At 61.4% G+C, this 56043-nt stretch carries 54 protein-coding genes, 1 tRNA gene and 1 pseudogene (2 of these 56 running past the window's edge); 34 read left to right on the top strand and 22 right to left on the bottom strand.

What is annotated here, in order from left to right; all coding sequences use genetic code 11:
* Nucleotides 1–1210 carry the 5' portion of an ATP-binding cassette domain-containing protein gene (locus tag F757_RS0104050; protein WP_027210281.1) on the bottom strand. It extends 761 nt beyond the left edge of the window, so 1210 of the gene's 1971 nt are visible here — the first part of the coding sequence; its start codon is at nucleotides 1208–1210; its stop codon lies off the left edge, out of view.
* A 496-nt stretch (nucleotides 1211–1706) separates the two neighbouring features.
* Complete coding sequence (locus tag F757_RS0104040) at nucleotides 1707–2108, bottom strand: DUF4399 domain-containing protein (RefSeq protein WP_027210280.1); 402 nt, start codon at nucleotides 2106–2108, stop codon at nucleotides 1707–1709.
* Nucleotides 2109–2353: 245 nt separating this feature from the next.
* Here F757_RS0104040 and F757_RS0104035 point away from each other — a divergent pair, with 245 nt between their 5' ends.
* The 3 genes from F757_RS0104035 (at nucleotide 2354) to F757_RS0104025 (ending at nucleotide 3607) form a co-directional block, all read left to right on the top strand.
* Complete coding sequence (locus F757_RS0104035) at nucleotides 2354–2533, top strand: rubredoxin (RefSeq protein ID WP_035466178.1); 180 nt, start codon at nucleotides 2354–2356, stop codon at nucleotides 2531–2533.
* 421 nt (nucleotides 2534–2954) lie between these two features.
* Complete coding sequence (locus F757_RS0104030) at nucleotides 2955–3377, top strand: hypothetical protein (protein WP_027210278.1); 423 nt, start codon at nucleotides 2955–2957, stop codon at nucleotides 3375–3377.
* A gap of 155 nt (nucleotides 3378–3532) precedes the next feature.
* Nucleotides 3533–3607: transfer RNA gene (locus F757_RS0104025), tRNA-Arg, on the top strand.
* Between the two features lie 111 nt (nucleotides 3608–3718).
* On the opposite strand, the gene F757_RS0104020 is transcribed toward F757_RS0104025, so the two are convergent.
* The 4 genes from F757_RS0104020 to F757_RS0104005 all read right to left on the bottom strand — a co-directional run bounded on the left by F757_RS0104020 (nucleotide 3719) and on the right by F757_RS0104005 (nucleotide 6079).
* The gene (locus tag F757_RS0104020; RefSeq protein WP_027210277.1) at nucleotides 3719–4465 is read right to left on the bottom strand and encodes a YoaK family protein; all 747 of its coding nucleotides are present in this window, start codon (nucleotides 4463–4465) and stop codon (nucleotides 3719–3721) included.
* A 189-nt stretch (nucleotides 4466–4654) separates the two neighbouring features.
* A complete protein-coding gene (locus F757_RS0104015; protein ID WP_027210276.1) occupies nucleotides 4655–5359 on the bottom strand; it encodes a glutathione S-transferase C-terminal domain-containing protein in 705 nt (234 codons plus the stop codon).
* Nucleotides 5360–5510: 151 nt separating this feature from the next.
* The gene (locus tag F757_RS0104010) at nucleotides 5511–5732 is read right to left on the bottom strand and encodes a hypothetical protein (protein WP_027210275.1); all 222 of its coding nucleotides are present in this window, start codon (nucleotides 5730–5732) and stop codon (nucleotides 5511–5513) included.
* Nucleotides 5733–5887: 155 nt separating this feature from the next.
* Complete coding sequence (locus F757_RS0104005) at nucleotides 5888–6079, bottom strand: CsbD family protein (protein ID WP_013338578.1); 192 nt, start codon at nucleotides 6077–6079, stop codon at nucleotides 5888–5890.
* Nucleotides 6080–6282: 203 nt separating this feature from the next.
* Here F757_RS0104005 and F757_RS0104000 point away from each other — a divergent pair, with 203 nt between their 5' ends.
* Both F757_RS0104000 and dcm read left to right on the top strand, forming a co-directional pair.
* Nucleotides 6283–6609, top strand: coding sequence for a hypothetical protein (locus F757_RS0104000; RefSeq protein ID WP_027210274.1), 327 nt, complete (start codon nucleotides 6283–6285; stop codon nucleotides 6607–6609).
* A gap of 288 nt (nucleotides 6610–6897) precedes the next feature.
* Nucleotides 6898–8184, top strand: a complete 1287-nt coding sequence (gene dcm / locus F757_RS0103995; RefSeq protein ID WP_027210273.1) for a DNA (cytosine-5-)-methyltransferase — start codon at nucleotides 6898–6900, stop codon at nucleotides 8182–8184.
* Between the two features lie 62 nt (nucleotides 8185–8246).
* Here the strand turns inward: dcm and F757_RS0103990 are convergent, their stop codons facing one another.
* Nucleotides 8247–8942: an alpha/beta hydrolase gene (locus F757_RS0103990; RefSeq protein WP_027210272.1), complete on the bottom strand. Its 696-nt coding sequence runs from the start codon at nucleotides 8940–8942 to the stop codon at nucleotides 8247–8249.
* Between the two features lie 168 nt (nucleotides 8943–9110).
* A complete protein-coding gene (locus tag F757_RS0103985; protein ID WP_027210271.1) occupies nucleotides 9111–10016 on the bottom strand; it encodes a LysR substrate-binding domain-containing protein in 906 nt (301 codons plus the stop codon).
* A 165-nt stretch (nucleotides 10017–10181) separates the two neighbouring features.
* Between F757_RS0103985 and F757_RS0103980 the strand changes: the two genes are divergently transcribed.
* From F757_RS0103980 to F757_RS0103955, 6 genes are all read left to right on the top strand, one after another.
* Nucleotides 10182–11504, top strand: a complete 1323-nt coding sequence (locus F757_RS0103980; protein ID WP_051376658.1) for a hypothetical protein — start codon at nucleotides 10182–10184, stop codon at nucleotides 11502–11504.
* Between the two features lie 62 nt (nucleotides 11505–11566).
* Nucleotides 11567–12520 carry a glutamate/aspartate ABC transporter substrate-binding protein gene (locus tag F757_RS0103975; RefSeq protein WP_027210269.1) on the top strand — a complete coding sequence of 318 codons (954 nt, stop codon included), beginning with the start codon at nucleotides 11567–11569 and terminating at the stop codon, nucleotides 12518–12520.
* A 67-nt stretch (nucleotides 12521–12587) separates the two neighbouring features.
* Complete coding sequence (locus F757_RS0103970; RefSeq protein WP_027210268.1) at nucleotides 12588–13325, top strand: amino acid ABC transporter permease; 738 nt, start codon at nucleotides 12588–12590, stop codon at nucleotides 13323–13325.
* 5 nt (nucleotides 13326–13330) lie between these two features.
* Nucleotides 13331–14008 carry an ABC transporter permease subunit gene (locus F757_RS0103965; RefSeq protein ID WP_027210267.1) on the top strand — a complete coding sequence of 226 codons (678 nt, stop codon included), beginning with the start codon at nucleotides 13331–13333 and terminating at the stop codon, nucleotides 14006–14008.
* 40 nt (nucleotides 14009–14048) lie between these two features.
* Nucleotides 14049–14939, top strand: a complete 891-nt coding sequence (locus F757_RS0103960; protein ID WP_027210266.1) for a LysR family transcriptional regulator — start codon at nucleotides 14049–14051, stop codon at nucleotides 14937–14939.
* 208 nt (nucleotides 14940–15147) lie between these two features.
* Nucleotides 15148–16098: a LysR family transcriptional regulator gene (locus F757_RS0103955; RefSeq protein ID WP_027210265.1), complete on the top strand. Its 951-nt coding sequence runs from the start codon at nucleotides 15148–15150 to the stop codon at nucleotides 16096–16098.
* Between the two features lie 64 nt (nucleotides 16099–16162).
* Here the strand turns inward: F757_RS0103955 and F757_RS0103950 are convergent, their stop codons facing one another.
* On the bottom strand, nucleotides 16163–16774 hold the full coding sequence (locus F757_RS0103950) for a hypothetical protein (RefSeq protein WP_027210264.1): 612 nt from the start codon (nucleotides 16772–16774) through the stop codon (nucleotides 16163–16165).
* Nucleotides 16775–17195: 421 nt separating this feature from the next.
* On the opposite strand from F757_RS0103950, the gene F757_RS0103945 reads away from it, so the two are divergent.
* The 5 genes from F757_RS0103945 to F757_RS0103925 all read left to right on the top strand — a co-directional run bounded on the left by F757_RS0103945 (nucleotide 17196) and on the right by F757_RS0103925 (nucleotide 20976).
* A complete protein-coding gene (locus F757_RS0103945) occupies nucleotides 17196–17465 on the top strand; it encodes a hypothetical protein (RefSeq protein ID WP_027210263.1) in 270 nt (89 codons plus the stop codon).
* Between the two features lie 48 nt (nucleotides 17466–17513).
* The gene (locus F757_RS0103940) at nucleotides 17514–18020 is read left to right on the top strand and encodes a hypothetical protein (RefSeq protein WP_232221343.1); all 507 of its coding nucleotides are present in this window, start codon (nucleotides 17514–17516) and stop codon (nucleotides 18018–18020) included.
* Nucleotides 18021–18266: 246 nt separating this feature from the next.
* Complete coding sequence (locus F757_RS0103935; protein ID WP_027210261.1) at nucleotides 18267–18713, top strand: very short patch repair endonuclease; 447 nt, start codon at nucleotides 18267–18269, stop codon at nucleotides 18711–18713.
* Between the two features lie 158 nt (nucleotides 18714–18871).
* Nucleotides 18872–19375, top strand: a complete 504-nt coding sequence (locus F757_RS0103930; protein WP_027210260.1) for a YbhB/YbcL family Raf kinase inhibitor-like protein — start codon at nucleotides 18872–18874, stop codon at nucleotides 19373–19375.
* Nucleotides 19376–19533: 158 nt separating this feature from the next.
* Complete coding sequence (locus tag F757_RS0103925; protein WP_084530707.1) at nucleotides 19534–20976, top strand: MFS transporter; 1443 nt, start codon at nucleotides 19534–19536, stop codon at nucleotides 20974–20976.
* A gap of 199 nt (nucleotides 20977–21175) precedes the next feature.
* On the opposite strand, the gene otsA is transcribed toward F757_RS0103925, so the two are convergent.
* From otsA to F757_RS0103900, 6 genes are all read right to left on the bottom strand, one after another.
* Nucleotides 21176–22603: an alpha,alpha-trehalose-phosphate synthase (UDP-forming) gene (gene otsA, locus F757_RS0103920; protein ID WP_027210258.1), complete on the bottom strand. Its 1428-nt coding sequence runs from the start codon at nucleotides 22601–22603 to the stop codon at nucleotides 21176–21178.
* A gap of 249 nt (nucleotides 22604–22852) precedes the next feature.
* The gene (locus tag F757_RS0103915; RefSeq protein ID WP_027210257.1) at nucleotides 22853–23113 is read right to left on the bottom strand and encodes a hypothetical protein; all 261 of its coding nucleotides are present in this window, start codon (nucleotides 23111–23113) and stop codon (nucleotides 22853–22855) included.
* Nucleotides 23114–23268: 155 nt separating this feature from the next.
* On the bottom strand, nucleotides 23269–23484 hold the full coding sequence (locus tag F757_RS36445; protein WP_084530706.1) for a hypothetical protein: 216 nt from the start codon (nucleotides 23482–23484) through the stop codon (nucleotides 23269–23271).
* A 91-nt stretch (nucleotides 23485–23575) separates the two neighbouring features.
* A complete protein-coding gene (locus F757_RS0103910; protein WP_013338558.1) occupies nucleotides 23576–24976 on the bottom strand; it encodes a sigma-54-dependent transcriptional regulator in 1401 nt (466 codons plus the stop codon).
* A gap of 299 nt (nucleotides 24977–25275) precedes the next feature.
* The gene (locus F757_RS0103905; RefSeq protein WP_027210256.1) at nucleotides 25276–25542 is read right to left on the bottom strand and encodes a hypothetical protein; all 267 of its coding nucleotides are present in this window, start codon (nucleotides 25540–25542) and stop codon (nucleotides 25276–25278) included.
* A 92-nt stretch (nucleotides 25543–25634) separates the two neighbouring features.
* Nucleotides 25635–25952: a DUF883 family protein gene (locus F757_RS0103900; protein ID WP_027210255.1), complete on the bottom strand. Its 318-nt coding sequence runs from the start codon at nucleotides 25950–25952 to the stop codon at nucleotides 25635–25637.
* A gap of 311 nt (nucleotides 25953–26263) precedes the next feature.
* Here F757_RS0103900 and F757_RS0103895 point away from each other — a divergent pair, with 311 nt between their 5' ends.
* The 3 genes from F757_RS0103895 to F757_RS0103885 all read left to right on the top strand — a co-directional run bounded on the left by F757_RS0103895 (nucleotide 26264) and on the right by F757_RS0103885 (nucleotide 28705).
* A complete protein-coding gene (locus F757_RS0103895) occupies nucleotides 26264–27322 on the top strand; it encodes a sigma-54 interaction domain-containing protein (RefSeq protein WP_027210254.1) in 1059 nt (352 codons plus the stop codon).
* A 241-nt stretch (nucleotides 27323–27563) separates the two neighbouring features.
* Entirely contained in the window at nucleotides 27564–28166 is a 603-nt protein-coding gene (locus F757_RS0103890) for a hypothetical protein (RefSeq protein ID WP_027210253.1), read from the top strand.
* Complete coding sequence (locus tag F757_RS0103885) at nucleotides 28163–28705, top strand: hypothetical protein (protein ID WP_027210252.1); 543 nt, start codon at nucleotides 28163–28165, stop codon at nucleotides 28703–28705. Before F757_RS0103890 ends, F757_RS0103885 begins: the two co-directional genes overlap by 4 nt.
* A gap of 196 nt (nucleotides 28706–28901) precedes the next feature.
* Here F757_RS0103885 and F757_RS0103880 read toward each other — a convergent pair whose 3' ends face one another.
* Nucleotides 28902–30248: an ABC transporter ATP-binding protein gene (locus F757_RS0103880; RefSeq protein WP_013338552.1), complete on the bottom strand. Its 1347-nt coding sequence runs from the start codon at nucleotides 30246–30248 to the stop codon at nucleotides 28902–28904.
* A gap of 90 nt (nucleotides 30249–30338) precedes the next feature.
* Nucleotides 30339–32090 carry an ABC transporter permease gene (locus F757_RS0103875; protein ID WP_027210251.1) on the bottom strand — a complete coding sequence of 584 codons (1752 nt, stop codon included), beginning with the start codon at nucleotides 32088–32090 and terminating at the stop codon, nucleotides 30339–30341.
* 783 nt (nucleotides 32091–32873) lie between these two features.
* On the opposite strand from F757_RS0103875, the gene F757_RS0103870 reads away from it, so the two are divergent.
* Both F757_RS0103870 and F757_RS0103865 read left to right on the top strand, forming a co-directional pair.
* A complete protein-coding gene (locus F757_RS0103870; RefSeq protein WP_027210250.1) occupies nucleotides 32874–34565 on the top strand; it encodes a sensor domain-containing diguanylate cyclase in 1692 nt (563 codons plus the stop codon).
* Nucleotides 34566–34676: 111 nt separating this feature from the next.
* Nucleotides 34677–34943 (top strand): double-stranded DNA-specific endonuclease, encoded by a 267-nt coding sequence (locus F757_RS0103865; protein WP_027210249.1) that lies wholly within the window; start codon nucleotides 34677–34679, stop codon nucleotides 34941–34943.
* Nucleotides 34944–34993: 50 nt separating this feature from the next.
* Here the strand turns inward: F757_RS0103865 and F757_RS0103860 are convergent, their stop codons facing one another.
* Both F757_RS0103860 and F757_RS0103855 read right to left on the bottom strand, forming a co-directional pair.
* Entirely contained in the window at nucleotides 34994–36310 is a 1317-nt protein-coding gene (locus F757_RS0103860) for an ATP-binding protein (protein WP_027210248.1), read from the bottom strand.
* Nucleotides 36294–37019 (bottom strand): response regulator, encoded by a 726-nt coding sequence (locus F757_RS0103855; protein ID WP_013338547.1) that lies wholly within the window; start codon nucleotides 37017–37019, stop codon nucleotides 36294–36296. The genes F757_RS0103860 and F757_RS0103855 overlap by 17 nt, the downstream gene beginning before the upstream one ends.
* Before the next feature lie 218 nt (nucleotides 37020–37237).
* Between F757_RS0103855 and F757_RS0103850 the strand changes: the two genes are divergently transcribed.
* Entirely contained in the window at nucleotides 37238–37780 is a 543-nt protein-coding gene (locus F757_RS0103850) for a periplasmic heavy metal sensor (RefSeq protein WP_027210247.1), read from the top strand.
* A 270-nt stretch (nucleotides 37781–38050) separates the two neighbouring features.
* Here the strand turns inward: F757_RS0103850 and F757_RS0103845 are convergent, their stop codons facing one another.
* The gene (locus tag F757_RS0103845; protein WP_027210246.1) at nucleotides 38051–38761 is read right to left on the bottom strand and encodes a pirin family protein; all 711 of its coding nucleotides are present in this window, start codon (nucleotides 38759–38761) and stop codon (nucleotides 38051–38053) included.
* Between the two features lie 508 nt (nucleotides 38762–39269).
* On the opposite strand from F757_RS0103845, the gene F757_RS0103835 reads away from it, so the two are divergent.
* The 5 genes from F757_RS0103835 to F757_RS0103815 all read left to right on the top strand — a co-directional run bounded on the left by F757_RS0103835 (nucleotide 39270) and on the right by F757_RS0103815 (nucleotide 44312).
* On the top strand, nucleotides 39270–40046 hold the full coding sequence (locus F757_RS0103835; protein ID WP_027210244.1) for an ABC transporter substrate-binding protein: 777 nt from the start codon (nucleotides 39270–39272) through the stop codon (nucleotides 40044–40046).
* A 305-nt stretch (nucleotides 40047–40351) separates the two neighbouring features.
* The gene (locus F757_RS0103830) at nucleotides 40352–41041 is read left to right on the top strand and encodes an ABC transporter permease (RefSeq protein ID WP_027210243.1); all 690 of its coding nucleotides are present in this window, start codon (nucleotides 40352–40354) and stop codon (nucleotides 41039–41041) included.
* Nucleotides 41038–41751, top strand: coding sequence for an ABC transporter permease (locus F757_RS0103825; RefSeq protein ID WP_013338542.1), 714 nt, complete (start codon nucleotides 41038–41040; stop codon nucleotides 41749–41751). The genes F757_RS0103830 and F757_RS0103825 overlap by 4 nt, the downstream gene beginning before the upstream one ends.
* A 41-nt stretch (nucleotides 41752–41792) precedes the next feature.
* Nucleotides 41793–42572 carry an ABC transporter ATP-binding protein gene (locus F757_RS0103820; RefSeq protein WP_027210242.1) on the top strand — a complete coding sequence of 260 codons (780 nt, stop codon included), beginning with the start codon at nucleotides 41793–41795 and terminating at the stop codon, nucleotides 42570–42572.
* Between the two features lie 618 nt (nucleotides 42573–43190).
* Entirely contained in the window at nucleotides 43191–44312 is a 1122-nt protein-coding gene (locus F757_RS0103815) for a porin (protein ID WP_027210241.1), read from the top strand.
* A gap of 208 nt (nucleotides 44313–44520) precedes the next feature.
* Here F757_RS0103815 and glnK read toward each other — a convergent pair whose 3' ends face one another.
* Together glnK and F757_RS0103805 are read right to left on the bottom strand one after the other, a co-directional pair.
* Entirely contained in the window at nucleotides 44521–44859 is a 339-nt protein-coding gene (gene glnK / locus F757_RS0103810; protein ID WP_006048444.1) for a P-II family nitrogen regulator, read from the bottom strand.
* A gap of 115 nt (nucleotides 44860–44974) precedes the next feature.
* Nucleotides 44975–46738: an NAD+ synthase gene (locus F757_RS0103805; RefSeq protein WP_027210240.1), complete on the bottom strand. Its 1764-nt coding sequence runs from the start codon at nucleotides 46736–46738 to the stop codon at nucleotides 44975–44977.
* Between the two features lie 151 nt (nucleotides 46739–46889).
* Between F757_RS0103805 and F757_RS0103800 the strand changes: the two are divergent.
* From F757_RS0103800 to F757_RS35645, 7 genes and pseudogenes are all read left to right on the top strand, one after another.
* Nucleotides 46890–47156 (top strand): annotated as a pseudogene (locus F757_RS0103800) (peptidogalycan biosysnthesis protein); the annotation flags it as partial.
* 345 nt (nucleotides 47157–47501) lie between these two features.
* Nucleotides 47502–49328 (top strand): hypothetical protein, encoded by a 1827-nt coding sequence (locus tag F757_RS0103795; RefSeq protein WP_156923510.1) that lies wholly within the window; start codon nucleotides 47502–47504, stop codon nucleotides 49326–49328.
* Entirely contained in the window at nucleotides 49312–51687 is a 2376-nt protein-coding gene (locus tag F757_RS0103790; protein WP_198021339.1) for a hypothetical protein, read from the top strand. Before F757_RS0103795 ends, F757_RS0103790 begins: the two co-directional genes overlap by 17 nt.
* Nucleotides 51684–52292, top strand: coding sequence for a hypothetical protein (locus tag F757_RS0103785; RefSeq protein ID WP_027210236.1), 609 nt, complete (start codon nucleotides 51684–51686; stop codon nucleotides 52290–52292). Before F757_RS0103790 ends, F757_RS0103785 begins: the two co-directional genes overlap by 4 nt.
* Before the next feature lie 35 nt (nucleotides 52293–52327).
* The gene (locus tag F757_RS0103780; RefSeq protein WP_198021338.1) at nucleotides 52328–52696 is read left to right on the top strand and encodes a hypothetical protein; all 369 of its coding nucleotides are present in this window, start codon (nucleotides 52328–52330) and stop codon (nucleotides 52694–52696) included.
* A 200-nt stretch (nucleotides 52697–52896) separates the two neighbouring features.
* On the top strand, nucleotides 52897–54768 hold the full coding sequence (locus tag F757_RS0103775; protein ID WP_084530705.1) for a helix-hairpin-helix domain-containing protein: 1872 nt from the start codon (nucleotides 52897–52899) through the stop codon (nucleotides 54766–54768).
* Nucleotides 54765–56043, top strand: the 5' portion of a protein-coding gene (locus F757_RS35645; RefSeq protein ID WP_232221342.1) for a hypothetical protein. Its footprint extends 137 nt past the window's final position; only the first 1279 of its 1416 coding nucleotides appear in the window; its start codon is at nucleotides 54765–54767; the stop codon falls past the right edge of the window. Before F757_RS0103775 ends, F757_RS35645 begins: the two co-directional genes overlap by 4 nt.

The following is a 56043-nucleotide window of genomic DNA, read 5'->3' as shown; positions in this document are numbered from 1 at the left end:
GACTTTTTTCCAGGTCGAGCTGTGCGCGCATCTGGTCGAAATACGCGACCTGCAGATTTGTGCCGACGCGTACCGTGCCCTCGTCCGGCTTCAGTTCGCCGAGGATGATTTTCAGCAGCGTGGTCTTGCCCGCGCCGTTCGGGCCGACAAAGCCGATCTTGTCGCCGCGCATGACCGTGGCGGTGAAGCGGTCGATGACCGTACGCGAGCCGTAGCGCTTGGTCACGTCCGTCAGTTCGGCGACGATCTTGCCGGACTTCTCGCCCTGGCCTACGTCGAGCCTGACGTTGCCCTGCACGTTGCGGCGTTCGGCGCGCTGCTTGCGCATTTCAACGAGCCGCGCGATCCGGCCGACGCTGCGCGTGCGGCGCGCCTCGACGCCTTTACGAATCCACACTTCTTCCTGCGCAAGCAGCTTGTCGGCCTTCTCGTTTTCGACGCGCTCCACTTCCAGTTGCTGCGCCTTGCGCGTCTGATAAGCCGAAAAATTGCCCGGGTACGACAGTAGACGCCCGCGGTCCAGCTCAACAATGCGCGTCGCGACACGGTCGAGAAACGCGCGGTCGTGGGTGATGAAAAAGAGCGCCGCGCGTTGCGATACGAGCAGATCTTCGAGCCAGCGGATGCCGTCGAAATCCAGGTGGTTGGTCGGCTCGTCGAGCAGCAGCACGTCTGGCTGAACCACGAGAGCACGCGCGAGCGCGACGCGCTTTTGCATGCCGCCCGACAGCGAACCCACGCGCGCCTCGCCATTCAGGCCGATCTGCTGCAGCGTGGTCGCCACGCGCGTGCTCCAGTTCCAGGCATCCGCCGCATCCAGCGACGATTGCAGCGTGTTCATGCGCGCCATCAGCGCGTCGTGCTGCGCGCCTTCGGGTTCGTCCGCAAGCTGGTTGGCGACCGCGTCGTATTCGTCGAGCAGCGCGCGGGCGTGCGTGAGGCCCGCAGCGACCGCGTCGAAAACGGTGTCGTCCGGATCGAACTCCGGCTCCTGCGGCACGTACACCGTGGTCAGATTCTGCTGGCGGGTGACGAGCCCGTCGTCCGGCTTTGTCAGATCGGCGACGATTTTCAGCAGCGACGACTTGCCCGCGCCATTCCGGCCGATCAGCCCGACCCGCTCGCCCGTTTCGAGGGAGAAGTCCGCGTGATCGAGCAATGCTACGTGACCGAACGCCAGTTGGGCTCCGGTAATGGTGTAAAGCGACATGGAGAATTGGAGAAGACAGCGAGGACTTGGAACTGCCCATTGTACCGGGCGCGCGCGACGCTGCCTGTCGGCGGGAAGATATAGGATGAACTGAGCGCGTGGCGACGGCGGGCGCCGGCCTGCGTGGCGAGGAGCCGTTGCGGGCGCGGCGCGCCGGTAGATGCGCCTGCATGCCGGACATGCTGATAGGGGCTCCTACGTGTTCCTATATCCCGAGATATGCGCCAGACATGCCCAGACATGCCGCTGCTTGTGCTGCTTGTGCTGCTTGTGCTGCTTGTGCTGCTTGTGCTGCTTGTGCTGCTTGTCCTGCTTGTCCTGCTTGTGCCGCTTGTCCTGCTTGTGCCGCTTGTCCTGCTTGTGCCGCTTGTCCTGCTTGTGCCGCTTGTGCCGCTTGTGCTGCCTGCCCCGCTTGCCCGCCGCAAGCCGCGCGGCCGGGCGAACCCGCAGCGGGGCGTTGCCAGTTCACGCCCGGCCGACGGCCCCGGCGCCGCGCTTACTTCACATGCACGGCAATGGTCTTGCTGAATTCGGGACCATAGGAGCGATGCGCGCCGTCGCCGAATTGCAGCGTCAGCGTATGGTCGCCTGGCGGCAGCGTGAGGTCCGTTTCCGTCTGGCCCTTGCCGAAGTGCAGCGATTTGTCGTTGGCGGGAATCACCTCGCCCTTCGGCAACGGCTTGCCGTCCACGAGCAGATGATGATGACCCGTGCCCTCCGTCATCGTGCCGGCGGGTGCGATTTTCATGCCGTCCACGCCGAACACCACGTGGACGGGATTGCTGACGGTGGCGCCGTCCGTCGGCTGCACGAAGGACACGCCTGCCGCCTGCACTGCACCGGACGCCGCCAGCAATCCAGCCACTGCAGCGCCGGTCAACCATTTGGTTTTGAACATCGTTTTTCTCCTGGTTAAAAACACGAGCCACACAGAATACGCAATCACGCTGCGAGTCCGCAGCATACACGCAGAGTGTGACGACCCTTGGCGGCTGGTCATCCCGGCAAACCGCATCACCGATGCAACTGACAAATTCCGGTAATATTGCGGGTCGCCGCCGACGCCCAAAAAAGGGGCAGACTGCGCGGATCATTGCATTGAATAGAGAAAAGTGCGGAGAAGAGTGCGTCGTGAGTGAAGTAATGGATGTGACTGACTACAAGAGCTGGGTTTGCCTGATCTGCGGCTGGATCTACAACGAAGAGGAAGGCTTGCCCGAGGAAGGCATCCCGCCCGGCACCCGCTTTGCCGCGATTCCCGAGGACTGGCGCTGCCCGCTGTGCGACGTGGGCAAGGCCGAGTTCGCAGTAGTCGAGTTCTGAGGTTGCACGGTTGTTGATCCGCCGCCGGTCTTAATCGAGCCGGCAACGCAAAGACGCGTCCGTGGCGCAAGAACGCTTACGTGGTTCACGCGGCCCTGCAGGTCATGCCTGCGGGGCCGCTTCTGTTTTGGGACCGGGATTATCGAGGGGATGGGTTTAGCCCTCTCGCGCCTGGTTGTCGTCTATAGACGCGCCTTCCACGTTTCTGTTTGCTCTCCTTCCCGCTCGCGCGGCGCGGGTGCATACGCCGGCTGCCGCTGCGCGTGTGTGGCGCAGCCCGCAGAGATGGCCGATCGTTGGTCGTTCGGCGCACATTCGCACCCACGTCTCCTGCGTAAAACGTAGACCCATGGCGACGCATCAACGCGGATACCGGTCTGCGGCGTCTCCATAAAAAACGATAAACCAGGGGGACAACAACATGTGCACAACATGGAGACACGGCATCTGCGTTGCGCTGATGCTGGCAGCAAGCACGGCCGCACACGCCGACGTGGACTGCGGCGGCGGGCGCGGCGGATATCGCATGCAGACATCGGACGGCTGGTTTCACAGCGACAAGCTCAAGCACTTCGCGGTCTCGGCGCCGTTTGGCGCGCTCGGCGCGTACCTAGCCCGGGACACAGCGCACCCGGTGATCTACGGCACGTTGATCGGCACGCTTCCAGGGCTGATCAAAGAAGGGATCGACGGCACCTGCCGCAGCAGCGGTTTTTCCTACAAGGATCTGGCCGTGGATGTCGTCGGCGCGCTCACCGGCGCGTTGCTCGGCAACTGGGCTATTACGTATAGCCGTAGCTCGCGCGGGCAGGCGGTGGGCGTCGCCTATTCGACGCGGTTTTGAGGAGGTCTGGACCGAGCGGGAGCGGTGCGGCCTTCAGCGTTTTTGCTATACTCTTGCCCTCGCTCGAATAGCTGGAAACGCGAGTGGCTGCCGCGAAATGTCGGCGCGGCGGTTGAGATGTCCGGGGTCTGGTCCGCCCCGTTATTGCTGTCCATCTCCCTGTAGTTCAATGGATAGAACAAGTGCCTCCTAAGCGCTAGATGCAGGTTCGATTCCTGCCAGGGGGACCACCCGCTTCACCCGCCCGGAAGGCATGCTCACGGTTGCGGGCCCCATAATCGACTACGGCGCGCGAGGGACCACACAGATCCCCGTCAGCCCGGTCATCCCCAGCAGCCCCCCTAGCCCCGCTCGCCCCGCATATCGTCAAAAAGGGGCACCGCCGCAAGCGTCAGCAGAACAATTGCAAGCGGCACTGTCGACACAAAGCCCAGATGCTTGAACCCGAGCGCGCCCGCGAGGCCGCCCGCAACGAACGAAAGCAGCAGCGAGCCGAGCAGAATCAGCTTCTCCCGATCCGCCTGCACCAAGCCCTCGCCCGCAACCGGCCGCGTGTTCCAGTAGACCATCTTGCCGAGTTCAATGCCGACGTCGGTGACCAGACCGGTCACATGAGTTGTGCGAATTTCCGCGCGTGAAATCTTCGTGATCATTGCGTTCTGCAGTCCCATGACGAAGCACAGCATGCAGACAGTGACCGGCACGAACAGTACGCGATGATGCTCGAGATTCGCCCCGACAAGGCCAAAGCCAAGCAACAGAGCGGCTTCGACGGCGAGTGGGGTCGCATACACGCTGCGCAGACGCCGGCGCCGGCCCCAGTTGATCAGAATCGCCGACGCAGCGGCACCCATCAGGAACGAGAGCAGCGACCCGAGTCCCGCGATGAACATACTCGCGTCGCCGAGCACGGCATTGTCCGCGAGCGACGACACGATGCCCGACATGTGCGACGTATATTGGCCGACGGCGAGAAAGCCGCCCGCGTTGGCCGCTCCCGCCACGAATGCCAATGATCGTCCGAGACGCCGATTGGTCGCGTCCGTGCGTTCGGGCGCCGTGAAGCCGCGCAAATAGTTGATGGGCATCGTGCAGACTCACTTCTCTTCGCGTGGGCGGACCGACCGCAGGCGCAAACGGTCGGCACATGATCGCGGAAAATCGTAGCATGGGCCGCGTGCAGCGCGCCCGGCAGATTGGCGGCACCGCTGCGTCGCCCCATTACCGCTCCGCCAGGTTGCCGGCCAGCATGCCGCATCGCCACGCCGGGCTCGTCTCTACACCCGCTTCGGACTATCCAACCCTCGGACCACTGCCGGCCGCGCGACGAACGCCGCGAGCGCGCGCCTCACGTTCGGGAAGTCCTGGATACCGACGAGATCGCCCGCTTCGTAGAAGCCGACCAGATTGCGCACCCAGGGAAAAGTCGCGATATCGGCAATCGAGTACTGATCGCCAAGCATCCACTCGCGACCCTCCAGACGCTGCTCCAGCACACCGAGCAGCCGCTTCGATTCGGCGACGTAGCGATCCCGCGGGCGTTTGTCCTCATACTCCTTGCCCGCGAACTTGTGGAAGAAGCCGAGCTGGCCAAACATCGGGCCTATGCCGCCCATCTGGAACATCACCCACTGAATGGCTTCGTAGCGGCCGGAGGCGTCCTGGGGAATCAGTTGCCCAGTCTTGTCCGCCAGATAGATCAGGATCGCGCCGGATTCAAAGAGCGGCAACGGCTTGCCGTCAGGACCGTTGGGGTCGATGATCGCGGGAATCTTGTTGTTCGGGTTCAACGACATGAATTCCGGCGTCATCTGGTCGTTCGTGTCGAAGCGAACCAGGTGCGGCTCGTACGGCAAGCCGGTTTCTTCGAGCATGATCGACACTTTCACGCCGTTAGGCGTCGGCAGCGAATAAAGCTGAATGCGCTCAGGATGCGCGGCAGGCCATTTTTTCGTGATCGGGAAAACGGTCAGGTCTGTCATGGAATGGGGTAGCCCTGTGCGGTGGCGAAAAAACGCTATGGGGACGAACGGCGGCCGCCCGGCCGGGCTTCGTCACAATGCGGAGCGCCCAATATAAACCGACTCGGCTTAACGCGTGCGGCGGCGGGCAGCTCCGCGCATCAGCTCTGGCTCACCACAGGTCTTTGGTCGCGCTGCCCGCGCTCACGTCATAGCCCTCGCGCCACAACGCGGCGCCCACGGTCAGCAGTTGCGTCCGGTGTCCGGCGTCGAGCTGCTCCCACGCCGATGCCAGCCAGGCCGCGAAATTCGCACAGGTTTCCTCGAGGTCGACCGGCGCTTTGCCCTCCAGGTACTGTCGTTCGAACATCGAAAGCACTTTCTCCGGTGTCATTGGCACGCCTCCATGTTGAATGCATTCAGTCTAAAGGCGTCGCAGCCGGCGCGGCGCATCTGGAGCGCCAAAACCGGGTTACTCCCAGGCCGCAGCCCGCAGCAAAGGAAAAAAGGCGCCGGAGCGCCTTTTCATGGACAGGTAATGCAGCCGCATTACGGGTTGTTGCGCTTCGCTTCGTCCTTGGCATCTTCCTTCGCGTCGCCGTAGGACTGCTGCACCTTGCCCGCCCCCTGCTGGAGATCGCCCTTCAGTTCCTTGCCGGGGTTGTCGGTCGCCTTGCCCACGGCTTCGTTGATCTTCCCTTTTACCTGTTCGCCCACGCCTTTTACCTGGTCCTTGTTCATCGTTGACTCCGTCTGGAAGTAATGCCGACGCGACATTGCGCCAGTGACCCTCATCAAGCAACGGCCATGCCCGGCACTTCCTCCGACAAAAGGCGCGACGTTCTCCACGCACGCAGCCCTGTTGCATGCGCGCCACCGGAATTTTTTCACGCCAACCCTAAAGTTGCCCTCCAGCCTGCCGTAATAGCAGCCACGGAGGAGCCATGGACCACACACCCATCACCCTGTCTGCATCTTCGAAAACCGCTTTGATCGACGGCGACATTACGCATATCACGCGTGCGATGCGGCTGTCCTTGCAAGGCGATCTGGCCGGCCCCATCCTGTCGCCGACCTACTGGCGAGAACGTCTTTACAAGCTGCTCGACATTGGCAGCCTGACTCACCCGCAACTGTGCGCCGTAGACAGCCTTCTGCTGCAACTCGACCAGTTCGAGGCCGAGCCGCCGCTGCCTTGGGATGAACTCGCGCCCGCCACCGCGGCGCTTTTTCCGCCCACGCACCCAGCCAACGCCAGCCACCGCACCTGACGCGCGCCTCGGCTTCCTCTCGGCGCGCTGTGGGTCGCGCGCCTGGGCCGCGCACCGCCCTCGCCGGAATCTGTTGAAAAAATGGCCGCGAACTGCATCGCGGCCTCAACACGTCGCAACGCGGGGACTTCGCGTCACGCTGCTAGCGTACACATCCAACCATGACAAGCGCGTTTCGGCGGCCGCCTTTGCCCCGCGCCACATCGCGCCCCAAAATTCCTGGACAGGTGGTTATCGAACGGTCAAAATGTCCGCCAAAATTCCCAGCGCTCCCAGCGAAAAGGCAACATGACACGCGACATGACCCCGGCCACGAGGCACGATCTGCTCACACAGGCGTTGCAGGTCTATAGCCAGGCGGAAATCGCGGCACGCTGCGGAAAAAACGTTCGAACCATTCGCCGCTGGAAAAGCGATCAGAGTTGCCCGCGCATTGCGGAAGCCGCCTTGCGTGAGATGCTGCAAGCTCCTACGCGCAATCAACTCGCCAACGGCCAGCCTGATTTTCGTTTCATCGACCTCTTTGCCGGCATCGGCGGCATTCGGCGCGGCTTCGAAGCGCACGGCGGCCGCTGCGTCTTCACGAGCGAATGGAACGAGTTCTCGAAGAAAACCTACCAGCAGAATCACCGGGACGCGGACGACGCGCACCAGTTCGTGGGCGATATCGTGTCCTTCCCGGAACAGGCGGTTCCGCCTCACGACGTGCTGCTCGCCGGGTTTCCGTGTCAGCCGTTCAGCATTGCGGGCGTGAGCAAGAAAAATTCGCTCGGCCGCCCGCATGGTTTCGAATGTTCGACGCAGGGCACGCTGTTCTATGACGTTGCGCGCATCATCGACGCAAAGCGCCCCGCCGCGTTCCTGCTCGAGAACGTCAAGAACCTCATGTCTCACGACAAGGGCAATACGTTTCGCACGATTCTCGACGTGCTGCGCGACGAACTGAAATACGACGTTCACTACAAGGTGATCGACGGGCAGCATTTCACGCCCCAGCACCGCGAACGGATCGTGATTGTCGGCTTTCGCGAAGAAACCGGTTTTTCATTCGACGACCTCGAATTGCCAGCCAGCGGTCCGCGGCTTGCGTCGATCCTGCACAAGACCGATGGCAGCGAGCCGCTGTTGCCGCACGACGGCGAGCGTTTCTTCGACCCTGTGCGCCGCAGCGTCCAGCCGAAATACACGCTGACGCCGAACCTGTGGGCCTACCTGCAAGCTTATGCGGACAAGCATCGCGCGGCTGGAAACGGCTTTGGCTTCGGGCTGGTGACGCCGGCCAGCGTCACGCGAACGCTGTCGGCGCGTTACCACAAGGACGGCTCCGAAATCCTGCTGGCGCAAGGCAATGGCGAGCGGCCGCGGCGCCTCACGCCGCGCGAATGCGCACGCCTGATGGGCTTTCCCGACGACTTCGTGATTCCCGTGAGCGATACGCAGGCGTATCGACAGTTCGGCAACAGCGTGGTCGTGCCGGTCATGCGGGAAGTGGCCCGCATCATGGTTCCGCATATCAGGGCACTGCTCGCGCAAGACTTTCCGTCCCGGCAAGCACAAGCGCTGCTTCACGCTTAGTTATGCGCGCAACGCAGTCCGGTACGGCACCGATAGACGGCCGGGCTGCGCGGCGGCCACGCTCACCCGGCTGAACTGATCGCGGCTTCGTGAATCAGCGCCGCGACGTCGGCAGGCCGCGAGGCGAGCGACGCATGACTTGCCGGGAGCGTCACGATCTTCCTTGCGTTGAGCCGCGCGGACATCATTTTCTGGTTCTCGGGATGGATCATCCGGTCCTCGCTGGAAATCTGGTACCAGGAGGGCTTCTCGGCCCACGCGGGAGAAGTAATCTGGTCTCCGAACGTTCCGGCTAGCGGCGCCTTCTGCGTAACAGCCATCACGAGCGCTTCATCGGCAGCCACGTCCTGACAGAAGCTCTGACGGAATTTGTCCGGCTTGATCCAGAGGTAGCCGTCGCTGTCGGGTTCGAGATTCGCCGCCGCGTCCGGCAGCCGCTGCTGCGTGATGCCGCCGGGACTCTCGCCCTTATTCGGCGCGAACGCCGCGATATACACGAGGCCGACCACATGCGGATGATTGCCCGCCTGCGTGATCACCGCACCGCCGTACGAGTGCCCGACCAACAGAACCCGCCCACCGCACTGCGCGATCATCTTGCGGGTTCGTTCGACGTCATCCGCAAGCGACGTCAACGGCAATTCAACCGCGCGAATAGATTCATGACCTCGGCGCGCGAGCTCGACGATGACCTTGCTCCAATGGGCGGCTCCACCCCAAAAACCATGCACCAGCAAGATCGCAGGTTGATTGCTCATGACAGGACTCCTGATATTCGAATAGTAAGTGTTCTGCGCTGACGCGGAATCGACCGAATCCGCGGTGCGCGCAAGAAGCTTCAACCGCTGCCCTGAGAGACAGTGGTCGATACCATCATAGGTCCAAAAAAACGAAACGCAGAAAATGTTTAACGCGGCTGAGAAGCGCTAGGTAGAGAGGCTCATCGCGTTCAGATGCGAGCGCAGAATCTCGATGAAGTGCCGCGTTAATAGCGACGGTGCCGTGTGCGTGGGCATCGCCATTCGGACGGGCACGTCGATCGCCGGTTCGAGCGGCTTCACCAGTAACTGGCCGGCAAAGGTTTTCGCCACATACGGGTTGACGATTCCCACGCCATTGCCGGCGCTCACCAGCGCGCAAATCGTGATAGAGGAGGTGGTCTGGATCGCGAAGTCTGTCGGCATGGCGTGTGCGTCCAGCACTGCCTTGATCGCAATTGTCAGGTCGTCCATCTCGCCCAGAGAAAGCAGAGGCTCGTCGCGCAGCGCCTTCACGTGCACCGTGGGCTGTGCCTCGAGCCGATGGCCGAGCGGCAACACGCAGACGGCGGGCACTGTCTTGATGATCTCGGTCTGGAAGTCGAGTTCGTCTAGCTTGCCGGTGGTCAATATCAGATCGAAGAGTTCTTGCCGCAGCAGGTCAGTCAATTGCGGCGTCGCGGCTGTTTGCACGTTCAGATACGCCTGCGAGAAGCGCGTGCGAAATTTGCGGATGACCTGCGGCAACAGCCCGGTGCCTAGGGTCGGCGTACAACCAATGTGCAATGCGCCCGTGCCTGACCTGCGCAGGACCGAGACCACGGACTCTATGTTCTCCAGACCGTTGAAGTGCTTCTGTACTGTCTTGTACAGGAGTTGCCCCTCGCTGGTGGGCCGCAGCCTGCCTTGATGCATCTCGAACAGTATCAGCCCGGAGGAGCTTTGCAACTCGGCGAGGCGCCGGCTGATGGATGGCTGCGTCGTGTTGAGCGCTGCTGCTGCGGCGGTCGTCGTACCCATCTGCATGACGGCGCGAAATGCCTGGATCTGTTGAAAGTTCAGTGGCCGTGTCATGTAGAGAAAACCCGATCGACTCGTCGGGTGCGACTATACCAAAGCTGAATAGTCGTGGCGCAAAAATGAATTATCTGACATTGCCGGGCAGCGATATGCTTTGGCCATCGCTCGCGCGCCGACGCAGCACGGAGCTTTCGCTACTTTCCAATTGATCTGCCTACTATGACCGCTTCTTCACCCTGCACTATTGACCGCCCCCCTTCGCGGGCACTGTCCGTCAGACATCCCTGTCCGATCCGGCGACTCGGCACGGGTGAGCAGCATCATTTTTTCGGCTACTACAACAAGACCGCATGGGACCGCAGCGGGCGCTATGTGCTCGGCCACCAGGTCGCGATGATGGATGCGCCTCTCACCCCAGAGTTGTCAGCAAAGGTGGGATATTTTGACGATCAGGATGGCGAATCATTTTGCGCAATCGACACCACCACCGCCTGGAACTGGCAAATGGGCTGCCAGTTGCAGTGGCTCGAGGGCGCGTCCGGCCGCACGCTGATCTACAACACACGCACCGGCGATCCGCGGGCGCGTTATCCGGGATTCGGCGCGATCGTCTTCGATCTCGACAGCGGCAGAAAAACGGCGCTCCCCATGCCGGTCTATGTGTGCGCGCCCAATAGCCGCTACGCTCTTTGCGTCGATTACAGGCGGCTCTATATCACGCACGAAACAATCGGCTACAGCGAGCAAGGCGCCCCGTTCGCGCTGCCACTCGCGCCGGCGGACGACGGCATACATCGCATGGATCTGGCAACAGGGGAAACCGCATTGATCGTGAGTTACGACGATTTACGCCGCTTCCACTACGTTGCGTCGATGGAGCACGCCATTCACTGGGTGAGTCACATCGAGATAAATCCCTCGTCGTCGCGCGTGCTGTTGCTGCACCGCTGGACGGAACGCACTGCCGACGAAACCTGTTTCCTGCATCGGCTCATCACGATGAATCCGGATGGCTCGGACATGCGCCTGCTCGAATGCTCGGACCATCCGCTGCCGCAATTGGCGGCCGATTTCGATCCTTGCGCGGTAGGCACCTTCGACTACGAGAAGTCCGAGTACCAGATCTCACATCCGCTCTGGCAGGACGACTCGCACATCGTGGTATGGAGCCCTCACGCGGGCAGCATCCACTATCACCTGTATGAAGACCGCGAGGGCGGCCGTGTGCACGTGATCGGTCGCGATGTACTGACCGAAAACGGACACATGAGCTTCTCCCCCGTCGACAAGCGCTGGCTTCTATCCGATACCTATCCCGACTCGAAGACGAATACGCGCATTCTGTTTCTGTACGACATGCATGAAGGCAGGCGCTACGAGATCGGCGAATTCTATGCACCGCCGGATCTGAAAAAGGAAAACCGCTGCGATCTGCATCCGCGCTGGAAACCCGACGGCAGCGCCGTTTGCATCGATTCCGTTCATGAAGGCGCACGGCAGATGTACGTGATCGACGTTTCGCAGATTACGAGCGGGCACTGAATACCGCGCAGGCAGAAGTTCGACGCGCGGATCCAGCCATCGCGCTTTTTCGGGAGTCCCAAATGCACATCATGAAGACGATCATCAAACAACCGCATCCTGTGTGCGTTCCGGCACGCAGCCGCGTCACGATCGCTGCCGCTCTCGTGGCATTGAATGCCCTCAACGACGCGAGCGCGGCCGAGCCCGAACTGACGGGCACGCTGCTGAAGGTCAGCAAGGAACAGGTAATTACGATCGGCTATCGCGATGCATCGGTTCCCTTCTCTTACTACGATGCGGACCAGAAACCGATTGGCTACTCGATCGACGTCGCGCATCTGATTATCGAGCGCATCAAGACCGAACTGAAGCTTCCCGAGCTCAAGGTTCGCACTATTCCGATCACCTCGCAGAACCGTATCTCGCTGCTACAGAACAACACCATCGACTTCGAATGCACGAGCACGACGAACAACGCAGAGCGTGCGCAACAGGTGTCGTTTTCAAACAGCTTCTTCACGATCGACACGCGTCTGTTAGTGAACAGAAAGTCTGGCATCAAGGACTTCGCCGATCTTAAACAAAAAACGGTGGTGGTCGGCGCGGGGACGACTTCGGAAAAGATCTTGCGCAAGATGAACGTCGAGAAGTCGATGGGTATGGACATCATCAGCGCAAAAGACCACACCGAATCGTTCCTCATGCTGTCCACGGGCCGCGCCAAAGCGATGATGATGGACGACGCGTTGCTTGCAGGGGAACGCGCAAAAGCGCGCAATCCCGACGATTACCGAATCGTCGGCACACCGCAGACGCATGAGGCGTACGGCTGCATGCTGCGCAGAAACGACGCACCGATGAAAGCGATCATGGACGCCGCGATCGCCCACGCCCAGAAGTCCGGTCTTGCGGCGAAGCTGTATCAACGCTGGTTCCAGCAGCCCATTCCGCCGAAGCGCGTCAACCTGGACTTGCCGCTCTCTCCGCACATGCAGACCCTGTTTGCGAATCCCAATGACAAGCCGACGTCCTGAGCTGCATCGAACAATTGTGACGACATGCATCAACCCCGCACCGACGTGCGCAGGCTAGAGGGGTCTTATGGATTACAGATGGCACTGGGGCGTGCTGTTGCAGCCGGTTGCTACCGGCGAAGCCGCCACCTACTTCGACTGGCTGCTGTCGGGCCTCGTCAATACCGTCGAACTGACATTGCTGGCGTTCTCCCTCGCGCTCACGATAGGCACCATATTCGGCGTCATGCGGACCTTGCCGAGCGGCGCCGCCAGAGCACTGAGCGCTGCCTATGTGTCGATGTTTCGCGGCGTACCGCTCATCGTGCAGTTCTTTATCTGGTTCTTCGTCGTGCCGGAACTGCTGCCGATCCGTGCCGGCGATTGGCTCAAGAGCCTGCCTTCGCATGCGCAGTTTCTGATTGTGTCGGTGGTTTCGCTCGGGGTGTACACCGGTTCGCGGATTTGCGAGCAAGTACGGGCCGGCATTCTGGCTCGCCCCGTGGGGCAGTTCCATGCGGCGTTCGCACTGGGACTCACACGTGCACAGGCTTATCGTCATGTGTTGCTGCCGGTCACGTTTCGCACGATATTGGGTCCGCTCACATCCGAGTTCCTGATCATTTCCAAGAACTCGGCAGTGGCGTCCACCATCGGTTTGCTCGAACTGTCGGGCGAGGCGCGGCAACTGGTCGACTACACCGCGCAGCCGTACGAGTCGTTCATCTGCGTGACGCTCGCTTATGTGGGACTGAACTTCGCAATTCTGCGCGGCATGCGCTGGGTTCGCCGGCGCACCGCGCTGCCCGGAACGATTGGGAGCTGATATTCATGTTCGAAATGGACTGGCGGGCGCTCATCGACTCGAGAGACGTCCTGCTTTCAGGCATGAGAATCACCTTGCAGATCACCGTTGTCGCGATTCTCGCGGGCCTTGCCTGGGGCACGGTGCTGGCGGTTTTCAGTTTGTCCACGCATCGTGCGCTGCGCATTTTTTCGCAAGCTTATGTGTCGCTGTTCCGGTCAATCCCGCTCGTCATGCTGCTCTTGTGGTTTTTTCTGATCGTGCCGCAGTTGCTGAGGGCGCTCTTCGGTCTTCCTTCAACCGTGGACTTGCGGCTCGTTTCTGCACTGACAGCGTATTCGTTAGTCGAGGCAGCGTTCTTCTGCGAAATCATTCGCGCGGGCATTGCCAGTCTGCCGCGCGGACAACTTCAGGCCGGACACGCACTGGGCATGACAGCGCGCCAGACCATGCGCTATGTGATTCTGCCGCAGGCGTTTCGCGCGATGGTGCCGCTCGCCCTCACGCAATGCATCGTGATCTTCCAGGACACGTCGCTTGTTTATGTCATCGCGCTCGGCGATTTCTTCCGGCGTGTAACCGCGATCGGCGAGCGCGACGGCACGATCGTGCCCATGCTGCTCGTCGCCGGCGCGGCTTACTGGGCGATCACGACCGTGCTGATCGCGATCACCCAAAGCGTGCGAACGAGACTGGCAAAATGATTGCACCGAAAGGCGGTTCTCTTCACCTGCAGTACACCAGATGACGATCAGTGCAAGCCACGATACACAACTGCGCATGTTCGTCGCGGTGGCAAAGTGCCATTCGCTGCGCGCGGCGGCTGACGCGGTCGGCATCACGCAGCCAGCGTTGAGCCGCCATATTCAGTCACTCGAACTCAAGCTGGGCCACGCCCTCTTCAGGCGGCATGGACGTGGCATGCAGCTCACGTCCGACGGCGAAGCGCTATTCCGGACGGTGGAACCGCTCTTCGATGCACTCGACGAGTCCGTCTCTCATGCCACAGCGCACGGCCCCGGCTGGGGACTTTCACTGCGCATTGCCACTGTGCAGACGCTGATCGGCCATTTCATTCCCAACTTCAGCGAGGAGCTACTGCGAATCTATCCGCAGACGCGGCTCTCACTGCAATGCGACAGTTCGAGTCATGTCGTCGAGATGGTTCTACGCGGCATGGCTGACCTCGGTCTGACTTATTCGACGGATCTCAGCACGATCGACCTGCAAAGCGTGGAGCTTCACGAAGAACGCCTCGCGCTCTACCATAGCGCCGCAATGGATATGAGCCGCGACGCACTGTCGCGCCTCTCGGAACTTAAGCTGATTCTTCCGCCGCGTCATTTCGGAGTGCGACGCTATGTGGAGCGGGTGCTGGGCTGTGCGATACAACCGTCAATCGAATGCGACTCGCTGGAGCTCTCATTGCGAATGGCGTCGATTAGCCGCGCCATTGCATTGTTGCCTGAACACGTTCCCGATGATTTAATAGCCAGCTGCAACCTGAACCGCATAATTCTCGCGGACATTCCCCCGCGGCGGCTCGTCGCCTTCTGGCGCGTTCAAAGCCGCAGACCTGTGGTGCTGGACACCGCCATTGATATCGTCACGCGGACTCGCCCCGCCAAACAATAACAACACGTTAATTCAGAGTTATTTGTGGGACCGTGGCACCGCTTTTCGGGCCCGCTCATAATTGCACGGCATTGCGCAGCAATCCATGCATGTTTCGAGAGCCTCTTGAGCCGGTAGACAACTCAAAGAACGTCGGCAAAAAAAACCGACCGGGTCGTCGAAGGGCTTTGACGAGCAGCTACGCAACCATTTGATCGGTGAGGACACGATGAAGAATCATCAACTTCGCGCGCTCGTCGCCATTGCCGACGCCGGCAGCGTTCGCGGCGCAGCCCGCGCCTTGGGACTGTCGCCTTCCGCGATTACCCAGGCGCTGAAAGATCTCGAACACTATGTCAACGCGCCTTTGCTGCAACGCGCATCGTCGGGGGCGACGTTGACAGAATGCGGCAACACGCTTCTAACGCATGCGAGACTTATCGTGTCGCAAGTCGAGCGTGCTCATGGCGCGTTGAACGAGATGCGAGGCGAGCCGTGCGGCAAGCTCTCGGTCGCGATCACGCCGTGGATAGCCTTATGTTTTCTTCCGGAAATCTTCCTCCAGTTCCGTGAGCGCATGCCGAGGGTACAACTCGAAATGTTCGAAGGGCTCATGTCCATCGCCTATCCGCGCTTGCGTGATGGAAGCGTGGAAGTGTTCGTCGGCCCGCAGGCTTCCGATCCGGTCAACACCGAATTCAGTTTCCGCCCCCTGTTCTCCTGCGGGCTCACGGTCGTTGCACGGCGCGGGCATCCACTCGCGCAGTCGCGCTCTCTCGCAGATCTGCTGGACGCCGACTGGCTGGTGTGCCTGGACTCGGACATGGAGTGCCGCCTTTCGAAGAAAATGTTCTATCGCAATGGCTTGCCCGAACCGCGCAACATTCACTTCACACATTCTTTGACGGTAGCTGCATCGGTATTGCAAAGGACCGATGCAGTCAGCATTTTCCCGTGGCCTTTGGCAGAACTTTGTGTGTCCCGTTTCAAATTCTGCGCGTTCCCGCTGAGGGAAGAACTCGAGGACACATCCATCGGCATTGTGTCGCGCAACGGACACCCTCAAAGTCCGGCAGCGCATTGCCTGATCGACATACTGCTGGAAACTATCCGCCACAGCGACAAGGCGGGCAGCGTGGAGGCAAAGCGGGTTCTGCAATCGACGGAGTTACTGTTCTAACTCGCCCGAGATTGCGACGCCGGCGGCTCCAGGCCCTGCCCTTCGTGCCGGCGCATCGCAACGGTCAGCGCACCGGCTGGCCGTCGCGCGTAATCAGCACCGCCGTTTCCGCGCGGTACCGTGCGTGCACACTGTCGCCCACGGCGATCCTGTCGAGCGATATGTTCGGTGCTATCTGCAACAGCACGCTTCGCTCAGGGCCGCGCAACAGGACCTGGCGGTTCTTGCGATCGAGGCTCTGTACGGTCGCGACCACGTCGACGTTGCGCAGCTTGACCGACATGCCGTGCGCGAGCGGCGTCGCCGCTTCTTCCTCGACCCGGGAGCGAACACCCTTTGCCTCGACCTTCTCGGCCGACAGCAACAGCGCGCCCTTATATTCAACGTGAATTTCGTCCCCCACTTTGAGGCGCCTCACATCGGCCACCTCGGGATCGACCTCGATCACCACTGTCTCGCCGCGCGAACCCTCAACCGTGATGCGGCTAGTCTGTGTGTCGACACGGACGATCCGGCTCGTGAGACGGGCGATCACTTCTGCCCCCGGCGCGCCGGTCGATGCCGCAGCGGGCATATGCGCCTGCTGCGCGTGGCTCGCCGAAGGTTGGCCCAACAGTAAGGCCGCAGCAAACGCGAGGTTCAGCATGGTGGGTGAGCGCATTGTGAGTGCACGCATATCTTGCTCCGTGTTCGTGATGAGTAGGTGTGGCGGACAAGCCGGGCAATAGCCCCGCGCTTTTGTCACTCGTCGCCTCGTGACTGTCAGCCGCGAACGTATCGCGAGCACCTGCAGCTTGGGAAGAAGCGCAACCGTGAACGCGTTAATCGTCTTCGAACAGTAATGCCATGCGCATGGGAGGCGAGGTCCGTCACATGCGCGCAAGACATGCAGCACGTTCGCGTTGGCAGGCCATACCCGCTGTTCAGCTTTGGTTTACGCGTACGCGATTTCTGCTCTTTCCGCTTCTCGATGCTTGCACTACCTTTCCAGCACGTTACAGCGAGCGACGACCCCGAGCCGCCACTTATCAAGGTCTGAGTGGTGGACTTTCGCGGCCGCCTGGTGCGGCCGCCTTTTTTTTCAGGCAGGAGTATTCATGAAGAAGATCGTTTCCGCTTTGCTGTTCTGCATGTTCAGCGCAGCATCCGCATGCTGGGCGCAGACCGGAGCCGACAGGACGTCGCCGGGCACGAACGATCAGATCGTCCAGATGCATGAGCGGATTTCCGCGGCCAATCGTGTCTATGACACGAAAGTAGCCGCTGCTAAACGCGTCTATTTGCGGCAGAAGGCTGCCGCGAAGAAAGAGCGCGACGCCGCGGTTGCGGCCGCACGCGACGGCGTGCCATCGGCCGCAACGCAGTAAGTAGTCGGCGTGACGGGCCTCGAACAACGAGCTTCCGGCGCGGATGTAATGACGATCCACCACTGTCAAACTGGAATAGGAGAGACGTCGAACATGAGACAGGACAGCACGGCACGGGCGTCGTCGCGTGACAGGCAGACAGGCGCTGCGGCACGCAGCCCGATTGCTTCGCATACCAAAGCGAAGGATAACCGTCACGCACACAGTAAAGATACAAGACAGAACGAGACGGCAAAGCAACGAAGACTGAACGCGTCGCAGCTCGACGCCGTCATGACGCCCGGTGTCCGTTATACCTGCGTCGCGCTGGCGAAGCAGTTGAACAGCAGTGCGCGGCAGATCAAGGCTTCGCTGAGCCAGCTTGTCGACGCGGGAACCGTCCGCCATGTGCAGGAAGCTCGCATCGGCATCTACTGGGTGCCGACTCACGCAGAAAAGCGGAATTTCGAAGAGAAGCGCATGGCACGCAGACAGCTCCTTCGCCACACGCTTGAAGGATATGACGCGGATCTGCACCGACTACAAAGCCTCTGTATGCTGGTGCGCCGGTCCTGACGGGCACCCTCGCTGCGGTTGCAAACGCGCGCAAAGCACACGATTTGCGTAAACTGCTGGCAGTTGCCGGCGTGAGCCGGCTTGCCTGCGCGCGCTTTGCCCTGAATGCCGACAACGCCCGAAGTGGCGTGCTTCATGCTCCCGCGCACGGCGTCGCTGCTTACCGAGGAGCCCCAGCATGAGTCGACGCACGTCCCCTCCCCGCACACGGGAGCGCACCGGCTGCACGAGTTCGCGAAGCTAGCCATGGTCGATATCGTCGACAGTGCGACTCGCAGCCGCATGATGTCCGGCATCCGGGGCCGCAATACGAAGCCTGAAGTGCTGATCCGCAGTCTGCTGCATCGGCAGGGCTTTCGTTTCCGGCTCGATGCGCGCGACCTTCCGGGACGCCCAGACATCGTGCTGCCCCGCTACCGCGCGGTCGTGCTGGTGCACGGCTGCTTCTGGCATGGCCACGACTGCCGACTTTTCAAATGGCCGCAAACGCGTCCCGAGTTCTGGCGCGACAAGATCGGCCGCAACCGTGCCAACGACGACAAGGTGCGCGCCGCGCTTCTCGCGGCTGGCTGGCGCGTCGGCGTGGTATGGGAATGCGCTTTGCGGGGTGCCGATCGCGACATCGAAGGCGTGCTGACGCGGCTCGTGCAATGGTTAAAGAGCGACGCGCCGGACTTCGAGGAGCGTGGCTGAAAGCCGCGCGAAGCGCACCCATTGCGAGCTAACCGAAAGCCCGCGGTGATAAACTCGATTGGCTGATCCGAAGCGGCGAAAGCGCGCCGGGCATGATGAAGGCGCCGCCTCGACCGCCTGCTTCGGCCGTCAAAACCCGTCAAGAAGGGAGGCACACAATGGCTGATTTCCGTCTCTGGTCCGACGATTTCCCGAACAACGGCTTCATGCCGAAAGCGCACGAATACCACGACAAGGCCTTCGGGGTCGATGGCGAGAACATCTCGCCCACACTGCAATGGGAAGGCGCGCCTGCCGACACGCAGAGCTTCGCGCTCACCGTACACGATCCCGACGCGCCCACCGGCAGCGGCTTCTGGCATTGGGTCGTGGTGAACATTCCGGCCGACGCGCGTTCGTTGCCGCGCAACGCCGGCAAAGCCGACGGCTCGCTGCTGCCGCAAGGCGCATTGCAGGTGCGCAACGATTACGGCACGGTGGGATTCGGCGGTGCGGCGCCGCCGCGCGGCGACAGAACGCACCGCTACATCTTCCGTCTGCATGCGTTGAAAGTCCCGCATCTGCCGATTACCGCAGAAACGACCAATGCAGTCGCTCGTTTCATGACCCATATGAACGAAATTGACTCGACCACGCATATCGGTCTCTACGAACTCAAATAACGGCAGGTCCAAGGTGCCGCGTCGCAGGCTCATCTGGCGAACGGCGCGGCATCCGGGGGCACTCCGCGCGACGCGATCGCGACCGGCAGGCAGGCAGGCAGGCATGATCGCGGCTCGCTGCCCGCCCGGGGCACCGCTCACGGTAACTCAAATAATCGATGCACGCACAACCATCCGGCAACGGCGGGACCATACCGCCGGACGCAGAGCAGAGCCTCGCACCCGACAGCGCGCCGGCCGCCGGTTGCGAACACGGCCTGCCGACCCCGCAACGCTATGGGGCGATGCTCGTCATCGCGCTTGGCCTCACGCTCGCGGTGCTCGACAGCGCCATCGCCAATGTCGCGCTGCCCACCATCGCGCGCAATTTGCAGGCGAGCGCGGCCGGCTCGGTCTGGGTCGTCAACGCGTATCAACTGGCCATCACCATTTCGCTGCTGCCGCTCTCGTCGCTTGGCGATCGCATCGGCTACCGCCGCATCTATCTTGCCGGGCTGATTCTCTTCACGCTGGCCTCGTTCGGCTGTGCGCTGTCCACTTCGCTGCCCACGCTCGCGATTGCCCGGGTCGTACAGGGCTTCGGCGCAGCGGGCGTGATGAGCGTGAACACCGCGCTCGTGCGCATGATCTATCCGCCGGCACAACTCGGGCGCGGTGTATCCATCAACGCGATGGTGGTGGCGGTGGCGTCGGCCGTCGGTCCCACGGTGGCCTCGGGCGTGCTCGCCGTGGCCCCGTGGCCGTGGCTCTTCGCGATCAATGTGCCGATCGGCATCGCGGCGATTGTCGGCGGCTTCAAGGCATTGCCGATGAACCAGGGCCACGAATCCCCATACGACCTGTTAAGCGCGGTAATGAACGCGCTGGTGTTCGGTCTGCTGATCTTCGCCGTCGACGGACTCGGCCACGGCGAGCGGCTTGGCTATGTCGTGGTGGAACTGATCGGCGCAGTGGTGATCGGCTATTTCTTCGTGCGCCGACAATTGAGCCGCCCCGCGCCCCTGCTGCCCATCGACCTGCTGAGGATTCCCATCTTCGCCCTGTCGATCGGCACGTCGGTGTGTTCGTTCTGCGCGCAGATGCTGGCGTTCGTGTCGCTGCCTTTCATGCTGCAGGACACACTGGGATTTTCACAGGTCGACACCGGCCTCTTGATGACGCCGTGGCCCGCGATCATCATTCTCGCCGCGCCGATTGCCGGCGTGCTGTCCGATAAAGTGTCGGCCGGCTGGCTGGGCGGCGTGGGGCTCGCCGCGCTGACGCTCGGGCTGCTGCTGCTCGCCACGCTCGGCGCGCATCCCGACGCATCGCAGATCGCCTGGCGCATGGCGTTGTGCGGGGCGGGCTTCGGCATCTTCCAGTCGCCGAACAATCGCACGATGCTCTCGTCCGCGCCTCGCGAACGAAGCGGCGGCGCGAGCGGCATGCTGGGCACCGCGCGCCTGACCGGCCAGACCCTCGGCGCGGCGCTCGTCGCCCTGATCTTCGGCATTGCGCCGCACAGCGGGCCGATTGTCGCGCTCTACGTCGCGGCGGGCTTTTCCGCGCTGGCGGCGGTGGTCAGCACGCTGCGCGTCATGCAGCGACCGCGCCCGGCGTGAGCTTCGCAAAACCCGACGCGGCGGCCTGCCAGCGAGCCGCCATGCCCACCCAAATGCAAAGGGCGCGCATCCTGCGATGCACGCCCCTTGCACATTTCGCGCCCTTCGCGCATGTTGCCGCGATGGTGCTTTCCTGCCTCGCTGCGACGTGACCAGCTCGCGCGGCTTTGCAGGAACCGCGCAACCGCCCGGAGACGACCTACGACGACGCCGTCACGTCAGCGAGCTTTACCGCTTTAGCCGCCACCGAAGAGGCCGTCGCGACGTTGCGCAGATCGGCGAGGAACGTATCGCGCCACACCGACAGGTTGTTCTCGCGCATCGGCGTCATCATGTCCGCGTGACGCGCCTGGCGCTCGGCAAGCGGCATGGAAAGCGCGCGTTCGAGCGCCTCGGCCATCTGCGAGAGATCGAACGGATTGACGACCAGCGCGCCCGGCAATTGCTCGGCCGCGCCCGCGAACTGCGAGAGCACGAGCACGCCCGGGTCGGCCGGGTCCTGCGAGGCCACATACTCCTTGGCAACGAGATTCATGCCGTCGCGCAGCGGCGTCACATAACCGACCTGCGACTGGCGGAACAGCGCCATCAGCAGATTGCGCTCGTATTTGCGGTTCAGATACTGGATCGGCGTCCAGTCGAGCTGGGCGAAGCGGCCATTGATGCGGCCGGCTTCGCCTTCCAGCGTCTGACGAATCCTTTGGTACGTCTGCACGTCGGAGCGCGTAGGCGGTGCAATCTGCACCAGCGACACGCGTCCGTGCCATCCCGGCGCATTCAGCAGCAGACGTTCGAATGCCTGGAAGCGCTCCACCAGTCCCTTCGAATAATCCAGCCGATCCACGCTCATGATCAGCTTGCGGCCGCGCATGCCGTCGCGCAGGCTGCGCACCGGCTTGCGGTCGGTGAACTGCTCGGCGGCCTTCGCGATCGCGTCGGGATAGATACCGATCGGATACGCGCCCACCTTCAGGAAGCGGTTATACGCGTGAACCATGCCGTCTTCGCTCGACGTGCCGTGATTTCCCCGCTCGATGAAATCGACAAACGACTGGCGGTCCGCCTCTGTCTGAAAGCCGATCACGTCGTAACTGCACATCGCCTTCACGAGTTCTTCGTGCGGCGGAATGGTGCGCAGCACTTCGGGAACCGGAAACGGAATATGCAGGAAAAAGCCGATCGGATTCTTCACGCCCAGCTCGCGCAGGCAGCGTGCGAACGGCAGCAGGTGATAGTCGTGAACCCAGATGATGTCATCGGGCCTCAGCAGTTCCTTGAGCTGCTTCGCAAGCGTCGCGTTGACGCGCTGATAGCCCGCGTATTCCTGCCGGTCGTAGCGCGAGAGGTCGTTGCGGTAGTGGAACGTCGGCCACAGCGTCGCATTCGAAAAACCGCGGTAATACTGGTCGTAGTCGCGCTTCGTGAGACCGACGGTCGCATAGGTCACGTTGCCCTGCTTCTCGATCACCGGCGCCGACGGCTCGCTCACCGTCTCCCCGCTCCAGCCGAACCAGACCCCGCCGGTTTCCTTCAACGCGTCCAGCACGCCGATCGCCAGGCCACCCGCTGCGGGCCGGCCTTCCTGGGTCGGCGCGACACGATTCGATACCACGATCAGTCTGCTCATTGGTGCTCCACCTAGTTCAATTATTTCGTTGCATACGGACATGTCCCGGGGACGGTTCATGCAAGCACCGTGCCTCTTTTTCGCGCACGCGAAATAAAAATGTATGCAAATGTGACGAACGAGCGAAAAGCCGCTGCTCATGAGCGGCGCAAAAAATTTTCTTCTGGTTTTACGGCAGAAACGCGCAGATGTCTTCGGTGCACCACATGTCTGCTGCGTGTCCGCTACATTTCTGCCGCAGAAAGCGCCTCACGCGTCCTGCTCGGAGCCGAGGTCGCGCTGATAGTCGAGGCCTTCCTGGCGCACGCCGCCCTGGTTGTACTCCCCGTCGGGCGGCGCATCAGGCGCCACGCGGTTCTGAGCGGACGGGTCGTGGTGCGGCTCAGGCGAAGCCGGTACGGGGTCCGCGCCGTTGTCGGGCGCGGAAGAAACCGGCGGACCATTCTTGCTGGGGGGACGGCCGTCGCGCTTCGAATGGCGCGCTGAGCGCCGCAGCGCTGGATGTCTCATGATGGATGCCTCCGGACAAAGCCGCGCGCCGCCGGGCACGGCGGCATCAACAACAGATAGGAGCGACGACGGTAGCGTGCCGGTAAATCATGCGTCGCAGTTGTAACATGTACACAAATTCGTTGCTCGAGGCGAGCGGGCCGCCCGCCGGGGAGTCACCCGCGCAGAGAGATTGGCGGACGCCGACTGGCCTGCGGAGTTTGCGTGGGCTGCGGCGGGGGATCGCCGATGGGCGGCTCGACCGGCTCGATGGGCTGAGGACTCGGGTCAGGCACCGTGTCGGGCTCGCCCGGTGTGGGCGGCTCGATCGGCTCCGGGCGGTGGGCGTGCTTCCAGGGTGACGACGCGGGAGCGGCAGCGTAATGCGGCATGTCAGTGGTCCTCGCTATGCGTTTCCTTTCGGATCAGCAAGCGCTGTGCCGTTTGCAGCCGCGCTCCCGGCCGAAAGACGGCGCGTTGACGCTATGCGTCCGCGCCGCCCAGAGCACGCGATTCGTCGGCGGAATCGCTTTCTTCGCGCGCGTCGTTGCCGTATTCCACGAGACGGTTGTACAACGTCTTCAGGCTGATGCCGAGAATTTCCGCGGCGCGCGTCTTCACGCCGCCGCATTGCTCGAGCGTCGCAAGAATCAGTTGACGGTCGGCTTCGGCGAGCGAGGTGCCGAACGGAATCGTGATCGCCGTGCCCGCCGCGGGCTTCGACAACGTGATCTGCAACGGCACCGTCGCGGTGCTGTCCGAGTCGCCGCCCGACATGATGTGCGCGCGCTGCACGTAGTTCTTCAGTTCGCGCACGTTACCCGGCCACGGATACGACAGCAGCATCTCCTTCACCGCGGGCGGAAAGTGCTTTTTCGTGCCGTGCCGCTCGTTGAGTTCGTCGAGGAACGCCTGCGCAAGCAGTTCCACGTCCTTGCCGCGGTCGCGCAGCGGCGGCAGGCTGATCGGAAACACATTCAGCCGATGGTACAGGTCCAGACGCAGCTTGCCTTCCAGCACCGCCTGCTCCGGGTCGCGATTGGTCGCGGCAATAAGGCGCACGTCGGTTTCGATTTCCTTCGTGGTACCCACCCGCATGAACATGCCGGTTTCCAGCACGCGCAACAGCTTGACCTGCAACTCGATCGGCATTTCGGTGATTTCGTCGAGGAACAGCGTGCCGCCGTTCGCGCGCTCGAAATAGCCTTTGTGCTGCCGGTCCGCGCCCGTGAACGATCCACGTTCGTGGCCGAACATTTCAGACTCGATCAGGTTCGGCGAGATTGCGCCGCAGTTCACGGCGAGAAACGCGTGCTTGCGACGCAGGCTCAGCTCGTGCAGCGTCTGGGCGGCCACTTCCTTGCCGGTGCCCGATTCGCCGACCAGCATCACCGAGGCCGCCGTCGGCGCGACGCGGCCAATCTGGTCGTACACCTCCTGCATGGCCGGCGAATTGCCGAGCATCAGACCGAAGCGGCCCATGCGGCGCAACTCGCCGCGCAAGGTGCCGATCTCGGCCTTCAGGTCGCCGGCGCGCGGCAGGCGCGAAAGAATCGCCTTCACGCGCTGCATGTTGATCGGCTTCACCAGATAGTCGGTGGCGCCCATCTTCAGCGCATTCACCGCCGATTCGACGGTGGCGTGGCCGGTAATGACGATCACTTCCACGCCGGAGCGCGGATCGAGATCTTCGAACAGCTCGACCCCGCTGCCGTCGGGCAGCTTCAGGTCGGTAAAGACAACATCCGGCACCTGCCGGACCAGTTGAATGCGCGCTTCGCGCAGATCGCCCGCGGTGGCGGTGGTCAGACCGTCTTCCCCAATGATGGCGGAAAGCGCCTCGCGGGTACTTGCGTCGTCATCGACAATCAGTACATGTGGCATCGCGTCTCGAAAGCCTGCAAGCGTGGGAGGAACAGCATGCGGCGCGCATGCTGGAAACGGCGACGACCTCGCGCGGGAGCCGGCGTCCACATCTCAAAAGTGAGCGTACGCCAACTTCAATCCAGCGCTTGGTCACCTATTTCATTCAATATTGCAACAATACACGCAAAAATCGCGACGTGATCGGCACTATTGTTGTGTATTTACCTATTATAAGGCTTTATCGAGACAATTTAACAGTCCCGACAATACGCCGCGGGCCCAAGGGGCTGGCGGCGGCGTGATGTCGAAAGCTGCCTTCAGCTGCTATGCGGAAACGGCCAGGCGTCCGGGTGCGCCGAGCCATTCGGTCCGTGAGCGCCCGGACCGGTGTTAGCCGGCAAGCTCTTGCCTGCCTGCGCCGACGACGCCGATGGCGTGACCACGGCGCCGCCCTCGTCTTCCCAGCGGTTCAACTCGCGAGCCGGCGCCGGCTGGGCAGCGCGGCTGCGCTGCACGTAGCGCACCGCCAGATAGCCACCGAGCGCCATCAGCGCACCGAAAATGCCAATTTTGGGTCGAGCCATCATGAACTCCTTGTGTTCGTTAATCGCAGAGAAGAAAAGCACCGCGCCGTCGGCCGGACACAGCCGGTGCCGGGACGGCGAGGCCGAGGCGCTCAGCGCGCGGTCAGCACGCCCAGCACGAAGCCGACGCCCGCTGCGATGGCGACCGAACTCCATGGGTTCTGTCGCACATAGCGTTCCGTGTTGACGGTCGCGTAGCGATAGCGGCGCTGCGCGTTGTCCTGCGCGTCGCCCAGCGCGGATTGCAGCGTCTCCACATGGCTGCCGAGCTTCTGGCGCAAAGCGCCGACGCCCTCGCCGGGCACATTGGCGGCGAGCCGCAGCATTTCCTCCGAGTCCTTCAGCAGCACGCGCAGATCCTCGACGATCTTCTGGCCGCCGAGTGCAAGCTGTTGCGTCGTGTCAGTCATCTTTTCCCTCCTCGTCCAGTTTCAGTGCTCGCGTGAGCGGGCCGCGCAAATGAATGGCCCAGCGCACGCGTGTCGCGGGCCAGATGCAAGGCATGTGCCCGGTAAGTCTGGGCGGCGCCTGTGCGCTGCGGCCGTTGTCCGGGCAGTTTCGACCGACTTTTGCCGGCGCTTCTGTCTTTGCTGTCACATAGATTGCAGGAAGCGCCGTCGAAGTGGTTAAATCGACCTTTGTGAGATAGAACTTCTGCTGTCTCGTTCCAGAGGCCTGAGCGCCGCAACAACATACTCTTTCGGACAGGACTTCCCCGTTTATGGCGTCAATCGATCTGGACTCGCCCACTGTGTCCGCCGGCGGCAGCGCTTCCGCCCAGGCGAAGCAGCGCGTCGCGGACGGCATCGCGGGACTGAAATCGTACGGCCTGCTGTACGGCTCGTCGCCGGTCATGCTCGATCTGTACGAGCAGATCGAGCGGGTCGCGAGCACCGATGCAACCGCGCTGATCATCGGCGAATCGGGCACCGGCAAGGAGCTGATTGCCCGCACGATTCACGATCAAAGCAGCCGCAGGGAGGCGCCCTTCGTCGCCGTGAACTGCGGCGCGATTCCCGACGAACTGATCGAGGCCGAACTGTTCGGCCACGAGAAAGGCAGCTTCACCGGCGCGGTTCAAGGGCGCGTCGGCTACTTCGAACATGCGAACGGCGGCACGCTGTTTCTCGACGAAGTCACGGAAATGGCGCCCGTGCGTCAGGTCAAGCTGTTGCGCGCGCTCGAGACCGGCACGTTCTACCGCGTGGGCGGCAACGAACTGATCAGCGGCAACGTGCGCGTGATTGCCGCGACCAATCGCGACCCCGCCGTCGCGGTCAAGGAAAACGGTCTACGCGAAGACCTGATGTACCGGCTCGCGGTTTTTCCGTTGCGCGCACCGCCTCTGCGCGAACGCGAGAACGACCGCGAACTGCTCGCACAGCACTTTCTCGCGCAGCTCAACCAGCAGGAAGGCACCAACAAGACGTTCAGCAAACGCTCGATCGAAACGTTGCGCACCTGGTCGTGGCCAGGCAACGTGCGCGAGTTGAAAAACGCCGTGTATCGCGCGTTCATCCTGGCGGAAAAGACGGTCGAACTGCCGCATCCGCATCTCGCGTCGAAGGTCAAACGGCCCGTCACGCAGGGCGACGCCATGAGCGTGTGGATCGGCACGCCGCTCGCCGACGCGCAGAAACAGATCATTCTCGGCACGCTGAAGTACTGCGGCGGCGACAAACGGCGCGCGGCGAAAGCGCTGGGCGTAAGCCTGAAAACGCTCTACAACCGCTTGAGCGCATACGGCGACGAAGGTACGGAAGAAGATTCCGAACAGTAGGCGCGGGACTGCAGAACCTTCCTCTTCAAACAGTTCGCACCACCAATCAAACCGGTCGAGAAGCCGAGCAGAAACCGGTTTGACGCGCACCATCTTTTGCAATTGCTTGCACTTTGCCTCTGCCATTTACAAAACGCATCCTGCAAAATGCAGCAGCCCATTTTTAGCGATGGGAGAACATGCCGCTGGTTCGTGCTGCCTTTGCGCGAACCCCGGCACTTCGCAAGAGCAGAGACAGGCAATGCAAAAGAAACTGGTGTGCGGCGAGTGGCTGAGACCGCGCTGCGAACCCCGCTTTGGACACGCGGCCGCAGGCGCGCGCCGTCAGGCAACGACGGTCGCCGCATTGGCGCTAGTGCTCGCGTCGGCGCTTTCAGGCTGTAGCTCCTTCTACTCGGAAGGCGCCACTGCCGGGGCTGGTATCGCGGGTGCAGCGCTCGCGGCCAAAGTCACGAGCAATGCGGCGGTTGCAACCGGCATTGGTCTCGGCGCCGTCGCGGCGGCGCGAGCCGGCGTTCAGTACTCGGAGCGGGTAGTCCACAGGAACACGCAGGACGGCATAGCGAAAATCGCCGGACCGCTCGAAGTCGGCGCGATTGCCCCGTGGAGCGTTACGCATTCCATGCCGATCGAAGACGACGAACACGGCCGCGTCACGGTCAGCCGCACGATCAGCGCGGGCGCGCTCGACTGCAAGGAAATCGTCTTCTCGGTCGACCGCATCGCGACCCAAAACGTGCCCGCAAGCAGCGCTTTTTATGTCGCGTCAATTTGCCGCGACGGCGACACGTGGAAGTGGGCGTCGGCCGAACCCGCCACGGAACGCTGGGGTGCCTTGCAATGACGGCGCGTGCGCTCGCGGTGGCAAGGCCGCTGCATCGCGTGAGCCTGACGGCGCTCGCCGGCGCGCTGTGTATCAGCGCGAGTCTTCTGACCAGCGGTTGCTCGTCGATTGGCGCGGCAAGCGGCGCGGCCGCCGGTGTCGCGTCGGGGCTCGTCACGTCGAATCCGGCGGTGGGCATCGGCGTCGGTATCGCCGTGCAAGCTGCTACGGACGAGGCCGTGGGCCGTTACATGCGCAGCATGCACACCGACCAGCAGAATCTTATCGCGGCACTGGCCGGCGCAATGCCGGTCGGCGAAACGCGGCCGTGGTCGGTCAAGCATACGCTGCCTATCGAGAACGGCCACGGCCTGGTACGCGTGACCCGTGCGTTCGGCTCGGCGCTCGCGCTGTGCAAGGAATTCGTGTTCTCCGTGCAGGACGGCGACGGCCCGAACGCGCACGAAGACTGGTACACCGCAAGCGCGTGTCAGCAGGACAAACGCTGGAAATGGGCGTCGGCAGAACCGGCGGTGGAGCGCTGGGGCAATCTGCAATAAGCCGGCGACGGGGCGCAGCGGCCGATGCCGGAATCAGGCGGTAGTCGAGCAGTACGCAACGACAGTCGCGCGGCAATGAAACGGTAGTCAGGCGGGGGCAAGCAGGTGCTCGCGCGGCCCAAGCGAAAAAACGGCAGGGTCTCCCCTGCCGTTCTGCGTTAACCAGGCGTTGAACGCTTGCTTACGTGCACGGCGCTTACGACTCCACGTCTTCGAGGCTGAAGATTTCCGTCTGGTCGTTATACGAGAAAATTTCTCCGTAGCGGCCCCAGTTGATGACCGCGTCGAGCGTTTCTTCCGCGGCGCTGTCGGACAGAAAATCCTCCAGCTCCTGCTCGAAGCGCACGCGCGGCGCGCGGTGCCCCGGGCGCTCGTTCAGCACCTTCTTGATTCGCGCGGCGAGCGGCACGTGACGCAGCAGATGCTCGGCGAACATCATCTTGCGCTCCTGCGTGCCGAACTCGGCGAACACGCGCGCGGGCGGCGTGAGGAAAATATCGCCTTCGCGCACGTCCGCGAAACCGAGGTGCTGAAGCACTTCCGCCACGGGAAACAGATCGTCCACTTCCAGGTGCAGCGAACGGGCGATTTCCGGCATGTCCGCGCGGCCGTGATACGGCGCGGCGGCGAGCGTCTCGATCAGACCGGCCATCAGGTTGGTCGACACATGCGGCAGCCAGCTGTGCAGTTCGAGCCCTTTCCTCGTTTTCTCGTCGGTCTGACGCGCGGTCATCTTTGCGTAGATTTCATCGACCAGACGCCGGAACGCCGGGTCCAGACGATTGCGCGGATGCTTGAACGGTACCTTGATTTCCGCGATCACACGGCCCGGATTCGACGACAACACCAGAATCCGGTCGCACATGAACACCGCTTCCTCGATGTTGTGGGTGACGATCAGCACCGCCTTGATCGGCATGCGGCCCTGCGTCCACAGGTCCAGCAGGTCGGTACGCAGCGTTTCGGCGGTCAGCACGTCGAGCGCGGAGAACGGTTCGTCCATCAGCAGCAGCGTGGGATCGACCACCAGCGCGCGCGCAAAGCCGACGCGCTGGCGCATGCCGCCCGACAGCTCGCGCGGATAGGCGTTCTCGAAGCCGTCCAGACCGATCAGGTCGATCGCGGCGAGCGCGCGTTCGCGCCGCTCGCGCGCGGCTACGCCTTGCGCCTCGAGCCCCGCTTCCACGTTTTGCAGCACGGTCAGCCACGGGAACAGCGCGAACGTCTGAAACACCATCGCGACGCCCTTGGCGGGACCGTCGAGCGGCTTGCCCATGTACGTCACTTCGCCGTCGGTCGGCTCGATCAGGCCGGCAATGATGCGCAGCAGCGTCGACTTGCCCGAGCCCGACCGCCCGAGCAGCCCTACTATCTCGCCTTCGCGCAGCGACAGGTTCGCGTCGTCGAGAACCAGCAGTTCGCCCTGCGACTTGTTGAAACCGCGGCACACGTCCTTGACGCGCAGTATTTCTTCGCCGAGGCGCGGCGGCTTCGGCGGCGTCTGGATCGGCGCGGCGGTCATGGCTGCTTTAGGATTTTGCATCGCGTTATGCCTTCAATTCTCAGGAAAACGCCGGGCCGCCCGGTCTTCTGCTCACGCGGGGTCCGGCGCAAAACGGCACGGGCCGGGGCCTCAGTCCAGCCGCAGCCTCGCTTCCGCGTACGCGTACATCGGACGCCACAACAGGCGGTTGAACAGCGTCACGAACAGCGACATCACCGCGATCCCCACAATGATCTTCGGATAATCGCCTGCCGCCGTGGACTGCGCGATGTAGGCGCCCAGGCCGTGCGCGGCCACCTTCGTGTCGCCCCACTGCACGAACTCCGCGACGATGCTCGCGTTCCACGCGCCGCCCGACGCGGTGATCGCACCAGTCACGTAGTACGGGAAGATGCCCGGCAACATGGCCTGACGCCACCATTGCCAGCCGCGGATGTGGAAATTCCTGGCCGCTTCGCGATAGTCGTTCGGATACGACGTCGCGCCGGCAATCACGTTGAACAGGATATACCACTGGGTGCCGAGCACGATCAGCGGCGAGAGCCACACGTCCGGATTCAGGTCGAAACGCACGATTGCGATGACGAACACCGGAAACAGCAGATTGGCCGGAAACGCGGCGAGAAACTGCGCGAGCGGCTGGATCTTCTCGGCGAGCGCCGGGCGCAGGCCGATCAGCACGCCGACCGGCACCCAGATCACCGACGCCAGCGCGATCAGCAGCACCACGCGCAGCAGCGTGATGAGGCCAAGCAGAACCACGTGGCCGACTTCGTCGAGCGACACGCCGGTGCGCACGTAGATGAACACGCGGTACACCACATAGACCGTGCCGATCAGCACGAGCGCGCCCCACACCATGTCGCCGACGCGCGAGCTCTTCTGGATTTGCGGAATCTGGAAGCGCGGCCCTCGCAGCGCGGGCATGCGCAACGGCACCCGCGCGGCCTTCGCGAACATCCAGCCAAGCGGCACCAGTAGCCGATGAATCAGCCGTGTGCGGCGGATCAGGTCGAGCAGCCACGACTCGGGCGCGTCGCCGGAACTCGTGTTCTCCATGCGGAACTTGTCGGCCCAGGCCACCAGCGGGCGGAACAGGAACTGGTCGTACGCGAGAATCACGACGGTCATTGCGAGGATCACCCAGCCGATGGCATGCAGGTTCTTCTCGGTGATCGCATGCGCGAGATAGGCGCCAATGCCGGGCAGCGTAATGTTGCGGTTGCCGACGGTGATTGCCTCCGAAGCGACCACGAAGAACCAGCCGCCGGACATCGACATCATCATGTTCCAGATGAGGCCGGGCATCGAGAACGGTACTTCGAGCTTCCAGAAGCGCTGCCACGACGTCAGGTGAAAGCCCCGCGAGACTTCGTCGAGGTCGCGCGGCACCGTGCGCAGCGACTGATAGAAGCTGAACGTCATGTTCCAGGCCTGGCTCGTGAAGATCGCGAAGATCGCGGCGAGTTCGGCGCCCAGCACGCGCCCCGGAAAGAGCGCGAGAAAGAACGTGACCGTGAAGGAGATGTAGCCGAGCACCGGCACCGACTGCAGGATGTCGAGAATCGGCACCAGCACGAGGCCCGCGCGGCGGCTCTTGGCGGCGAGCGTGCCGTAGACCAGCGTAAAGATCAGCGACGCGACCATGGCCGCGAGCATGCGCAATGTCGTGCGCATCGCATACTCCGGCAGATTCGCCGGGTCGAGCGAGATCGTCTGGGTCTTCAGTGTGGACATCGGCGCGAGCGTTTCGTGAAAGCCGATCGCGGCCATCGCGATGATGCAGATGATGAGCGGGAACGCGACGAAGTCCCAGCGATTGGGCAGCACCCGCCATGCCGACGCATTGGCGGTGCGCTTCAGGTCGAAGCTGAAATCCATCAGGCCCACTCCTTATCTATACAGGCGTTCAAACGCACGAAGGAGGCAGCGGTTGCCGCACAGCGGTCTGAAGATCGGTCCGGAAAGCGGAAATCAGGCATGGCAAAACGCGTATGCGCGGTAAATCGTTAGCGTAGGAGACATGGGGACCGGCAATTGAAGCGCCGCTGGGCACGCCGCCCGGGACCTCATTCGTCAAGCCAGAGTCCTGTCGCCGCAGGCGCCGCCCGTAGGCTGGCGAGCTTTCCTTTGTTTTGGACGGCACGACACTACACCATCCTACGTTTCAGGCACAACCATTGACGGCAATTCACAGCCTCTTGCAACGGCCGGCTGACAACGGGCCCGCAATGGCCTGACAGTGGCCTTGTGCCGAACACGGCTCGCGATGCCGCAGGCTTTCTGCCTTGCCGCTGCCCCGTGCGATCGCGGCAGCAAGCAGCTTGCGCCCGTACTGCGAGTGTGTTGGCCGCCTCGCGCAACCGGCTACAACATCAAGAAACCAGCGCGGTTGCCGTTAAAAGCCTGATGGGTGCAGACAATCCGAATTTCATGGCCCAACAATAACGGTGCCCCCTGGCCCCATGACGGTTAAAATTCTCAAAGATGCACCTGTGCTGGTGGTTTTACCCTGGCCCGCTGCGGGGGCTTGCCACCGTGCACTGCAATAACAGCAGACAACCGGACAGCGCGACCCCGAGCGAAACGCGGGGCAACGTAGCGCCGCGGGGCTGCCACGAATAAGCTAGTTGCATGTCTCCAGCCAGACGGATCAGAGGGTCGATGAACAGGACAACCTTGCGCCACGCAACGGGCCCGATCGGCTTCATGCTGATCGTACTGGCTTGCTGGTTCGTCGCCGGCATGGTCGCGGACCGGATGGTACAGCAAGAGCTCGCGGCGGCGTTGCACGCGCAACGTCAGATGGCCGCCTCGATCGTCGACAACATGGCAGAGGTGATCGCAAGCGACCTTGCCATGTCGCGGGCCATCCCCGCCACGATGGCCGAGATGGACGTGATCCAGCGCGCGCTGGTGCAATCCCGGAATTATGCCGCGAACAGCGGGGCGACGGAACCCGCCCTGCGTGCAGCGTTGCAGAAGGACCCGCGCATGGGTCCCGTGAGCACCTTCCTGCACCGCGCCCAAGGCTTCTCCGGACTCGACCAGGTATGGCTCGTAAATGCCAACGGCATCTGCGTGGCCTCGAGCGATGTCCGCGGCGATCCGCAGGCGCCGCGCAGTTCCTTCCTGGGCATCGACATGCGAGTGCGCGCCTATCTGACCAAAGCTCTGCTCGGCGCGTTCTCGGAGACCTATGGCGTGGGGCGCACGACCGGCGAACCGGGCATCTTCATCGCAGTGCCGGTCTACGCCGACGGGGAGCTGGCGGGCGCGGTCGTCGCCAAGGTGGGGATCGCGCGGCTGCGCCACTGGGTCGCGCATGCCGGCACGTTCGTCGCCGACGACAACGGCGTCGTCATCATGGCGCACGACAGCAAGCTCGAAGGCCACGCTCTGCCCAACTCACGCGTCGCGAAGATGAGTGTTGCCGAGCGCAACGTGACCTATCGCCGCGACGGATTCCCGGACATCCAGATCCGTGTCGATACCCAGGTGCGCGAACAGGCGCCGTGGGTGTCCGCCGCCACGGCCGGGCAATTGTTCGGCTCCGCCGGGCAGCCGGGGCCGTCGCTGTATCAGACGCGCAGCGGCCTGAACTCCGGGCTCTCGGCGCATCTCGTCGAGCCGCTTTCCGCCTGGCCCGAACTGCTGCGCAACCATAAGCGCGACCATCTGCTGGTGTTCCTGACGCTGGCGGGCACCGTGGCGCTCGCGTGGGTGATCACCGTGTCGTATGTGCGCGAGCGGCGCCATCATCGAGCCACACGCGATCTCGCGGAGCAGTTGCAATCGGCCAATACGCTGCTTTCGGCGGAGGCGCGGCACGACGCGCTGACGGGAGCGCTGTCGCGCCGCTACTTCCTCGACTTGCTGCGTCACGAGATCGACCGCGCGCATCTCGGCAACCAGCCGCTGTGCATGGCGATTGCCGACCTCGATCACTTCAAGCAGATCAATGACCGCTTCGGCCATGCCGCCGGCGACCGCGCGCTCGAACATTTCGTCGACACCTGCCGCGCGGAACTGCGCGGCGCCGATGCGATCGGCCGGCTCGGCGGCGAAGAATTCGGGTTGCTGCTGCCGGCCACCGACCTTGCCGGCGGCCGCGAAGTAGTCGAGCGCCTGCGTTTGCGTCTGAAAGCGGTGCCGTCGTCGAAGCTGCCGGCCTCCGTGACGCTGAGCGTGAGCATCGGCATTACCGAGCTTGCCGTCGACGACCTGCCGGAGCGGATCATGAGCCGCGCCGACATGGCACTCTACGCGGCGAAGACCGGCGGACGCGACCGCACCGAAGCCCTGCCTCCCGACGACACCGCCCCGCCCGCACGCACGGTCGCGAACGTCTGGTAGCGAACGCCCCCTTCTCACCCAGCGCAAGCCAGGACTTCGAGCCTTCCCCGACGAGGCAGGTATGATCGGCACTGACTCGAGTTGTCGCTACCGCTTTAACGGGAGATTTGCATGAAGGGAAATCTGGTCATTGTGTGCCGCGATCAGGATGCTGACGCATTCGATCATCTGCTGGCCGAGTACGGCGCGTTTCAGACGCGGCTGTCTTCCACCGCGTGGTATCTGAAGCTGGAGGTCGCGCCCGAAGTCATTCAGGAGGAGATCCTCACGCGCCTTGGCAAATACACGACCCACTACATATTCGAGGCCGAAAGCGTGACGTGGAACACCGTGGATAGCGAAGCGGCGAATGCGCTGAACACGCTGTTCTCCGACTAGTGTTCTGCGACTGGAGCCAGGCGCGCCGCAACACCGCGCCTGCAGCCCATCTACCAGACGGTTTCCGACGCGGCCCGCGCCTGAGGCAGCGCGGAAAGCGGAAAGCTCATCAGGACGCGCAAGCCTCGGCCTTCGTGGTTGCCGATCTCCCACTCGCCCCCGGCGCGCCGCACCAGCCGCTCGACGATGGCGAGGCCAAGGCCGCTATGGCCATTGCCGCCGCGCGCCGGATCGAGCCGCACGAAGGGCCGGCTTGCATTGACGAGGTCTTGTGCGGCAATGCCCTTGCCGTTGTCGCTCACTGACAGTGTGAAGCCCTGCGCGGTGCGCGCGGTGGCAACGACAATGGGCGGCGCACCGTACGCATGCGCATTGTCGAGCAGGTTCGACAGAATCCGGTCGAGCGTGGCCGCGGGCAGCAGAAAGCCCGGGCCGGCGCGCAACTCCGTGTGGACGGTCGCGGCACCGGCGGCCACCGCGCGATAGCTGCGCACCACCCGCTCGCATTGCGCGTCCACTTCGACGGCTTCGCTGCGGTCGGCGCCGTCATGCGCGAACACGAGGAATTGCTCGACGATGTGGGTCATCGAATCGACATCGCGCACCACGCCGTCGCGCATCTTCGCTTCGTCCATCATTTCGGCGCGCAGCCGAAGACGCGCAAGCGGCGTCTTCAGATCGTGCGCGACGCCCGCGAGCATCACCGCGCGGTCATTTTCCGTACGCGCGACTTCCTGCACCATCTGATTGAAGCCATGTGTCAATTGGCGCAACTCGCGCGGCCCGCGTTCGGGCACCGGCGGCACCGGCAGGCCGCGGCCGAAGCGCGCCACCGCCTGCGCGAGCGAGCGCAACGGCTGCTGCAACGCCCATGCGGCAAAAAGCGCCGCCATTACCGCGAACGAGAAGATGATGACGAGCCACAGCACGGTGCGGTCGAGCGAGCGCGGCGGCCGCAGCGGCTGCACCGGCACGACGATCCAGCTGCGGTCCGTGGGCGCGCGCACCCACAGCGTGGGCGGACGCCCCGGCAAACCGACGCGCACCTGGGTGCCGGACGGCATACGGTCGCGTGCGTCTTCAATGAAACGCTCGAGCGGCGGCGGCATGTCCGGCATTTCGGGCGGCACCTCGGGGCTCGCCGGGTCCACAAGTTTCACGCGTGACGGCAGCGGCTGGTCCGGGTTGCGGGCCACGTGCTGGCGCACCGCATCGACGAGAAAAGTCGCTTCCTCGACGGCGTAGCGGGTCTGCAACTGGCTGCGCTCGAGACGCATGAGCGCGTACCACGCGAAATGCGACAGCAGCAACACCGCGACGACCAGCAACGCCAGCCGCCCAAACAGTGAATCAATGGGCCGGCGCATGCTGTTCGCCGTCGGGCACGAACACGTAGCCCCGCCCGCGCACCGTCTGAATGAAGCGCGGCGTGGACGGGTCCGTTTCGAGAATGCGGCGCAGACGCCACACCTGAACGTCGATGCCGCGGTCAGTGCCGTCGTATTCGGGACCGTGCAGCAGCTCGAGCAGACGCTCGCGCGTCAGCGTGCGCATCGGGTGATTGACGAAAATTTTGAGCAGCGCGAACTCGCTGCCTGACAGCGTGAGCGGTTTGTCTTCCAGATGCAGCGTGCGCGACTGGAAGTCCAGCGTGAAGCGGCCGAAGCTGAACGGTTCGCGCTGCTCGGGCGCCGCCGCCGAGGGCAGCGTGCGGCGCCGACGCAGGACCGCCTGCACGCGCGCGAGCAGCTCGCGCGGGTTGAACGGTTTGCCGAGGTAATCGTCCGCGCCCAGTTCGAGACCGACGATACGGTCGACGTCGTCCGCGCGCGCGGTCAGCATGATGACGGGGATGTCGTCACCCGAAGCGCGCAGCTTGCGCAATGCGGTGAGCCCGTCCACGCCCGGCATCATCAGATCGAGCACGATCAGATCGGGACGCTCGCGCTCCAGCCTGCGCTCGAGCGAGCCCGCGTCGTGCAGCACCGAAACCTCGATGCCCTGGCGGGCCAGATAGTCGCGCAGGAGATCGCGCAATTCGACGTCGTCGTCGACAACAAGTATTTGAGTAGCCATGAATGAAGTTTAACGCGCGGCACGGGCGGTTTTCGATTTCAAGCCGGCCTCAAGGGTTACCGGGTGTTACGGTGAAAGCTGCGCGTAATGGGCCGTAATAGCGGTGCGAGGCCGCGTAACACAGGGACCGGCGCAGTTCTCTACGCTGTGTCTTACCGAATGCACGCCGCCGCCTGGATCGGATGCATCGTCGGCTATTCCATTACAAGGAGCCTTATATGTCCACCAGAAAAATCTCGCGCGCCCTCGCCGTTGCCGCCACCGCTCTCGCCATTGGCGCGGGCGCGGCCTATGCCGCCCAACCCGCTCACGAGGCCCACGGGGGCCCCGGCGGCCCGGGCGCTTGGCATGGCCACTTCATGAAGGAGCTCACGCAACTGCATGACCAGTTGAAGCTGAACGCAGACCAGGAGAAGCAGTGGCAAGCCGCGCTCGACACCATGAAGCAGGGCCATGAGGCCATGCGCGCCAACCACGAGCAGATGAAGAACCAGTTCAAGGCCGTGCAGCAGCAGCCGATTCTCGATCTGAACGCGATGGCCGCCGCTCATCAGCAAATCGAACAGAAAGACGCGCAGTTGCGTCAGCAAACTACGGACGCCTGGCTCAAGTTCTATAACGGCCTGAAAGACCAGCAGAAGACTACCGTCAGCACCGCGCTCAAACAGCGCTTTGCAAAGATGGAATCGCGTCACGAGAAGATGCGCGAGCGCTGGCAGCAACATCATGGCGCGGCGTCGGCACCTGCCGCGAGTCAGTGAGCGGAAAGGCGGTTGCGCTGACGGTCGCTGACACTTGCTGACAGTCGCTGCGCGCGGCGCGCCTTGCGAGCCCGCGCTGCGCCAAGGCGGCTGGCATCGCTGCCTTCGTAAAACAGAAACGCCACGGAGAAGTTTTTCGTGGCGTTTTTTATTGAGCCGCCCGAGGTTCCACCGGTCCACCAATCCGCCGGTCGGTCAGGCGGCTTGCGCCCCGGTTGGCACTGGTTGCACGCTCAACCATTTCCGGTTGAGCTTGTAACGCGCGCCAGGTCACCCGTTCAATCGTCCCAAGTCGAACAGCAGCGCTTCCGCCTGCTCGCCCTTTTCGAGCGTCACCGTGTCGGTATCGCTGAGCTTGGCTGCGTCGCCGGCTTGCAGTGCTTCGCCGTTTACCGTCAGCGAGCCGCGCGCCACGTGCACGTAGACGAGCCGCCCTGGCGGCACCGCGAAGCTTGCTGTCTCCGCGCCGTCGATGAGCGCGGCGTAGATCGACGCGTCGGCGTGGATCGTCACCGAACCGTCGCGGCCGTCGGGCGACGCCACGACGCGCAGGCGGCCACGTTTTTCCGCGGCGTCGAAGCGCTTTTCCTCGTAGCCCGGCTGATCGCCGGCACGTTGCGGAATCACCCATATCTGCAGAAGGTGCGCTTCTTCGTCCTGCGACGCGTTGAACTCGCTGTGCATCACGCCCGTGCCGGCGCTCATGCGCTGCACGTCGCCGGGACGAATCGTCGAGCCGTTGCCCATACTGTCGCGGTGCGCGAGCGCACCTTCGAGCACATAGGTGACGATCTCCATGTCGCGGTGTCCGTGCGTGCCGAAGCCTTGCCCGCCCGCGATGCGGTCTTCGTTGATCACCCGCAGCGGCCCGAAATGAACATGCTCGGGGTCGCGATAGTCGGCAAACGAAAAGCTGTGATACGAGTCGAGCCAGCCGTGGTTGGCATGGCCCCGTTCTGCGGAGCGGCGGATTTCGATCATGACGTACTCCCGGTGAAATTGGCGATGGCGAGAATGTATGGGCTTGCCCCCTCGCGGACAATCGCGTGCCAATGCACCGGATCGTTTCGCAAATCCGCGTAATCGGACTAGAGCGCACTACAGCGCACCCAGACGGCGCGAGGCCACATGAGGCCGCATGAGCCCTCGGCAGGCCATATCACTGCGCGCGCCTTCCACGCCGCTCCTCGGCCCAAACCGCAGCGCACGGCTTTACCCGATGCCCCACGCATGCGTCGCGCCTGCGCAACGCCCTTGCCGCGGCGCGGAACAGGACGGACGTCGCGCACTGGCGCGCGTTCCCTGTTCGGGTAAAATACCGCGCTTTTCACCGCACATGGTGGCGCAAAGCGCGCCGGCACAGCCGGACGCGACGCGGCAAAGCCGCGACGGCGCCGCAATTTTGACCGCCTAGAATAGCGACGGCCGGCCACAAGCCAGGCTTCGTCGGGATCGGACACCGAGACGATCAGTTTGACCCAGGAGAAACATGAAGAAGCTCGCACTGTGCGTAGCGCTCGCCGTCATGGCCACCGGCGCCATGGCAAAAGAATGGAAAACCGTACGCATCGGGGTTGACGCCAGTTATCCGCCGTTCGAATCGAAGGCGGCCAGCGGCCAGATAGTCGGGTTCGACGTCGATCTGACCAAGGCACTGTGCGCAAGAATGAACGTCAAATGCGTATGGGTGGAGCAGGATTTCGACGGCATCATCCCCGCACTGAAGGGCAAGAAGTTCGACGCGATCGTGTCGTCGTTGACTGTTACGGACAAGCGCCGCGAGCAGATCGACTTTTCGGACAAGCTGTTCGACGCTCCTGCCCGCATGATTGCGAAAGCCGGCTCGCCGCTCCTGCCCACCGCTGAATCGCTGAAAGGCAAGCGCGTCGGCGTCGAACAGGGCACGACCCAGGAAGCGTACGCCAAGGCGTACTGGGAGCCGAAGGGCGTGACCGTGGTGCCCTATCAGAACCAGGATCAGGTCTACGCCGACCTCACCTCCGGCCGGCTCGACGCCGCGCTGCAAGACGAAATCCAGGCCGACGCCGGGTTCCTGAAAACGCCGCGCGGCAAGGGCTTCGCGTGGGCCGGCCCGGAAGTGAAAGACGCCAAAACCATCGGCGAAGGTACGGCCATCGGTCTGCGCAAGGAAGATGCCGAACTGAAGACGATGTTCGACAAGGCGCTCGCGCAGGTTCATCAGGACGGCACGTTCAGGAAGCTCGAAAAGCAGTACTTCGACTTCGAGATCTACCCGGGACACTGAGCGCAGAGCGGGCCCGCCTGAAACGGCCACCTGCTTCCGAGCCCGGCCGGGCTCCCTCAGATGCAGCAAGAGGAGACTCGGGGCTCGCCCGCATGGGCGTGCCCGGGGCTTCGTAATACAGTCGGTCTGGTTTCAAAGAGAGTCGAAAAGCGCGCTGCAAGGCCGGCAACGGCCATGCAGTCATGATTTGCACAGCGGTGCGCTGTGCGCCGCGAAGCGCGGCGGGCCATGCCCGCGGTGGTACGCGGCGCCGGTCCGGCCGCGTCTTTCGCGGTGTGTCGCAAACGCATCGTCAAGGACCCCCTATGTTCCTTCAAGGCTACGGCCCGCTGCTTCTCAACGGCACCTGGCAAACCGTCAAGCTGGCGGTTCTGTCACTGGCGCTCGCTTTCTTGCTGGGCCTTCTCGGCGCGGCGGCGAAACTGTCGAAGAACCGTCTCTCGTACGGCGCCGGCACGGTCTACACGACGCTCGTGCGCGGCGTGCCCGACCTCGTGCTGATGCTGCTGCTCTTCTACAGCATCCAGATCTGGCTCAACAATCTGACCGACATGCTCGGCTGGGAGCAGATCGACATCGATCCGTTCGTGGCCGGCGTCGCGGTGCTCGGCTTCATCTACGGCGCGTACTTCACCGAGACGTTCCGCGGCGCGTTTCTCGCGGTGCCGCGCGGCCAGCTCGAAGCCGGCGCAGCCTACGGCATGACGAGCTGGCAGGTGTTCTCCCGCATCATGTTCCCGCAGATGATGCGCTTCGCGCTGCCCGGCATCGGCAATAACTGGCAGGTCATGGTGAAGGCCACGGCGCTGGTGTCGATCATCGGCCTCGCGGACGTGGTCAAGGCTTCGCAGGACGCGGGCAAAGGCACCTTGCGGTTCTTCTTCTTTACCCTGTTTGCGGGGGCCATCTATCTCGTCATCACCACAGTGTCCAACTTCGTGCTGATGTACCTCGAGAAGCGTTACTCGACTGGCGTGCGAAAGGCGGATCTATGATCGAGATCATTCAGGAATACTGGCGCAACTATCTCTATACCGACGGCTACCGCTTTACGGGCCTCGCGATCACGCTGTGGCTGCTGGTCGTGTCGATCGGGCTCGGCTTCTGCCTGTCGATTCCCCTTGCAGTGGCGCGCGTCTCGAAGAAGAAATGGCTCGCCGGTCTGGTCTGGCTCTACACCTACATCTTTCGCGGCACGCCGCTCTATGTGCAGTTGCTGCTCTGCTACACGGGTCTGTACAGCCTCGAGATCGTGCGCAATCACGAGCTGACCAACGCGTTCTTCCGCGAAGGCATGAATTGCACGCTGCTCGCCTTCACGCTGAACACCTGCGCGTACACCACCGAAATTTTCGCGGGTGCGATCAAGGCCACGCCCTACGGCGAAATCGAAGCGGCGCGCGCCTACGGCATGTCGTCGTTCACGCTGTACCGGCGCGTGATTCTGCCTTCGGCGCTGCGCCGCGCGCTGCCGTACTACAGCAATGAAGTGATTCTGATGCTGCACGCCACGACCGTCGCCTTCACCGCGACCGTGCCGGACATCCTCAAGATCGCACGCGACGTGAACTCGGCGACGTACCAGTCGTTCAACGCTTTCGGCATTGCCGCCCTGCTCTATCTGTGCATTTCTTTCGCGCTCGTGTGGCTGTTTCGCCGCGCGGAGCGCCGCTGGCTCGCCTATCTGCGGCCGCAAGGCAAATAACCGGCCCCGCGCCCCGCACGTCAGCACGCCCAAGGATCCTGATGAACAACACGAAGCAAAAGCTTTTCGTCGACGAGCTTCATAAACAGTACGGCGACAACGAAGTCCTCAAGGGTGTTTCGCTGAAGGCGAACGCCGGCGACGTAATCAGCGTGATCGGGTCGTCCGGTTCGGGCAAGAGCACGATGCTCCGCTGCATCAACTTCCTGGAACAGCCGAACGCCGGCCGCATCTTCGTGGATGGCGAAGAAGTGCGTACGCAACTTGCGAAGAACGGCGCGCTGCGCGTGTCCGATCCCAAACAGTTGCAGCGGGTGCGGACCAAACTGTCGATGGTGTTCCAGCACTTCAACCTCTGGTCGCACATGAACGTGCTCGAAAACATCATCGAGGCGCCCGTGAACGTGCTCGGCCTCAAGCGCAAGGAAGCCGAAGACCGCGCTCGCGAGTATCTGGAGAAGGTCGGTCTTGCACCGCGCCTCGAGAAGCAGTATCCGTCGCACTTGTCGGGCGGCCAGCAGCAGCGTGTGGCGATTGCCCGCGCGCTCGCCATGCACCCCGACGTCATGCTGTTCGACGAGCCGACTTCCGCACTCGACCCCGAACTGGTCGGCGAAGTGCTCAAGGTCATGCAGACGCTGGCCGAGGAAGGCCGCACGATGATCGTCGTCACACATGAAATGGCGTTCGCCCGCAACGTGTCGAATCACGTCATGTTCCTGCATCAAGGCCGCGTGGAAGAAGAAGGCCACCCGGATGAGGTCTTCAGGAACACACGCAGCGAGCGGCTCAGGCAGTTCCTTTCCGGGAGCCTCAAATAGAAACATATGGCACAGCCTGGTATTTGAGATTTCCCGACGAAACTTGATTACCGGCTGTAGTCGAAGTAGTTTTACAAGGCGCTTACGAGCGCCTTTTTTATTTCGGTCAACTGCGTAATCCGCGCTTTCTGGCCGCGAAAGTCTGGTCTCATCCGCCCTCCAGCCCCCGTTTTCCGCACTAGCCTGCCGTATCGCACGCGTCAATAGTGGCAATCCTTGATCTTGCCTCCGCCGATCCGTGATTCCCTTGCCGCATAAGGGTTTTAGCCGTTTCGGCCCATGCCGCAACGGGTCTTGGCGCACATCTGTATTGCAATTTGGAGACACAGGTCAGCGTCGGTACTAATTTCTTCTCACACCGAAGTCTATTTTTGATAAATTAGTAACCAAAGTAGCAAAAACTAAGTACATTAAAAGTAGTTTGACTTCAAAGCACAGAGGAGAACCGGTCGGCGAGGGATCGGCATGACGCAAAGAACAGCCCCAAGGCTGCACGTCAGGACAGGAGACCCATCCGCCCGCTAATCTCCCTGGTACCGATTTCTGTTCGGCGCGGCTCGCGTCCGAACACCATTCGCAGTACTGGGTTTCACTTTTTGACAGGGTATGGAGGAGAAGATGAAGAAAGCTTTGCTCGCCGCTGCGCTGATGTCGGCCGGGGTCGTTGCGCATGCTCAAAGCAGCGTGACACTGTATGGCCGCCTGGATGCAGGTCTTGAATACATCAGCGGGCTGCCGAATGCCAACTATACCGGTTCAACCTCGCGCTGGCGCGCGGAAAGCGGTGACTGGGGCACGAGCCTGTGGGGTATGAAGGGCGTCGAGGACATCGGTGGCGGCAACAAGGTCCTGTTCCAGTTGGAAGGCTCTTTCAACACGATGAACGGCCAGGGTCCTGGCGGCGGCGGTCTCTTCAATCGCTGGGCAACGGTCGGTCTGTCGAACAGCGCATACGGTACGCTGACCATGGGCCGTATGCTCTTCATCTCCAACGGCGTGTGGGACTTCGATCCGTTCGGTCAATCGAACTGGTCGTCGGCATCGCTGGTGCGTGGCCGCAACTGGCCGCAATCGAGCAACAACATCGCTTACCAGTCGCCGAAGTTCTACGGCTTTGACGTGTACGGCCAGTACGCGCTGTCGAACGCGACGAACTGGAACGGTAACGGCACGACGCCGCAAGGCCGTGAAGCCGGTCTGCAAGTGACGTACACCTCGTCGCTGTTCCAGCTGCGCGGCATGTACGACGAAATCCGCAACAGCGCAAACGGCAACTTCACCGACCCGTTCAGCGCATCGCGTGAATACACGGCTGCGTTCAACGTGTTCCTCGGTCAGTTCAAGATCCAGGGCGCGTACCAGGCAGTGCGTACTTCGTCGGCTGCTTCGGCCGCCGGCACCGCTCCGACCTCGCTCGACCACGAATGGGGTGGCGTGACGTGGCAAGCCACGCCGGCTGCAGCGCTGATCGCAGCGGTCTATCACGTGAACGCGAACAAGGGCGGCGGCAACGCGACGATCTACACGATCGGCGGCTCGTACAACCTGTCCAAGCGCACGCTGCTGGACATCCAGATTGCGACCGTGCGTAACAGCAAGTCGGCCAACTTCGGTCTGGACGCGAACAGTGCAGGCCCTGGCGGCAACATCACGTCGGGCGGCACGACCACGTACAACGAGAACCCGCTGCCGGGTCACAGCCAGACCGGCGTGTACGCAGGTATCCAACACTCGTTCTAACCGGACAGTGTTCCCCGAAGGCAAAGCCTTCGGGGTCTAGAATTTCTTCAAGAGAATCTTTTTCACGCTGCTGCGAGAGGCGCGTATCGGTGCGATGTCCGAAAGGGTATCGCACCGTTTTTTATTGGTGCGCGAGCTTTTGTTAATTCGCGGGGAAGCGCATGGCGTTCGAGTCACGCGCGGCGCACCGCTTCGGTGCGCGAGCGGCTTACACTGCCGCTTCGTTCTCCTCGCCGGTGCGGATGCGAATCACGCGTTCCACGTCCGCGACGAAGATCTTGCCGTCGCCGATCTTGCCGGTGCGCGCTGCGCCGATGATCGCGTCGATCACCTGATCGCACTGATTGTCCGCCACGACCACTTCGATCTTCACTTTCGGCAGGAAGTCGACTACGTATTCTGCACCACGATAGAGCTCGGTATGGCCTTTCTGCCGGCCGAAGCCTTTGACCTCGGTAACGGTCAGACCCGTGAGGCCGACTTCAGCGAGCGCCTCGCGCACTTCGTCGAGTTTGAACGGTTTGATGACTGCGGTGATGCGCTTCATGGCGAACCTCGTCTCGTGACTGGAAGAGTGAAAGGAAGATGGATGATTTTTATTCTACGCCGCGCCGGTTGCCTTGCGGCAGTCCGGCGCGCTTCGGGGAGCGCATCACGCCCGTTCATTCCACCGGTTCTGTATAGCGCGAGGTGATCGGATAACGCCAGTCGCGCCCGAACGCGCGATGCGTGACGCGAATGCCGATGGGCGCCTGGCGGCGCTTGTACTCATTGATCTTGATGAGCCGCGTGACGCGCTTCACGTCTTCGGCCGCGTAACCCGCGGCGATGATTTCGGCGAGCGAGCGGTCCTCCTCCATATACATGCGCATGATCGCGTCGAGCACGTCATACGGCGGCAAGCTGTCCTGATCGGTCTGGTTCTCGCGCAATTCCGCGGAAGGTGCGCGCGTCAGGATGCGCTCGGGAATCACATTCTGCCTGTCGAAGGTGCTCGCCTGATTGCGGTAATGGCAAAGACGGTACACGAGCGTCTTGGCGATGTCCTTGATCACCGCGAAGCCGCCGGCCATGTCGCCGTACAGCGTGCAGTAGCCCACCGCCATCTCGCTCTTGTTGCCGGTTGTCAGCACGATCGAGCCGAATTTGTTCGACAGCGCCATCAGCAACGTGCCGCGAATGCGGGCCTGAATGTTTTCCTCGGTGGCGTCTTCAGGCCGTCCTGCGAACTCTTGCGCGAGCGAGTTGCGAAACGCGTCGAACATCGGCGCAATCGCGATTTCGTCGTAACGCACGCCGACGCGACGGGCCATGTCGGCGGCGTCCGTGGTGGAGATGTCCGCCGTGTAGCGCGAGGGCATCATCACGGCGCGCACGCGCTCTGCGCCGAGCGCGTCGCATGCGACCGCCAGCACCAGCGCGGAATCGACGCCGCCGGACAAGCCGATCAGTGCGCCCGGAAAACCGTTCTTGTTCACGTAGTCGCGCACGCCAATGACGAGCGCGGCGTACACCTGCGCCTCGAGCGTGAGCTCGGGCGCGATTGCGTGGCTCATGCCGCTGCTGCCGTTCGCCGCGCTTGTGTGGCTGCGCACCGGCGCGCCGTTTTCGAATTCGACGAACGCGGTCGTCTCCTCGAACTGCGGCATTTTCGCGACCAGTTCGCCGTGAGCGCCGAGCACGAACGAGCCGCCGTCGAACACCAGTTCGTCCTGCGCGCCGACCATGTTCACGTAGACCATCGGCAATCCCGTCTCGCGAATCCGCGCGCGCAGAATGTCGAAGCGCACCGCTTCCTTGTTCAGGTGAAACGGCGAGCCGTTCGGAATCAGCAGCACCTGGGCGCCCGCGGCCTTCGCCATTTGCGCGGCCGACGCATGCCACGCGTCCTCGCAGATCACCACCCCGTACTTCACGCCGTCGAGCTCGAACACGAACGGCTGCGGGTCGGACGCGAAATAGCGCTTCTCGTCGAACACTTCAGTGTTGGGCAGATCCTGCTTGCGATAGGTGCCCACGATCCTGCCATCGACCAGCAACGACGCCGCGTTGAACGTGTCGACCGGCGGCACGCCGCGCTCGATTGGCGCGTTTGCATTACCATGACCCTGGTTCGCGCCGTTCGCCGCGCCGTTCGCAGCCCCGTCCGCGCGATCACGCAGCGGATGACCGACAATCACATGCAGCCCGCCAAACGGCTCGAGCTGAGCGGCGAGGTCTCTGAGCGCCGCGGCGCTCGCGGTATAGAAGGCGGGGCGCAACAGTAGATCTTCGGGCGGGTAGCCGGACAGCGCGAGTTCGGGCGCGACCAGCAATTTCGCGCCGGCGTTGTAAGCGTCACGTGCGGCGGCAACGATCTTCGCGACATTGCCGGCGAAGTCGCCGACGGTGACATTGATTTGGGCAAGAGCGATTCGTGTCTTCATGGCAGGATCGACGGGCAAGCCAAGAGCTTGCGAGTCACGCGGCTTGTTATTGGCTCGACGGAACGGATGAACGGGCAAACGACAATCGGATAAACGAACGACGCAGTACGTGCTCGACGGACCGTGTCGCTCATTGGGACAGTCACACAGATTGAATCAGGAACGCTTTGATTATCGCACGGGCATTCTGGCGTCGCCCTCCGAGGTTGACGCCGCCGAATGGAACGCCCTCCTCGCGCGGCAGCCGCAACCCACGCCGTTTTTGCGTCACGAGTTTCTGAACGCGCTGCATGTCACGCGTTGCGCGGTGGCGGACACGGGTTGGGCACCGCAATTCGTCACGCTGACCGATCCGCTCACGGGCAAGCTCGCCGCGGCCGCGCCGGTTTACCTGAAGGGCCATTCATACGGCGAGTATAACAATTTATGTCGTATCACTTGCCGTGACCGACCGACCGAGCTCGCGTAAACCCTTGTAAATAAAGACAATTTATTGTCGTATACTGAAACCATCGACTTGTGCATGTCTCGGCGAATTAGCGGCGGACCCCATGCCGGGCGGCCAGTTGCTGAGATGCTTCAGTTTCTGAGCCGTTGTCCCTGCTCAGGAAAAAGTGTCGAACGGGCCGCGATGTTTGCGGAGGGCCTGACCGGACGCGGAGTCGCCATGCAGACGTCAATAGTCTTCCCCTCGTGTCACACCCAGACTCCGGATGGCGCCGTGATACACGCGCGGAAGCGATTGCACGGTCGCGAAAGGTGGGTGCAGTTTGCAATCGAGTTCGACAGACTTGGCATCGCAAGAGGCGGACTCCTAGACAGCGTAATTCAGGGAATGGACTGTCCAATCGGCGCGAGCAATGTCGCTGCGTTCGTGCGGGTATTGCGCGGTTCGGGGCCACACCTTACCTTCAGGCAAATTCTTGGGAAGCCAGCGCACCTACTGACCACGCCAGAGATTCACCTGATGTATTGCTTCGTTGAAGAGCAAGTATCGCAGTGGGGCGGCTCGTCACATTACATGCAGGCTTTTCAGGCGCGAAAGATATTCGAGTATTGTCAACATAAGCTTGCGGACGGCACGGCAATTGAGGACGTGGGCTTTTGCTCTCGATTTGATACGCCAGGAGAAAGAAAAGAGAAGGACTGGACTGGCTTCTGTATCCCGGACCACCCCAACCCAGCATTGCGTAAACCGGTATCTGCAATCGTTGAGTTTGATGACCTCGAGAATCTAAGAATCAAAGCTAAAGACAACGTTGAGGGTATACGAGATTATATTTGCCAGAAATGCACAGAGACACTAGATGCGCACGAAGCGCTTGTCAATACGTTGCTTGCAACGAAATGCGAGGGAACCAGCAAATTACCAGCTCGAGTTGCTCGCACACTTGAGAATGGCGGAAATCTGAGTGTGAGGCTTTTTCGGCAGTTACCCGAAGAGCAAAGATTTCGAGTCGCACTCTATATGATTGAACGAGACCAACTCTACATCCGGCCTCCGAAAAAAACGCTATACCTAACCAGACTGAGTGCACTGTATCCGCTATCACATGTGCAAACGAACCGAGTCATGTTTGGAGCAGCACTTTCGGATTACTATCTTCCCCGCTTAGCCGTCGTCGCATGCATATTACTTATCGCAGTTGACACTGGGTGGAATTCCGAAACCATCCTTTCGATGAGGCCCGAGGACGTCGTTGCTACTGAAACTGGTATTCTGCTGATTGGCATCAAAGGTCGGACGGAGAAACGCCAATACAGCTTAACCGTTACAAACACAGACGCCGACTCGGCTAATGAGGTAGATGCCACCGACCGCGACATAAACAATCCTCTGACCATCCGTGCTGTCCAACTTCTTCTGGCCCATCAACGCCGTGTTCGACTATTCATGGGGAAAGACGAAGCTTCGATGTTCGCAACATTGAACCTAACACTTAAGCGCGAAGACCTGATTTTCCAGATACCTAATCTCCATTCGGCACTTCACGAATTCTGTGATTTTCATCAGCTCCCTCGCTTTTGTTTCATAAAGCTTCGAGACCTCGCCGCGCACGTGGATTACCTGTCCCCAGATGGCAGCATCTACACCGTCAACGCTTTCCTGAATCAGAAAGACCTTGTCACGACGTCAATTTACATACATTCGACCATAACAAGAAGTCTTCACGAGGCGAATATTTTGCGGTACATGAAAAAGCTTGCTGCAACGATTTTATTCGACTGCGGCCGTGAAGAAATCATAGAGAAAAAGAAAATTGACAAAAGACTGATAGACACAAAAATCTTGTTTCCTGCAAGTCCAATGCAAGCAGAGGAAACGCGGTCACGCATCGACGACTGGATTGACTCAGGCGGACAGTTACAACTGACAATAGGCGAAACGGAAATAAGACACTGCGCGCTGCAATATCAATATTACAAAAAAAACTTTCACATTTTGCTCAATGCAAATTCGGAGCGATTCATCTATCGCCACCTACCTCGCATAGTAGCCACCATCGCAATGCGACGGGTTATTGAAGCCAGTCGGCACAAAGCTGTACTGACCAGATTCGAGGCAACCATCCATGGCACGCCACTATAGAAGACCCTCTTACTACCCCGCGGGTGCTGCTGAGACAATCCCAAGTTTCGATGCCCGCGAGGATTCACCTAGGCCTGTCGCCAATCCTGCGCATGGAGGAACTTCTTTGGAGGAGAGATGCGCGGGAAGCAAAAGCCACCGCTTCCTGAGTGACTGGGCCGACGACGTCGTTGTCATCGATACTGCTCGCGTCCACGGAAAGATATCGCCTCGCTCGATTGACTTGACCGCGTTGGTTCTTGACTGCACCGGCGACCAAAGCATCTACGAAGCGCCCATGCCACTTACACATTTTCGCTCGCTGGTCGACGCCACCAAAATAGCTATCAACACCGTGCTTGAGCGCAACAACAGGGGCAATGTTTGGGCTGGCGTTACTCGCGCCCTTCGGACAATGTTAAGAATATACATATGGATGATGCGCTCAGGTGTCTATGAGCTGAAAGACCTCACACAGTCGATGATTGACGAATTGATAGTCAACCTTAGCCAACTGCAATGGGGCCGAATCCTCCGATATCATCGGTCGCTTGTCGTTTTGTGGTATCGCGCAAAAGCAGACCCGAGTCTCGCTGCCCGCTTGCACGGCCTAGCCCGGAAGGACCGGAAGTCCCCCGTAAACATAATCGAGATTGAGCGGGCGGCTGGTATACCAATGCCGGACGATGCGATTCCGCCTTGGTTCCGTCGCCGGATTGCGCGCGCCAATGGGGACCCTCGCCCCGTTGACCATAAGCGGCGCGACTTCTTCAAGCCGTCTGCGGGAGAGCTTCGCGAGACCATGATGGTCTTCAATCTCTTGGCACTTCACCCTATCGGAGGCGATTCCATCTTATTCATGCCTTACGCAAATGTCGAAGGGCGCCTGGCCGAACTGACCACAGAAGAGCCGGGCCGAACCGAGAACCTTGATGTCTCGACCTGCATGAAGCTGATGAATGAATGCCTGCTGTGGCTTTATGACCGGGGCCCGCTCGTAGTCGAGTTGTTGTGCGCTATGAGAAGCGCCCTGGAGACCACCGGTTCGGAGGCCCAGCGGAACCGCCGTGCTGCAGCCGCGGTTAGCGCATACTACGCCGCGGAACGGTCACGGTTTAACATGCCTTACGAAAACATTTGCCTAGATAGTGGTCCCGCCTCCCTCACAGGGCTGGTCAAGACAACACAGGCGGCGATGGCCTTGATTATCGGGTTGAACCACGGCCGGAGGACGAACGAAATTGTTGGAACAGAGGTACCTTGGGGACTCTACTTTGGGGCTCTTCGTAGCGCAGGGGACGGATATAACGACTGGAGTGTCGAATTTTTCGTCGAGAAAGGCATTCAGGATTACGTGACATTCGCCGCGAATGAGCTTGTTGCAGACGCTACTGCTTTACTCCATGACATCTACACGGAGTATCGTCCCCTTCGCACTGAACCACCAATTGTCCCAAAGTCCCGGGAGGCGGGGCGGAGCAGTAAGCTCTTCGCGTTTCGAAGTCCGTCCGTTGCGGGTTTCAATGCGAACAAGCCATTCCAGTTCCACCAGCGCGTGCATATGCGGGAGCTCTTCAGGCTGGCCGACTGCGATATATCGCTCTTCCACGGCAGCCAGTTACCGCTTCGGCGCATGTTTGTGACGCTGTATTTCAACCGCTACGATTGCGCGGAGCTGCCGGCGATGAGCCGTCACCTCGGCCATCTATCCGTGCGGTCCACGTTACCTTACTACACAGACAACCCCGGCCGACGTCCTGACAAGCGTATCTCTAATACCATCGCAAAACGTAGAAGAGAGACGAAAAGCGTCATCAAGGCCATGAAGGAAGGCGAAACTGCCTACCTCGAGAAGCTCGTCGAAGACTGCTTTGTTGGCAGAGATACATCCGGTCTGTTCCCTTTCCTCATCCTGAAACTCACGAAGCGCTTATCGGCGAGCGTCGAGTTTCGGGCGACCCCGCTGGAGGACAAGGTGAAGCAAGTTGCCGGCATGCTTGAGCGCCGCGGCTACCTGCCTACTGTCCATCAGCATGGACCCTGCATGGCAAAGTCTCCGCGCCATACATTGAAAATGTCAAACTGCTTCAAGGATGGGGACATTCATCGCGAGAACGCCTCGCCATCGATGTGCAAAGGCTGCGTCCATTTTCATTGCACCGATGGCTATCTCGCTCAGTGGCAAGAAGACGCGGACCTTGCGCGTGCCGAAAGCAACGACTTCAACTTCCCTATCGCTGTTCGTGCTCATAAGGCAGAGCACGCCAATTTCATGGAGGCCTTGATTGATTCGGAGCGGCAGGTCTCCAAGAGAGTCAGCGACCTGTTCCAAAAGCTTACCGCGAGCTGGTCCGAATTCATTGAGGGGCAAGCAACATGACCTCCACCGGTGTATCACCGCTCCGTGTTGAGGCCGAAGGAAAAATCGACGTTAAGCTCGCTGTTCTGGAGAGCTGGATACAGCATGGCATCCCCTGGCTTACTCAGGACTACGGTGGTCAGTTTGTGCGCGCTGCGTCTGAGGAGAAGGTGCTCGACTACTACCCTCGCACTCTCGAGCAGTTCGCTGAGTGGGACGGAACACAGAACTGCCTCGCGACGCGGAATCTGCTTCCCGAACTTCGGTCGATGAGCCGCAATACGCTGAATAAGTCCTACCATAGCGTGCGGCGAGGCCAAGTCGATGAGATTCTTGAATCACTTGACGTAAAGGCTCTTGACCAACTGCAGCGCGTCAATAAAGCAAATCGCATCCACGCTCTCGAAAGCGAAGTGAGGCGACTCGAGAAGGTGGTGCAGCGCCAGGAGCAGGACGTCGTGATTTTTCGCCGGAAGGCGGACATTGCGGAGAACAAATTGCACGACGAACGCAAAGCAAGGGTCCGCGCGACGAAGCAGTACCGTGAAGAGATTCGAGTGTTACAGGCGGAGGTTGCATCGCTGACCAAGCAGGTTAAGAGCATTGTCGGACTGAAGCGAAAATGAACTCACGAAAGAACAATGGGCGGAGTCCACAGCAAGTGGGCCAAGACAATGCAATCCGACTGGCTAAATGGGCCGAGGTCACCCCCATCCAGGACATGCCACTTAACCAGTTCGGACGAGTCGCTAAAGAGCCGATTTGCAAGCTGCTCAACATTTCACCGTCTACTGTCGGCAGCAATGCTAGGTTGCAAAAGATTTTCTCCGACCTCAACGACAGACTGAGGCCCCTCGTCCGTGCTCGCCGTCCTCGTGTCAAGGATGGAAAAGCTGCATCGGCCTTGCTCGACGAGGCGTTGAGGCTGAATTGTCAAACCACCGCCGAACTTCAAAAGACGCAACAGAAGCTCTCGCGCCTGAGCTATCTCGAAAACTCTGGCGTGCTTGTTCGCGAGCCGACATCGTGAGCCACGAGACGATTTCTGGCACGGTATCGCACCTGCTCCACATAGGACCTAACGGAGGCGTGATTTTTGCCTTCGACTGTCACCCGCCACGGCGTAGGACCATCCGTGTTATTGCTGACTGGAGGGTCTTTCCGCACCCGCCATTGAAGAATGAACCATGGTCATTGATTGGCGAATGGAGACGAAACCTGCAGTACGGTATGCAGTTCCATCCGTCCGAAGCAAGACCGTGGCGACCGGAAGGTGCCGCGCTCATTCGATTTCTGAGCGGGTGTGAGCTCTTTCCAATGCTACAGCGTGCCGCCGCCAACCGGCTTTGGAACCTTTTTGGCGACGCGTTGCCCCCAGTGCTCGATGCGGGAAACTTACTCACCCTGAGACGAGCGCGGATAAGCCTTCGCCTGTGCAAGGAACTTGTCGAGGAATGGCGGAGCTATTGGGTCTTCGCGCACCTTCGGCATCGCCTGCGTCGACTCGAATTGAGTGACACCGATATCCGTCGCATAGTGAATCTTTGGGGGCGTGCGGCCGAGTCAACGATATCTCGGAATCCATACTGCCTAGTTCCTTTCGCTTCATGGACCGCTATCGACATGCTTGCGCGGGAAACATACCAGGTTACCGAGGATAGCGAGGCGCGCTTATCAGGCGCATGTGAAGCAATCCTACTGGAAGCCCAGCGGAGGGGTCGCCACTCACTTCCTGCCGACACTCTCAACAGGCTCTTAGCCGGCCGGCTTGGCGACGCGAAGGCAGCAAAAGCTGCCATTGAAATTGCGCTGCGAACGCCCTTCGTCGTCTGCGCCCGCGACTCCGCCGGTGATTCGTATCAAGGAGCAGGGGTCGACATCATCGAGCAGGCATTCGCAGAACGTATGTCGGAATTTGCGCGAGCGGAAGGTTCCGGTCGATGGGCTTTTGAAAGCCCTTCGCTGTTAATAGACTTGGTCCGGACGTCAGTGGCGAAGGCCGCGTGTGCGTTGACTCTGCTTGCGCCCAACGCACTGCACATCGTCCCTGATTCATATATCAAAAAAACGGACGGGGTATCCTTGGACAACCCCCAATTCATGACCCTCTCGTCCGCACTGCTTTCGCCCACCGTCGCCTCCCTCGTCTCTCGAGAAATTTTTGTTCACGGTTGCCACGGACTGGGCCTCGTTGTGCTGAACAAATTGATGCAGCGCATTCCCATCGGCAATGCGATACGCCTGATTGGCTTTTCTTTGCCCCTTCTCCTTTCAGATGGACCACCGATTTTTGGAACACTGCAAGCATCAGGACAGTTCCGGGAACTTCGGATGAACACCTCAAGGTCAACGCGGTCGTTGGCGAAAAAGGGGGACCATACGGAAAAGACGCACGCAACCAATCCAACAGTGACGATGTGCGCGTCACATAGATGGGAAACGACAGGTAGCCGCGAATCGCTAAGAGCCAAAACCGCTTACGAGTTTCGCAAAGCCTTGTCGAGAGGCACCGCAGCCATCTTCGTGGTGAGTAGTCGGGAGGCGCGCGATTGGAACGTACAATTTCACAACGAAGCGGTCGACTACCGACGTTTGAAGAGTCTGCCTGCGCCGGTCGCAAGGCTACGGGATGACCTCAGCGCGACCATCGACGAGCCCGTTGTCGTTACACGGACGGACCCGGAGCGTGGTCTCGTTAGTGGCATGACAGGCCTGATAACTTACATCGCCCATGATGATGCGACGGCTTATCACCCTAGGCACGACCGCTCCTTTGCTCGTGTCCATTTCGACGGGACTGGCGAGTTGGACTTATCGAGGAACGAGCTGCAGGGCTTAACCCTTGCCTACTCGTTACGGCCGGCGCACGCCGTCTTTGGCCTATGGGATACAGTTATTGTCCCTTCTTCCGACAATCAGGTCTTCGACGAGGAGCGGACATCCCTAGCACATGCAGCAGCCAACATAGAGATTGTATTTTTGTGCGGTGGAATGTTCCCCGACTCACACCACATCGGCGCCAAGGGCCGAACGGGAACAATCTCGCATACTTTGTTGGCGAAGTTACGTCGATGCACGAACCAACCGGGCGAACCGACATGACCCGAACAGCAAATGTCATGCTTCTGTGGACGGAAATCGATGGGATTCCGATTCCAACCCTAAGGGCGACGGAGGGCGAACTTATTGAACCGGTCAGCACCTATCTGGACAGGTTCGCCCAAACTTGCTCGATAGTGAGAGACGTAAAACGACGGCAGCGAAAGATACGGGCCGTGACTTATGCAGCGTTAGAACTTACGGAGTTCCTGCTTCTTAAGGGCAAGAGATTGAATCAACTCGACGACGACCTGCTTAGGGAGTTTAGGTCTGTCGCGTTCGAGGCCACGAAAAACGCTGCGGCATCTAGAGGACACGACTATCAGGCGGAGACCACTACGAATACGAAGTTGCGATACATCTACGAGTGTATCGATGAATGTCAATACTCCCGGCTCCTTCCTCCAAACACCATTGGTTGGGAAAATTGTCGCATCAAATCGTCCCTTCCAGACGTTCGCACACGCCAAAGTCGGCTGGATTTGCGCTCAATGCGAAAGTATCCTCTGCTGTTTGACAGGACCGGCGGAAAGACGGACGTTGACCTCGGCCAGTACTGGATGACCGACGAAGACGTTCGTCTCGTTGAAGAGCATTTTCGAACCGCGCAAAATAAGCATGCTCAGGAGCGGAATGTCCTTCTGCTTCGGACCGGAGAACTACAGGGATGGCGGGCAGCTAGCATAAATTCGCTGACCGTTGAGCAGTTTTCACCAAATGCTTTTCACGCACAGGCCAACAATGACCGCTTCCTGATTCGACCGGGTACGCAGAAAGGTCGGAAGCGCTTCGCCTTCGAAATGCGCTGGGAACTCGCTAACGAAATCGCTCGATACGTCCGCGAGGACAGGCAGGCTTTGCTTCAGGCACTGAACAAGGATGAATCGACGGCGCAGTCAAAGGTTTTCTTGAATGTGGTCGAAGGTACACCACTGGAGGATAAGACCATTTACCAGCTTTTTTCTACCGCATTGCGCTCGCTGGGGCGGCCCAAAGGGGCCGCGTCCCACTCAATGAGGCGCCGCAAAGGGCAGTCGCTGACCGAAGAGGAAATTGACTTCCGGAAACGGGAGCATCTCTCCTTAGCGCGCGAGGATATTCAGGATGCCGTAGCTGCCGAGCTTGGACACGCATCCCGCGAATCGCAGCGCGCCTATGTAATGACCCACAAGATACGGCGCCTGCAGACGGTCGAAGAGAAGCAACACGCGTTAATCGAACAGCTCAGGTCTGAGAACGGCGCGTTGAAATCAGAGAACAGAGACTTGAAGTCACGCA

Source organism: Burkholderia sp. WSM2232, from assembly GCF_000472545.1.
Classification (GTDB): Bacteria; Pseudomonadota; Gammaproteobacteria; order Burkholderiales; family Burkholderiaceae; genus Paraburkholderia.
Note: the sequence above shows the minus strand (reverse complement) of the source record. Positions and strands in the feature narration are given on the sequence as shown.

What these genes read in the sequence shown, in the direction of transcription:
- F757_RS0104040 (WP_027210280.1), bottom strand. Translation starts at nt 2,108, where the DNA reads ATGTTCAAAACCAAATGGTTGACCGGCGCTGCAGTGGCTGGATTGCTG.
- F757_RS0104035 (WP_035466178.1), top strand. Translation starts at nt 2,354, where the DNA reads ATGGATGTGACTGACTACAAGAGCTGGGTTTGCCTGATCTGCGGCTGG.
- F757_RS0104030 (WP_027210278.1), top strand. Translation starts at nt 2,955, where the DNA reads ATGTGCACAACATGGAGACACGGCATCTGCGTTGCGCTGATGCTGGCA.
- F757_RS0104020 (WP_027210277.1), bottom strand. Translation starts at nt 4,465, where the DNA reads ATGCCCATCAACTATTTGCGCGGCTTCACGGCGCCCGAACGCACGGAC.
- F757_RS0104015 (WP_027210276.1), bottom strand. Translation starts at nt 5,359, where the DNA reads ATGACAGACCTGACCGTTTTCCCGATCACGAAAAAATGGCCTGCCGCG.
- F757_RS0104010 (WP_027210275.1), bottom strand. Translation starts at nt 5,732, where the DNA reads ATGACACCGGAGAAAGTGCTTTCGATGTTCGAACGACAGTACCTGGAG.
- F757_RS0104005 (WP_013338578.1), bottom strand. Translation starts at nt 6,079, where the DNA reads ATGAACAAGGACCAGGTAAAAGGCGTGGGCGAACAGGTAAAAGGGAAG.
- F757_RS0104000 (WP_027210274.1), top strand. Translation starts at nt 6,283, where the DNA reads ATGGACCACACACCCATCACCCTGTCTGCATCTTCGAAAACCGCTTTG.
- dcm (WP_027210273.1), top strand. Translation starts at nt 6,898, where the DNA reads ATGACACGCGACATGACCCCGGCCACGAGGCACGATCTGCTCACACAG.
- F757_RS0103990 (WP_027210272.1), bottom strand. Translation starts at nt 8,942, where the DNA reads ATGAGCAATCAACCTGCGATCTTGCTGGTGCATGGTTTTTGGGGTGGA.
- F757_RS0103985 (WP_027210271.1), bottom strand. Translation starts at nt 10,016, where the DNA reads ATGACACGGCCACTGAACTTTCAACAGATCCAGGCATTTCGCGCCGTC.
- F757_RS0103980 (WP_051376658.1), top strand. Translation starts at nt 10,182, where the DNA reads ATGACCGCTTCTTCACCCTGCACTATTGACCGCCCCCCTTCGCGGGCA.
- F757_RS0103975 (WP_027210269.1), top strand. Translation starts at nt 11,567, where the DNA reads ATGCACATCATGAAGACGATCATCAAACAACCGCATCCTGTGTGCGTT.
- F757_RS0103970 (WP_027210268.1), top strand. Translation starts at nt 12,588, where the DNA reads ATGGATTACAGATGGCACTGGGGCGTGCTGTTGCAGCCGGTTGCTACC.
- F757_RS0103965 (WP_027210267.1), top strand. Translation starts at nt 13,331, where the DNA reads ATGTTCGAAATGGACTGGCGGGCGCTCATCGACTCGAGAGACGTCCTG.
- F757_RS0103960 (WP_027210266.1), top strand. Translation starts at nt 14,049, where the DNA reads ATGACGATCAGTGCAAGCCACGATACACAACTGCGCATGTTCGTCGCG.
- F757_RS0103955 (WP_027210265.1), top strand. Translation starts at nt 15,148, where the DNA reads ATGAAGAATCATCAACTTCGCGCGCTCGTCGCCATTGCCGACGCCGGC.
- F757_RS0103950 (WP_027210264.1), bottom strand. Translation starts at nt 16,774, where the DNA reads ATGCGTGCACTCACAATGCGCTCACCCACCATGCTGAACCTCGCGTTT.
- F757_RS0103945 (WP_027210263.1), top strand. Translation starts at nt 17,196, where the DNA reads ATGAAGAAGATCGTTTCCGCTTTGCTGTTCTGCATGTTCAGCGCAGCA.
- F757_RS0103940 (WP_232221343.1), top strand. Translation starts at nt 17,514, where the DNA reads ATGACGATCCACCACTGTCAAACTGGAATAGGAGAGACGTCGAACATG.
- F757_RS0103935 (WP_027210261.1), top strand. Translation starts at nt 18,267, where the DNA reads ATGGTCGATATCGTCGACAGTGCGACTCGCAGCCGCATGATGTCCGGC.
- F757_RS0103930 (WP_027210260.1), top strand. Translation starts at nt 18,872, where the DNA reads ATGGCTGATTTCCGTCTCTGGTCCGACGATTTCCCGAACAACGGCTTC.
- F757_RS0103925 (WP_084530707.1), top strand. Translation starts at nt 19,534, where the DNA reads ATGCACGCACAACCATCCGGCAACGGCGGGACCATACCGCCGGACGCA.
- otsA (WP_027210258.1), bottom strand. Translation starts at nt 22,603, where the DNA reads ATGAGCAGACTGATCGTGGTATCGAATCGTGTCGCGCCGACCCAGGAA.
- F757_RS0103915 (WP_027210257.1), bottom strand. Translation starts at nt 23,113, where the DNA reads ATGAGACATCCAGCGCTGCGGCGCTCAGCGCGCCATTCGAAGCGCGAC.
- F757_RS36445 (WP_084530706.1), bottom strand. Translation starts at nt 23,484, where the DNA reads ATGCCGCATTACGCTGCCGCTCCCGCGTCGTCACCCTGGAAGCACGCC.
- F757_RS0103910 (WP_013338558.1), bottom strand. Translation starts at nt 24,976, where the DNA reads ATGCCACATGTACTGATTGTCGATGACGACGCAAGTACCCGCGAGGCG.
- F757_RS0103905 (WP_027210256.1), bottom strand. Translation starts at nt 25,542, where the DNA reads ATGGCTCGACCCAAAATTGGCATTTTCGGTGCGCTGATGGCGCTCGGT.
- F757_RS0103900 (WP_027210255.1), bottom strand. Translation starts at nt 25,952, where the DNA reads ATGACTGACACGACGCAACAGCTTGCACTCGGCGGCCAGAAGATCGTC.
- F757_RS0103895 (WP_027210254.1), top strand. Translation starts at nt 26,264, where the DNA reads ATGGCGTCAATCGATCTGGACTCGCCCACTGTGTCCGCCGGCGGCAGC.
- F757_RS0103890 (WP_027210253.1), top strand. Translation starts at nt 27,564, where the DNA reads ATGCAAAAGAAACTGGTGTGCGGCGAGTGGCTGAGACCGCGCTGCGAA.
- F757_RS0103885 (WP_027210252.1), top strand. Translation starts at nt 28,163, where the DNA reads ATGACGGCGCGTGCGCTCGCGGTGGCAAGGCCGCTGCATCGCGTGAGC.
- F757_RS0103880 (WP_013338552.1), bottom strand. Translation starts at nt 30,248, where the DNA reads ATGCAAAATCCTAAAGCAGCCATGACCGCCGCGCCGATCCAGACGCCG.
- F757_RS0103875 (WP_027210251.1), bottom strand. Translation starts at nt 32,090, where the DNA reads ATGGATTTCAGCTTCGACCTGAAGCGCACCGCCAATGCGTCGGCATGG.
- F757_RS0103870 (WP_027210250.1), top strand. Translation starts at nt 32,874, where the DNA reads ATGAACAGGACAACCTTGCGCCACGCAACGGGCCCGATCGGCTTCATG.
- F757_RS0103865 (WP_027210249.1), top strand. Translation starts at nt 34,677, where the DNA reads ATGAAGGGAAATCTGGTCATTGTGTGCCGCGATCAGGATGCTGACGCA.
- F757_RS0103860 (WP_027210248.1), bottom strand. Translation starts at nt 36,310, where the DNA reads ATGCGCCGGCCCATTGATTCACTGTTTGGGCGGCTGGCGTTGCTGGTC.
- F757_RS0103855 (WP_013338547.1), bottom strand. Translation starts at nt 37,019, where the DNA reads ATGGCTACTCAAATACTTGTTGTCGACGACGACGTCGAATTGCGCGAT.
- F757_RS0103850 (WP_027210247.1), top strand. Translation starts at nt 37,238, where the DNA reads ATGTCCACCAGAAAAATCTCGCGCGCCCTCGCCGTTGCCGCCACCGCT.
- F757_RS0103845 (WP_027210246.1), bottom strand. Translation starts at nt 38,761, where the DNA reads ATGATCGAAATCCGCCGCTCCGCAGAACGGGGCCATGCCAACCACGGC.
- F757_RS0103835 (WP_027210244.1), top strand. Translation starts at nt 39,270, where the DNA reads ATGAAGAAGCTCGCACTGTGCGTAGCGCTCGCCGTCATGGCCACCGGC.
- F757_RS0103830 (WP_027210243.1), top strand. Translation starts at nt 40,352, where the DNA reads ATGTTCCTTCAAGGCTACGGCCCGCTGCTTCTCAACGGCACCTGGCAA.
- F757_RS0103825 (WP_013338542.1), top strand. Translation starts at nt 41,038, where the DNA reads ATGATCGAGATCATTCAGGAATACTGGCGCAACTATCTCTATACCGAC.
- F757_RS0103820 (WP_027210242.1), top strand. Translation starts at nt 41,793, where the DNA reads ATGAACAACACGAAGCAAAAGCTTTTCGTCGACGAGCTTCATAAACAG.
- F757_RS0103815 (WP_027210241.1), top strand. Translation starts at nt 43,191, where the DNA reads ATGAAGAAAGCTTTGCTCGCCGCTGCGCTGATGTCGGCCGGGGTCGTT.
- glnK (WP_006048444.1), bottom strand. Translation starts at nt 44,859, where the DNA reads ATGAAGCGCATCACCGCAGTCATCAAACCGTTCAAACTCGACGAAGTG.
- F757_RS0103805 (WP_027210240.1), bottom strand. Translation starts at nt 46,738, where the DNA reads ATGAAGACACGAATCGCTCTTGCCCAAATCAATGTCACCGTCGGCGAC.
- F757_RS0103790 (WP_198021339.1), top strand. Translation starts at nt 49,312, where the DNA reads ATGGCACGCCACTATAGAAGACCCTCTTACTACCCCGCGGGTGCTGCT.
- F757_RS0103785 (WP_027210236.1), top strand. Translation starts at nt 51,684, where the DNA reads ATGACCTCCACCGGTGTATCACCGCTCCGTGTTGAGGCCGAAGGAAAA.
- F757_RS0103775 (WP_084530705.1), top strand. Translation starts at nt 52,897, where the DNA reads ATGCAGTTCCATCCGTCCGAAGCAAGACCGTGGCGACCGGAAGGTGCC.